This window comes from Streptomyces sp. NPDC051310 (genome assembly GCF_044455245.1).
GTDB lineage: Bacteria > Actinomycetota > Actinomycetes > Streptomycetales > Streptomycetaceae > Streptomyces.
The window spans coordinates 55,388-113,058 of the sequence record NZ_JBITEO010000021.1 but is presented as its reverse complement, the minus strand read 5'-3'; the positions used below and the strand labels follow the sequence as shown (position 1 = coordinate 113,058).

General features: G+C 73.0%; 38 protein-coding genes and 5 pseudogenes (1 of these 43 cut by a window edge). 13 read left to right on the top strand and 30 right to left on the bottom strand.

Going from position 1 to position 57,671, the window contains the following annotated elements:
- Positions 1-419 carry the 5' portion of a transglycosylase SLT domain-containing protein gene (locus ACIA79_RS26545; protein ID WP_399430839.1) on the bottom strand. The gene continues 109 nt to the left of window position 1, outside the view, so 419 of the gene's 528 nt are visible here — the first part of the coding sequence; the start codon lies at positions 417-419; its stop codon lies off the left edge, out of view.
- Positions 420-989: 570 nt separating this feature from the next.
- On the opposite strand from ACIA79_RS26545, the gene ACIA79_RS26540 reads away from it, so the two are divergent.
- A complete protein-coding gene (locus tag ACIA79_RS26540) occupies positions 990-1,742 on the top strand; it encodes a DUF1963 domain-containing protein (RefSeq protein ID WP_399430868.1) in 753 nt (250 codons plus the stop codon).
- A 97-nt stretch (positions 1,743-1,839) separates the two neighbouring features.
- Positions 1,840-2,226 (top strand): DUF4440 domain-containing protein, encoded by a 387-nt coding sequence (locus ACIA79_RS26535; protein ID WP_399430837.1) that lies wholly within the window; start codon positions 1,840-1,842, stop codon positions 2,224-2,226.
- A 118-nt stretch (positions 2,227-2,344) separates the two neighbouring features.
- Here the strand turns inward: ACIA79_RS26535 and ACIA79_RS26530 are convergent.
- The 3 genes and pseudogenes from ACIA79_RS26530 to ACIA79_RS26520 all read right to left on the bottom strand — a co-directional run.
- Positions 2,345-3,134, bottom strand: a pseudogene (locus tag ACIA79_RS26530) (helix-turn-helix domain-containing protein); the annotation flags it as partial.
- Positions 3,135-3,224: 90 nt separating this feature from the next.
- Complete coding sequence (locus ACIA79_RS26525) at positions 3,225-3,854, bottom strand: hypothetical protein (protein WP_399430836.1); 630 nt, start codon at positions 3,852-3,854, stop codon at positions 3,225-3,227.
- A gap of 207 nt (positions 3,855-4,061) precedes the next feature.
- The gene (locus ACIA79_RS26520) at positions 4,062-4,691 is read right to left on the bottom strand and encodes a hypothetical protein (RefSeq protein WP_399430835.1); all 630 of its coding nucleotides are present in this window, start codon (positions 4,689-4,691) and stop codon (positions 4,062-4,064) included.
- Positions 4,692-5,459: 768 nt separating this feature from the next.
- On the opposite strand from ACIA79_RS26520, the pseudogene ACIA79_RS26515 reads away from it, so the two are divergent.
- Positions 5,460-5,667, top strand: a pseudogene (locus tag ACIA79_RS26515) (IS5/IS1182 family transposase); the annotation flags it as partial.
- A gap of 308 nt (positions 5,668-5,975) precedes the next feature.
- Here the strand turns inward: ACIA79_RS26515 and ACIA79_RS26510 are convergent.
- From ACIA79_RS26510 to ACIA79_RS26475, 8 genes are all read right to left on the bottom strand, one after another.
- Positions 5,976-7,244 (bottom strand): serine hydrolase domain-containing protein, encoded by a 1,269-nt coding sequence (locus tag ACIA79_RS26510; protein WP_399430834.1) that lies wholly within the window; start codon positions 7,242-7,244, stop codon positions 5,976-5,978.
- Positions 7,245-7,412: 168 nt separating this feature from the next.
- Positions 7,413-8,453, bottom strand: coding sequence for a class I SAM-dependent methyltransferase (locus ACIA79_RS26505; RefSeq protein WP_399430867.1), 1,041 nt, complete (start codon positions 8,451-8,453; stop codon positions 7,413-7,415).
- A gap of 194 nt (positions 8,454-8,647) precedes the next feature.
- Positions 8,648-10,012 (bottom strand): glycosyltransferase, encoded by a 1,365-nt coding sequence (locus tag ACIA79_RS26500; RefSeq protein ID WP_399430833.1) that lies wholly within the window; start codon positions 10,010-10,012, stop codon positions 8,648-8,650.
- Entirely contained in the window at positions 10,009-10,854 is an 846-nt protein-coding gene (locus ACIA79_RS26495) for an alpha/beta fold hydrolase (protein WP_399430832.1), read from the bottom strand. The genes ACIA79_RS26500 and ACIA79_RS26495 overlap by 4 nt, the downstream gene beginning before the upstream one ends.
- Entirely contained in the window at positions 10,851-11,180 is a 330-nt protein-coding gene (locus ACIA79_RS26490; RefSeq protein WP_399430831.1) for a phosphopantetheine-binding protein, read from the bottom strand. Before ACIA79_RS26490 ends, ACIA79_RS26495 begins: the two co-directional genes overlap by 4 nt.
- Positions 11,177-16,399 carry a beta-ketoacyl synthase N-terminal-like domain-containing protein gene (locus ACIA79_RS26485; protein ID WP_399430830.1) on the bottom strand — a complete coding sequence of 1,741 codons (5,223 nt, stop codon included), beginning with the start codon at positions 16,397-16,399 and terminating at the stop codon, positions 11,177-11,179. The genes ACIA79_RS26490 and ACIA79_RS26485 overlap by 4 nt, the downstream gene beginning before the upstream one ends.
- A gap of 1 nt (position 16,400) precedes the next feature.
- Positions 16,401-23,999 (bottom strand): SDR family oxidoreductase, encoded by a 7,599-nt coding sequence (locus ACIA79_RS26480; RefSeq protein WP_399430829.1) that lies wholly within the window; start codon positions 23,997-23,999, stop codon positions 16,401-16,403.
- A 664-nt stretch (positions 24,000-24,663) separates the two neighbouring features.
- Positions 24,664-25,854, bottom strand: a complete 1,191-nt coding sequence (locus tag ACIA79_RS26475) for a LuxR C-terminal-related transcriptional regulator (protein ID WP_399430828.1) — start codon at positions 25,852-25,854, stop codon at positions 24,664-24,666.
- A 541-nt stretch (positions 25,855-26,395) separates the two neighbouring features.
- Here ACIA79_RS26475 and ACIA79_RS26470 point away from each other — a divergent pair.
- The gene (locus ACIA79_RS26470; protein WP_399430827.1) at positions 26,396-27,325 is read left to right on the top strand and encodes a S8 family serine peptidase; all 930 of its coding nucleotides are present in this window, start codon (positions 26,396-26,398) and stop codon (positions 27,323-27,325) included.
- 255 nt (positions 27,326-27,580) lie between these two features.
- Here the strand turns inward: ACIA79_RS26470 and ACIA79_RS26465 are convergent, their stop codons facing one another.
- The gene (locus ACIA79_RS26465; RefSeq protein ID WP_399430826.1) at positions 27,581-29,047 is read right to left on the bottom strand and encodes a PLP-dependent aminotransferase family protein; all 1,467 of its coding nucleotides are present in this window, start codon (positions 29,045-29,047) and stop codon (positions 27,581-27,583) included.
- 64 nt (positions 29,048-29,111) lie between these two features.
- Between ACIA79_RS26465 and ACIA79_RS26460 the strand changes: the two genes are divergently transcribed.
- On the top strand, positions 29,112-30,371 hold the full coding sequence (locus ACIA79_RS26460; protein ID WP_399430825.1) for a trans-sulfuration enzyme family protein: 1,260 nt from the start codon (positions 29,112-29,114) through the stop codon (positions 30,369-30,371).
- On the opposite strand, the gene ACIA79_RS26455 is transcribed toward ACIA79_RS26460, so the two are convergent.
- The 5 genes from ACIA79_RS26455 to ACIA79_RS26435 all read right to left on the bottom strand — a co-directional run bounded on the left by ACIA79_RS26455 (position 30,368) and on the right by ACIA79_RS26435 (position 36,210).
- Complete coding sequence (locus ACIA79_RS26455; RefSeq protein ID WP_399430824.1) at positions 30,368-30,988, bottom strand: hypothetical protein; 621 nt, start codon at positions 30,986-30,988, stop codon at positions 30,368-30,370. The two genes, ACIA79_RS26460 and ACIA79_RS26455, sit on opposite strands and share 4 nt — an antisense overlap.
- Positions 30,985-32,469: an ATP-binding protein gene (locus ACIA79_RS26450; protein WP_399430823.1), complete on the bottom strand. Its 1,485-nt coding sequence runs from the start codon at positions 32,467-32,469 to the stop codon at positions 30,985-30,987. Before ACIA79_RS26450 ends, ACIA79_RS26455 begins: the two co-directional genes overlap by 4 nt.
- A 24-nt stretch (positions 32,470-32,493) precedes the next feature.
- Complete coding sequence (locus ACIA79_RS26445) at positions 32,494-33,177, bottom strand: response regulator (protein ID WP_399430822.1); 684 nt, start codon at positions 33,175-33,177, stop codon at positions 32,494-32,496.
- A gap of 22 nt (positions 33,178-33,199) precedes the next feature.
- Positions 33,200-34,753, bottom strand: a complete 1,554-nt coding sequence (gene murJ, locus ACIA79_RS26440; protein ID WP_399430866.1) for a murein biosynthesis integral membrane protein MurJ — start codon at positions 34,751-34,753, stop codon at positions 33,200-33,202.
- A 260-nt stretch (positions 34,754-35,013) separates the two neighbouring features.
- The gene (locus tag ACIA79_RS26435) at positions 35,014-36,210 is read right to left on the bottom strand and encodes a lipid II:glycine glycyltransferase FemX (protein ID WP_399430821.1); all 1,197 of its coding nucleotides are present in this window, start codon (positions 36,208-36,210) and stop codon (positions 35,014-35,016) included.
- Between the two features lie 230 nt (positions 36,211-36,440).
- Here ACIA79_RS26435 and ACIA79_RS26430 point away from each other — a divergent pair, with 230 nt between their 5' ends.
- On the top strand, positions 36,441-37,643 hold the full coding sequence (locus tag ACIA79_RS26430) for an Ig-like domain-containing protein (RefSeq protein WP_399430820.1): 1,203 nt from the start codon (positions 36,441-36,443) through the stop codon (positions 37,641-37,643).
- A gap of 391 nt (positions 37,644-38,034) precedes the next feature.
- Here the strand turns inward: ACIA79_RS26430 and ACIA79_RS26425 are convergent, their stop codons facing one another.
- Together ACIA79_RS26425 and ACIA79_RS26420 are read right to left on the bottom strand one after the other, a co-directional pair.
- On the bottom strand, positions 38,035-38,511 hold the full coding sequence (locus tag ACIA79_RS26425; protein WP_399430819.1) for a hypothetical protein: 477 nt from the start codon (positions 38,509-38,511) through the stop codon (positions 38,035-38,037).
- Between the two features lie 168 nt (positions 38,512-38,679).
- On the bottom strand, positions 38,680-39,225 hold the full coding sequence (locus tag ACIA79_RS26420; protein ID WP_399430818.1) for a YcxB family protein: 546 nt from the start codon (positions 39,223-39,225) through the stop codon (positions 38,680-38,682).
- A 174-nt stretch (positions 39,226-39,399) separates the two neighbouring features.
- On the opposite strand from ACIA79_RS26420, the gene ACIA79_RS26415 reads away from it, so the two are divergent.
- On the top strand, positions 39,400-40,197 hold the full coding sequence (locus ACIA79_RS26415) for a hypothetical protein (protein WP_399430817.1): 798 nt from the start codon (positions 39,400-39,402) through the stop codon (positions 40,195-40,197).
- A 58-nt stretch (positions 40,198-40,255) separates the two neighbouring features.
- Here the strand turns inward: ACIA79_RS26415 and ACIA79_RS26410 are convergent.
- The 3 genes and pseudogenes from ACIA79_RS26410 to ACIA79_RS26400 all read right to left on the bottom strand — a co-directional run.
- Positions 40,256-40,918: pseudogene (locus ACIA79_RS26410) on the bottom strand (pectinesterase family protein); the annotation flags it as partial.
- A gap of 507 nt (positions 40,919-41,425) precedes the next feature.
- Positions 41,426-42,385 (bottom strand): hypothetical protein, encoded by a 960-nt coding sequence (locus ACIA79_RS26405; protein ID WP_399430816.1) that lies wholly within the window; start codon positions 42,383-42,385, stop codon positions 41,426-41,428.
- A 409-nt stretch (positions 42,386-42,794) separates the two neighbouring features.
- Positions 42,795-43,796 (bottom strand): GlxA family transcriptional regulator, encoded by a 1,002-nt coding sequence (locus ACIA79_RS26400; protein WP_399430864.1) that lies wholly within the window; start codon positions 43,794-43,796, stop codon positions 42,795-42,797.
- A gap of 174 nt (positions 43,797-43,970) precedes the next feature.
- Between ACIA79_RS26400 and ACIA79_RS26395 the strand changes: the two genes are divergently transcribed.
- Entirely contained in the window at positions 43,971-44,894 is a 924-nt protein-coding gene (locus ACIA79_RS26395; protein ID WP_399430815.1) for an NADP-dependent oxidoreductase, read from the top strand.
- A gap of 206 nt (positions 44,895-45,100) precedes the next feature.
- On the opposite strand, the gene ACIA79_RS26390 is transcribed toward ACIA79_RS26395, so the two are convergent.
- The 3 genes from ACIA79_RS26390 to ACIA79_RS26380 form a co-directional block, all read right to left on the bottom strand.
- Complete coding sequence (locus tag ACIA79_RS26390; protein ID WP_399430814.1) at positions 45,101-46,246, bottom strand: S1 family peptidase; 1,146 nt, start codon at positions 46,244-46,246, stop codon at positions 45,101-45,103.
- A 429-nt stretch (positions 46,247-46,675) separates the two neighbouring features.
- Positions 46,676-47,641, bottom strand: a complete 966-nt coding sequence (locus ACIA79_RS26385; protein ID WP_399430813.1) for a sigma-70 family RNA polymerase sigma factor — start codon at positions 47,639-47,641, stop codon at positions 46,676-46,678.
- Positions 47,642-47,651: 10 nt separating this feature from the next.
- Entirely contained in the window at positions 47,652-48,842 is a 1,191-nt protein-coding gene (locus ACIA79_RS26380) for an NAD(P)/FAD-dependent oxidoreductase (RefSeq protein WP_399430812.1), read from the bottom strand.
- Positions 48,843-49,116: 274 nt separating this feature from the next.
- On the opposite strand from ACIA79_RS26380, the gene ACIA79_RS26375 reads away from it, so the two are divergent.
- Both ACIA79_RS26375 and ACIA79_RS26370 read left to right on the top strand, forming a co-directional pair.
- Positions 49,117-49,956, top strand: coding sequence for an SDR family NAD(P)-dependent oxidoreductase (locus ACIA79_RS26375; RefSeq protein ID WP_399430811.1), 840 nt, complete (start codon positions 49,117-49,119; stop codon positions 49,954-49,956).
- A gap of 404 nt (positions 49,957-50,360) precedes the next feature.
- Positions 50,361-50,774: a VOC family protein gene (locus ACIA79_RS26370; protein WP_399430810.1), complete on the top strand. Its 414-nt coding sequence runs from the start codon at positions 50,361-50,363 to the stop codon at positions 50,772-50,774.
- A gap of 585 nt (positions 50,775-51,359) precedes the next feature.
- Here the strand turns inward: ACIA79_RS26370 and ACIA79_RS26365 are convergent.
- Positions 51,360-52,796, bottom strand: a complete 1,437-nt coding sequence (locus tag ACIA79_RS26365; protein WP_399430809.1) for a hypothetical protein — start codon at positions 52,794-52,796, stop codon at positions 51,360-51,362.
- 387 nt (positions 52,797-53,183) lie between these two features.
- Between ACIA79_RS26365 and ACIA79_RS26360 the strand changes: the two genes are divergently transcribed.
- From ACIA79_RS26360 to ACIA79_RS26350, 3 genes are all read left to right on the top strand, one after another.
- A complete protein-coding gene (locus ACIA79_RS26360) occupies positions 53,184-53,324 on the top strand; it encodes a hypothetical protein (RefSeq protein WP_399430808.1) in 141 nt (46 codons plus the stop codon).
- A 58-nt stretch (positions 53,325-53,382) separates the two neighbouring features.
- Positions 53,383-54,120, top strand: a complete 738-nt coding sequence (locus ACIA79_RS26355) for a VOC family protein (RefSeq protein ID WP_399430807.1) — start codon at positions 53,383-53,385, stop codon at positions 54,118-54,120.
- Between the two features lie 658 nt (positions 54,121-54,778).
- Positions 54,779-55,051 (top strand): SH3 domain-containing protein, encoded by a 273-nt coding sequence (locus ACIA79_RS26350; RefSeq protein WP_399430806.1) that lies wholly within the window; start codon positions 54,779-54,781, stop codon positions 55,049-55,051.
- A gap of 454 nt (positions 55,052-55,505) precedes the next feature.
- On the opposite strand, the pseudogene ACIA79_RS26345 reads toward ACIA79_RS26350, so the two are convergent.
- The 3 genes and pseudogenes from ACIA79_RS26345 to ACIA79_RS26335 all read right to left on the bottom strand — a co-directional run.
- A pseudogene (locus ACIA79_RS26345) lies at positions 55,506-55,703 on the bottom strand (helix-turn-helix domain-containing protein); the annotation flags it as partial.
- Between the two features lie 2 nt (positions 55,704-55,705).
- Positions 55,706-56,287, bottom strand: a pseudogene (locus tag ACIA79_RS26340) (alpha/beta fold hydrolase); the annotation flags it as partial.
- A gap of 449 nt (positions 56,288-56,736) precedes the next feature.
- Entirely contained in the window at positions 56,737-57,282 is a 546-nt protein-coding gene (locus ACIA79_RS26335; protein ID WP_399430805.1) for an MOSC domain-containing protein, read from the bottom strand.
- Between the last annotated feature and the right edge of the window lie 389 nt (positions 57,283-57,671).

The following is a 57,671-nucleotide window of genomic DNA, read 5'->3' as shown; positions in this document are numbered from 1 at the left end:
ACGTGGTAGGCGTCGAAGGTCGGCTGGATGACCTGGAGCAGGCCCTTCGACGGCGTGCCGTTCTGCGCGTTCACGTCCCAGTTGTTCTGCGCGTTCGGATTGCCCGAGGACTCGCGCATGATGTTGCGGTGCAGACCCTCGTAGGTGCCCGGGATGTTGTGGGACTTCATGATGTCCAGGGCTTCCTTGATCCAGCCGTCGAGGTTGTCGGCGTACTGCTTCTTCGCCTTCTTCGCCGCCGGGGCGTCCGCCGCCGACACCTGGGCCGCCGGGAGATTCGCCGGCACCGTTGCGGCCTGGGCGGCCGACGGGGACAGCATCAGCGCCGTTGCTGCCGCACCGGCGGTGGCTATGCCGGTGACGGAGAGCTTGCGGAATCGGGCGATGCGGCTGGTGGTGCGGTGCGTGGGCGCGGTCATACGTGCGTGATCTCCATCTGGGACGACTTGGGGAAGGCCGACCGGTTGCGGCGCGGCTGATGCGGAGAAGCTCTCCGCGTGGCGGCGCCGGGCGGTCGGGTGAAACCGACTGCACTCCGGTCCGGACCGGGGCTCCCCGGAACGACAGCCATGGTTAAGGGCGCTTCGGGGGCAGCGCAAGGATGTGACGTACTACCCGACCGCATAGCAAGGTCCGGTGTGAGCGGGCGGAATGCCACCAGGACGCGGGTCCGCGGGACCCCGGTGTACTACCGCCCTTAGGACGTGACGCAGCCCCTATGCGCGGCATCACAACGGCGGCGCGTCCCAGTGGGCCCGTATTGCTCAGTGTGAAAGCGGTTCGCGCTGCGTCACCGGGAGTGGTGCTGCCCGGATGCGGTGTTCAGGGTGCGGGCGCCGGCCTGCGGGGCCCGCGCTGGTTCCGCCGCAAGCCGCTGGGAGCCCTGCAAGCGCGTACGGGGACGCGCTCCCTCCTTGCGCCGCCGCGTGCTGCCCGGCTGCGCCGTGCCGACGGAGCCGTGTCATAGCGTGGTGACAAACTTGGCGCTCATGGATAGTGCGGGCCGCGATTCCGGCAACCGAAGAGCGATCGATGAGATCATCCGCACCGAGTTGGGCACGGATGCTGCGGAACGGTTCCTGCCCCTGGTCAGGCCATCAGTGGGGTTCTCCGCCCGAACCGACTCCTTCGAGTCGGACAGCTTGATCGGGGGCCTGCCGCGAACCGACGAGTCGTTCGAATGGCCCCACTACCGAGGGCAGCCGATGGTGCTGCTGGCTCAGGTGGACTGCCGCCGAGCGGCGCATCTGCTGGGCAAGGACTGGACGCTTCCCGGGAGCGGCCACCTGCTCTTCTTCCATGACGATGACTTCGCCGCGGAGTTCAGCTTCGACCTCGGCGACGACGGCTGCCGTGTCCTGCACGTAGCGGCCGGATCCGGCGGGCCGCGAGAGGGCGATGGTCCCGCTCTGCCTGCCCTGCCGCTGGAGGCGTGCGCGCTGCCGTCGGTACCCACCCTGGCGGACACGGAGGCCGATCGGGCCGTTGGTGGTGACGTCATGGCTCTGATCAACTTGGCCGAGGCGCTGTCCACCCTTCTGCCCGCCCCGCGCCACCGTCTGCTGGGCTGGTGTGACAGCTGGGACACCCCTCGGCCGACGGGACATCGGCCACTGCTCCAGTTGGAGGCGGAAGCCGGCACCGCGTGGGGCGAGGTCGTCAATGTGTCCTTCTGGATCCGTGACGAGGATCTGCGGGCCGGGGACCTCCGCAACGTCCGCCGATCCTACGAAGTCGCGTGAGGGCGTCTCGACAGGTGTGCCCAGCCCTCAAGTCGAGCTGTGCTCCGTGTGGCAATTCGGTTGCGATGGGCTCGGCCACTTGAGTGAAGATGCCTGCATGAGCCGAGAGACAGACGAGGTACGCGAAGCGATCGCAGGCGAGCTGCGCCTCATGGACCCCGAGGTGCGCGCATCACGCTCGCTTGCCCGGCAACTCCTGGACCCGGACTTCGTAGAGGTCGGCGCTTCGGGGAGGCGGTGGACGTATGACGAGATGCTCGCCGCGATGCCCGAGATGGACGGTGCGACAGAAAGCGGTCCGCGCTACGAGCCCTCTGAGTTCACCGGTGTCCTGCTGGCCCCCGGGCTGGTACACCTCACCTACGAGACCACGCTGGATGGCAACCGGGCACGGCGCAGTTCGCTCTGGCGCAAGCAGGGCACGGACGCAACCTGGCAGATGTACTACCACCAGGCCACGCCCGTTCCGCCCGACAGCATGTAACTGCGAGCAGGTCGTGCCGGAGCCGAACGCACGCCGTTCAGCCCCGCTCGGGGGACGGGCCCGGTGGGCGGGGGAATGCGGACAATGAGTGACAACTACCTGACGGTGATTCCGACTGGAACGGGGTCCGTCTCTTGACCGGCTTGATGTGGCCGTAGAGCTTGTCCTTGGTCAGGTCCAGGGCGGCGAACAGGTGCCGCACTCCGCCGTAGTGGTTGTAGGTCACCCGCCGCCGCCGACGGGGCTCGCGGTTGGGGTCCTTGTGCCTGCCATCGCGTTCGGCCCACTGCCGGCCCGGGTGCGGTATCAGGCTGAGCGGTCCGAGCTCGTCCATGCAGAAGACAACGTCGGGTTCGCCGTCCTCGGGTACGACCTCTCCGTCGGCGATCGCGGAGAGGTGCTCGATGCGGGCCTTCTTGGCCGCGTCGTCCGGATCGCGTGAGGTCTTCCAGGTCTTCAGGCGTTGAAAGGAGACGCCTTCCTTGCGGAGCAGGATGCGCAGGCCCTCGTGGCTGATGTCGTCGACCACCCCCTCGGTGACCAGGAAGTCCGCCAGCTTGGTCAGACTCCAGGTCGAGAACGGCAGGTCGTGCTCGGGGGGCTTGGACATGGCGATCTTGATCTCGCGTCGCTCGGGCAGCGTGAACGTCTTCGGCCGGCCTCCGGAGTACTTCGGATACAGCGAGTCGAATGCCGCTGCTGTTGCAGTCGTGGATCACATCCCTGACCCGGTCGTCGCCGGTGAACGACACCTTGGAGATCCTCGCCACCGGCATACCCCGCGCGGACAGCAGAACCATCTGGGCCCGCCGCCAGGTCACCACCGACCCGGTACCCCTGCGGGTGATCCGCAGCAACCGCCGCCCCTCGTCATCACCGATCTCACGGACCTGCACTCGTATCGCCACCCCGGACGGGGTGACCGACACGTGCCGCCCGGGCACAGCCGCCGGGCGGCGCGTCACATCGCAGCGGGGCAGACGTTGTCCGGTGCAGCGTCAGAGCGAGCTGTCGTCGGGTGTGCTGCACTGGCCGACTTGGCCGGTGGGCGTGTACGGGCGTCCGTCCAGGGTGGTGTCCGAGTGGCAGAGGACGGTGCCGGTGTTGCAGTCGATGACGAAGGTGCGCAGGAATTGCACGGCGCATCCGTTGAGTTGTGCGGTGATGGAGAACTGGTCGGCGGTCCACGACTTGCTGGCGATGTGGAAGGTCTCCAGGTACAGGGCCACGTAGAGGTTGCCGCTGGCGAGGTCTGCCGCTGTGATGGGGGCGGAGACGGACAGTGTCTCGACGTGGCCGACGGGGGCGAACCGCGTCGCTTGGTCTTCGGCGATCTGTGTGGTGCCGCGATACAGCATCAGTGAACCGTCTTGCCATTGGCCCGCACCCGGCCCATGCAGCCTGACGCGTGTGGAGACGATGAGTGTTCCGGCGGCTCCTTCGCAGCCGGATGGCGGGGTGGCGGTGATGCGGCCGACGGCGGTTCGGTAGACCTGGGTGCCGTCGCCGGCGGAGGCGTTCGGGTCGGCCGGGTAGGTGAGGGCACCGCCGGACCACAGGGCGGCATGCGAACCCGCCAGGTCCGGGAAGGCCCGCCCGAGGCCAATCGTGGTGACAGAGTCGTCCACGACCGTGAGCGTGACCGGGGTCGCGGTGGTGGTGTCGCACAGCAGCAGCGTCGAGGAGCTGCGGCACGGCGGCGGGCACGGCGGCGGGCACGGGTCGGCGCACGGCGTTCGGCCGCCGTACGGTGCGCAGGGAACAGGGGGGTTACACATGTACGCCTCCCGGCGTCTCTGGCGGCAAGGTGACCCGGCCGCTCTCCTGGTTCGGCACTAGCTCGACGTGCTGTTGGGTGTGCTGCACTGGCCGACTTGGCCGGTGGGCGTGTACGGGCGTCCGTCCAGGGTGGTGTCCGAGTGGCAGAGGACGGTGCCGGTGTTGCAGTCGATGACGAAGGTGCGCAGGAATTGCACGGTGCATCCGTTGAGTTGTGCGGTGATGGAGAACTGGTCGGCGGTCCACGACTTGCTGGTGACGTGGAAGGTTTCCAGGTACAGAGCCACGTAGAGGTTGCCGCTGGCGAGGTCTGCCGCTGTGATGGGGGCGGAGACGGTCAGTGTCTCGACGTGGCCGACGGGGGCGTTCGGCGTCACGTTGTCGAAGCCTGTCAGTGTGGTGTTGCGATACAGCCGCAGTGAGCCGACTTGGGCCTGGCCCGCTCCTGGTCCGTTCAGGGTGACGCGCGCGGAGGCGGTGAGTGTTCCGGCGGCTCCTTCGCAGCTGGATGGCGGGGTGGCGGTGATGCGGCCGACGGCGGTTCGATAGACCTGGGTGCCGTCGCCGGCGGAGCCGTTCGGGTCGGCCGGGTAGGTGAGGGCACCGCCGGACCACAGGGCGGCATGCGAACCCGGCAGGTCCGGGAACCTCGCCTCCAGACCGAGAGTGGCGACGGTGTCGTCCACGACCGTGAGCGTGACCGGGGTCGCGGTGGTGGTGTCGCACAGCAGCAGCGTCGAGGAGCTGCGGCACGGCGGCGGGCACGAAGAGGCGCACGGCGATCGGCCGCCGTACGGTGCGCAGGGAACAGGGGCGTTACACATGTAAGCCTCCGGGTTTGTGTGGCGGCGGGGATGACCCGGCCGTCTTTCGGTGTGGCTGTGGGCGCACTTCAGTTCCGCTGCGACTGCCCGAGACGTGCTTGTGCCAGGACCCTGCCGCAGCAACCGTGACGGTCCAGCGCCCCGGCTCGCCCGGGATGACCGTTTGCTTTCCTCGCCGGTGGCTCGACCACTGGGGCGCAAACCGCCCCGCCGGGGGATTACCCAATTGGCATAATCAATAGTGAAAATGGCCCCCGGTGGGGTGATAATTGTGATTTGCACATAAGCTGCGGTGCATCGGCGCGCCGTCCCGTCGGCCCTTGTTCATTTCGGTGTGTTCGCAGGCCAGGGGCGTGGGGGCTTGGGGGCTTGGGTTGTGCGGCTCATATTGCGAGGAGTGGGATAAGTAGACCTGTGGCTGAGGGGAAACGAGCATGCCGCCGAAGGTGCCCACGCGAGATCGTGAACAGGGCGAACGTTGCCTGATGCGGCACTAGGCCGTGTCTCTTCGATCCGCTTGTCGGCTGAGGTGTGCCTGCCCGGCTGGTGATCACTCATCCGATGTGGGACCGGATCGAGCCGTTGATACCGGCCGATCCGGTCTATGGCCGACGGCCGGCCGACCACCGTCTCTGCCGACGTGGGATCCGCGCAGTCATCCCGCACCCTCCCACCAGGTCCGCCACCGCCTGCTGGCAGGCCGCAGCGGAGGCCGCCCGCCTTCGACGCCGACACGTACAAGCAGCGCCACGCGGTCGAGCGGTGCCTCAACCGGCTCAGGCAGTGGCGCGGACTGGCCATGCGGACGGACAAGCTCGCCGTCGCCTATCAGGCCGCCTCTACCTTGCCGCTCGACTCATTTGTCGTCTTCATGGACCGGTGGGAAGGGAAATCCCGCCGCACCGCCCGCGTTCGTGACCGCGATCCAGCAGTCGACGAGCTGACGTCTCAGATCGGAGGAGACCTCATGCATCCCGGTGGTCCGCGTGAGAACGGGCGTGATTCTCTGCTTCATGCGCAGGAGCATCCCAGGTGATGACGACATCACAGCGACCGAGCCCCCGGAACCACCGACAGCTCGCACTTCCGAAAAACAGGCTGGAGCCCGGATAAGGCCGGTGCAGCGGTTTCTCCGTCATGCTGACTTCACCGCGATACCGGGCCGGGTTCCAACTCCCGCTTCCACGCTCCCTGATCGACGAGGGGATCGAGCATCCGCACCCCCGGAGCAGACGGGGTGCCGGCCGGGGCCGGGGTGCGGCCGCAGAACTCCGCTTCGATGACGTTGACGTACAGCGCTTCGTCCTGCAGCCAGTCACCGTTGGCGTTGAACGTCAACTGGTGCTTCCCGTCGGTCGTGCCGACCATCGCGGACAGGGAGCCGTTCGTACGGCCGCTCTTGCCCACCACCTTCACTCCGCAGGACAACACCGCGTACTCGACCCCGAGTCCGAACCCGAACCCGCCGTTCGCCGGTACTTCTTCGAGGAGCTGCCGCATCTGCCGGGAGGGCAGCAGCTCGCCGCGCATCAGGGCGCGGTGGAAGCGGTTGAGGTCACCGGTGGTGGAGATGACATCGCCGGCGGCGCCCAGCCAGGTCATGTTCTGTTCGGTGGCATCGTGGATCGCCGCGTCGGGGGCATCCTGGTGGAGCCTGGAGTAGCCGACGGGGTGCGGCTTCGGCATCTGCGGTGCTGCGCCGGGGAACGAGGTGCCGCGCAGGCCGAGCGGCCATATGATGCGGCGCGTGGCCTCCTCGCTGTACGAACGGCCCGTAGCCTCCTCGATGATCATCCCGGCGAGGATGAAGTTGGTGTTCGAGTAGCGCGGCGCCTTCACGGGGTCCGGCTGCGGCGGGTACCTGAGGGCGATCGCGACCAGTTCCTCGGGCGTGTGGGTGTCGTACCGGTGCTCCGGAAAGCCGGGGCCGGAGGCGTCGTGCCGGAAAGCCTCGTCGGCGGCGTAGTCGGCGAGCCCGCTGGTGTGGTTGAGGAGCTGACGCACCGTGATCCCGGTGCCGTCGTGGCCATTGCCCCGTACCAGGCCGGGCAGCCATGTCTCGACGGTGTCGTCCAGGCTCAGCGTCCCTTCCGCCTCGAGCTGGAGCAGGACGGTGGCGATGAACGTCTTGGTGATACTGGCCGCGCGGAAGTGGTCACCGGCCGAACGCTTGCGGCCGGTCGAGGTGTCGGCGAAACCGGCCGTGCCGAACCACCTCTCCTTGCCGCGGTGGGTTTGGGCGGCCACTCCGGGCAGTCCGCCCCGCTCGACCAGATCGCGCAGTGCCGTCCGGGTCGCCTCGTGCCCACGTCCTGCCGGCGCCGCGTACGCGGACGGGGCGAGCGCGGACGCTCCCAGGGCTGCGGCGAGAGCCAGTGCGAGTAAGGCGGTACGGGTTGCCGACGGCTGCTTCATCGGTGAGGCCTCCAGATCACTGCCGGTAGAGGTGTGTCCCTCCGTGCTGGGAGGGACGCCGGACCACGTCCGCCGGTTGATCGCACCGCTCCACCGCCCGGACGAGGACGCGGCGGCCTGTCCCCGCGGCCTCGTCCCGGGCGGATACGCCTGCCGGTTGCTGACGGGTCACGCCTCCCGCCGCGCGACCAGCCGGTAGGCGTTGGTCAGTCCCCACCGTCCGGCGAGGGGCGCCGCCACCGCCCGGTCCAGCAGGGTGGCCGCCAGCAGCAGCGGTACGCCGGCCAGCAGGGTGGCGCCGCGTGCCGCCCGGCGCACCGGCCCCGGCGCCTCCGGCAGCCAGGGCAGGTCCTCGCGGGGCGCCAGCGCGTCCAGGGCCAGCCACACCGCCGCCACCAGGTCCACCGCGTCGTGCGCCCGTGCGTGTTCCTCCGCCAGTACCGTGAAGCCGGTCTCGCCCAGCCGCCGGCGCAGGTTGGCCACCGGCGCCAGGTGCAGGTGCTGCGGCTGGAGCCACGGCAGCCACCAGCGTCCCAGCAGCCGCGCGAAGCGGCTCTCCGGGTCCGGTACGTCGATCACCACCAGCCCTCCCGGCCGCAGCACGGCGTGCGCTGCCTCCAGCTCGTCCTGCGGGTCGGGCGCGTGCTCCAGGTAGTGGAACATGCTCACCACGTCGTACGACCCCGGCCTTTTCGCCGCCAGTTCCGGGAACGTCCCGCGATGCCCGTTGCGCACCCGCCCGGCCCGCTGGGCGAGCTCCGCGCCGTCGGAGCGGTCGAGACCGTCGAAAACCACCTCCGGCAGGACCTCACCGGCGCTCGCGCAGAAGTGCCCGTGTCCCGTCCCCACGTCCAGCCACTCGGACCGGCCGGTCAGGTGCGGGCGCACCGACTCGGCCCGCGCGCGGTACGACGCGGTGCCGCCCGCGAACAGCCCTTCGAGGCGCTCCTCGCCCAGACCGTCGTAGAAGTCCCGGTAATAGAATGCGAGTCCGCGTTCGCTGAGCCGGGGATTCTGGAAGATGTGCCCGCAGTCGTGGCAGCGGTCCAGGCAGAACTCGCCCGGCTTGTGCTGCAGGAGGTCGGTGGTGCGCAGCCGGCCGCCGAGCCGGGCCGAGCCGCACCAGGGGCACCGGTGCTGCCGGGCCTCGAAGAAGACCCCGGTGCCGTCAGCGAGTTCCCGCCGGTAGGCGGCGCGCAGCACGGCCACCCGGGCGGCGCGCTCCCGGCGCCTTGTACGGCCGGTGGCGGGGGAGGCGGCGGTGCCGGGCGTGCCACGCGGTTCGTCCCCCTGCTGTTCGGCGCCCCGGACGTCCCTCGTGCTTCCGGGGGCACTGCGGTCGCCGGGGTCGGCGAAAGGACCGGAGTCGGCGGAGTCGCCGGGGCCGGCGTGCGGTGCGGAGCTCATACGCGGTCCTCCTGCCGTGCCAGCCGTTCGAGATGGTCCGCCGCGGCGGCCGCGCCACCCGCCGCACGGAAGGCGGCGGAGACCTCCGCGGCCGCGGCCCGTACCCGCTGCTCGCCCAGTACGGTGTCCAGCGCCGCCCCGATCGCCGCGGCACCGGCCCGCCCGAAGCGGATCCGGACCCCCGCCCCGGCGTGCGCCACCTGTGCGGCGATCACCGGCTGGTCGTCGCGAATGGGCGCCACCACCAGCGGCACCCCGTGCCACAGCGCCTCGCACACGGTGTTGTGACCCGCGTGGCAGACCACCGCGGCGGCGCGCTCCAGGAGGTCGAGTTGCGGGACGACGGGCAGCGCGATGACGTCCGGGTCGCCGGTCCCTTCGCCGAGCACCCCCTCCGGGTCGGCCACCACGGCCTGCACCCGCCCGGCCCGGGCCCGTACCGCGCCCGCCGCCTCGGTGAGGAACCGTGCGCCGACGCCGGCGTTCGCGGTCCCGAGCGTCACCAGCACCAGGGACCGGCCGGGATCGAGCCGGTGCCAGGGGAACGCGGCGGGGCGGGGCCGGGCGGCCAGCGAGGGGCCGACCCAGCGGATCCGATCGCCACCGCGCAGGGCGGGCCCGGCCAGTTCAGGCGTGCTGAAGGCCAGCACGAGGTGCGGGGAGAACCGGGGGTCGCAGGTGCCGCCCGGACGTCCGATCCGTTCCCGCAGGTCGCTCAGCAGCATGTCGTTCCAGGCGGCGACCCGCGGCATCGAGGCGAGCGCGTCCGCGAACTCCGCGGAGGTCGTCGCCGACGTCACCCACGGCAGCCCCAGGTCCTCGGCCACCAGGGCTCCGGCGAGCGCCTGCTGGTCGGCGACCACCACGTCCGGCCGGAAGGCGGTGACCGCCTGCCTCACCCCCGGCGCCATCGCCTCGGCGAGCGGGACCAGAAAGCGTTCCCACAGGAAGCGCAGCGCCTCGGGGCCGCGCAGGTCCGGCGCCCGGACGGCGCGCGGCCCTGCCTCGCCGAGCCCGGTCTCGCCGGGTCCGACCTCGCCACTCCGGCCCTCGCCGGGCCCGGTCCCGGCGCGCCCGCCGGGTCCGCTGCGTCCGCCGGGCCCGTCCGCGCCGAGCCCGCCCGGATCACCCGGGTCATCCGGGTCACTCCGTTCGCCCGGATCACCCGGTCCGCCTGCTCCGGGCGGCGGGCTCGACGGGCACGGGTGCACCACGGCGTCCGGTCCGGCCAGGCGGCGCACCAGCGCGGGTTCGCCCGCCCAAACCACCCGGTGGCCGCGGGCGGTGAGCGCGGACGCCACTCCCACGAGCGGGTTGACGTGTCCGACCAGCGGCGGCACGACGAACAGGAAGGAGCTCACCGGGAGCGCACCTCCGGCCCGGCCGCGACCGGCTTCCTCGCCGTCGTCCCCGGGCCCTGGCGGGCGACCCAGTCCAGGACGGCGTCCCGGACCCGCCCGGGCGCCTCCACCAGCACCGAGTGCCGCAGGCCCGGCACCAGTTCGGTGGTGCAGTGCGGCAGAAGCGCGCGCAGCCGCGGGGCCTGTTCGGCCAGATCGGATTCGGCGCCGTAGAGCGCGAGGACGGGGCAGCGGATGGAGCGGATCTGCGTGTCGTCGAGCACCGGGCTCGCCGGGATGTCCCGGGCGAGGGTGGTGTCCCGGACCAGCCGTCCGGCGGACTTCGCCAGGCGGGCGGTGTGGCCGCCGTGGTGGGCGGCGATCCAGTCGAGGGCGGCGCTCTCGTTGACGCTCATCTCGTGGCGGACCCGCTCCAGCAGCCGGGCGAGCTTGACCGCCCAAGCGGCGGTGGCGGGTTCCGACTCGACGGCCACGAGGCTCGCCACCCTCTCCGGGCGCCGCCGGGCGTACGCGAACGCGACCGTCCCGCCGTACGAATTGCCCACCAGGTGCACCGGCCCGGACACGCCGGTACCGGTGAGCACCGCGTCCAGGTCGTCGGTGAAGGCGTCGAGCCCGTATCCGGACGGGGGGCGTGCGCTGCGGCCGTGTCCCCGGTGGTCGTACATGACCACGTCCAGTCCGGCGGCGGCGAAGGCCGGGGCCACGGTGAAGTAGTAACTGGCGAGGCTGTCGGTGAGCAGCCCGTGGACGAGTACCACGGTGGCCCGTGCCGGACCGCCCCCCGTGGGCGCGAGGCGCTGCACGTGCAGCCGGACCCGGCCGGTGTCGAGGACGGTCACGGCCGGCCCCCGTCCGCGGCCTTCAGGCACACACAGATGTGCTCGACCAGCCGGCCCACGTCCAGCTCGATGATCTCCTCCAGTTCCATGCCGGCCACGAACTCGGCGAAGTTGACCGCACCGCCGTAGCGTTCCTCCAGCAGCCCGGCGAGCGTGACCAGGTCGATGCTCTCGAGTTCGAGGTCGCTGCCGAAGCGGGTCCGCATCGTGATCTCGCCCTCTTCCAGCTCGTATCCCTCCAGCACGTGCCGGATCATGGCGGTCAGTTCGGCGAGCACCTCCGACTCGTGGGCGCCGTCGTACACTGCGGGCCGGCTGGTCGTCATGACTCGTCCCCCTCCTCACGGTCGGAGCCCTGTCCCGGCGGTTCCGGGTCCGGGCCGGTCGTCCACGCCACGACGTACGCGCGCGGTGGCAGTCCTGGCGGGTTGGCGACCTGTACGCAGTCGACCCTGTACACGCGGGCCGGGGCGTCCGGGGCGTCCGGGGCGTCCGGGGCGTCCGGGGCTTTCGGCGCTTCCGGCGCTTCCGGGGCGGCCGCGGTGCCCGGGGTGTTGGCGCTGTCCGGGGTGTGCGGTGGACCGGGGGAGTGCGGTGTGGCCGGCCGGTGGACGTGGACCGTCAACCGCTCCCCGTCCGCGGCCGTCACCGCGATGTCCCTGGGACGGCCGCCGAAGCCCGTGCCCTCCGCCTTGGCGACGGCTTCCTTGGCCGCCCAGAAGCGGGTGAACCACAGCTCCGGCGGCTCGCCGGAGCGCGCCCCGCACGCCGTCAGCAGTACGCGTTCCGCCGGGCCGAGCGCCGTGGCCACGGTCGCCTCCGCCGGCACGGCGATCTCCTCGATGTCGATCCCCGGTCCCGGCTCCGGCCGGTCCGCCTGCGCACCGTCCCGGCCCGGCCGTGCCGGCGGGTTCCCGGGGCGGGCGAGCGCGACACCCGCCTCGGCGCGGTGCGCCAGCGACACCTCGAGCGGCGGCAGCGTACGCCCGTGCCGCCCGGTCACCCGGGGCCGTCCCGACGGCTCGTTGTCCACGAGGAGTTCGGCGGGGAAGACGGGCCCCTCCCCGGCGTCCCACAGCAGACGGCGCACGGCGTCCTTGGCGGCGATCCGGCCCAGCAGCCACTGCCGGCGGCCGCGCGGCGGTTTGGCGGCGTAGGCGGCACGCTCGGGTCCGCCCAGCATGTTGCGCATGATCAGCTCCCGTGAGGCCAGATCGGGCCAGCGTTCGAACACCAGCGACCAACCGCCCGGCCCGGGCACCGAGAGGGTGTTGCGGTCGGGGAACCGCTCCACCGGCCGGGTGTGCGGGTCGTTGTCGAAGCGGCGGTCCTGCCAGCCGGTCAGCTCCGCCCACACCCGGCCGGCCACGGTGAGCACCGCGTCGGCCTCCAGGACCGTGTCCGTGAGGGAGACGATCCGCACCAGGCAATCCACCGGCGTGCCGGGCAGCGGGGACGGGCCGAAGAAGCGCATGTGCCGCATCCGCACGGGGAAGACCACGGTCCGGTCCGTGCGGGTCGCCATGATCCAGTAACCGAGAACCTGGCCGACGTTGTCCAACAGGGCGCCCGGCGCGGGCGGTGCGGTGAGGGTGGCGCGCACGTGCCGGTCACCGACCGCCGTGAGCCGGCTGATGCCCTGGTAGGCGGGGCCGTGGAACATCCAGCGCTCGCGGTAGATCTGCTCGGCGGTATGGTCCGGAACCCGTTCGGAGGCGTGGTCCGGCGGTGCGGGCGGCGGCGGGGCCGCAGGGTGGCGGGCGGCCAGTTCCACGACGGCGCGCGCCTGCGGACCGAACGACACCGCCATCCGGCCCGGCCCGTGCGGGGTGACGGTGACCGGGACGTCCACGGGTTCGGACGCCGTCAGCCACCGGTCGAAGCACGCGTCGTGCACCGCCACGGCCACCTTCCCGGGTGCGGCACGCTCGGCCACCGCCATGAGGTGCGCCACGATCGTCGTCGCCGGCACCACCGGCCACCGGTCCGCCACGTCCGGCCAGCCCGGCCGTTGCGGGTAGAAGCAGTGGTCCAGCAGGTAGGGCATGTGTTCCACCGAGACACGCACGTGCCGCACGGGACCACCGGCGACGGCACCCGGCTGCCGCGGCCCGCCCTCCGGACGGGCGGCGACCCCCGACTCCGGCCCCGATTCCGGTCTCGACTCCGGCCCCGGCGGTGTTCCCGGCAGTGGTCCCGGCGGTGACGCCGTCGGACGCGCGGGCGGTGTTCCCGGCAGTCGTCCGTGGCCGGCGGGCAGGGGACCTCGTACGGGCCGTACGGCGGGCGGTGGTGCCGGACGGCGTACGGGCTGGGCCGGGCGGGCGGCGGCGAGGAGCGTGGCGGCGGTCCGCGCGGCCTCTGCGGTCTCCTGCAGCAGGGCCGACAGCTCCGCCGCCACGGGTCCGGCAGCCGCCGGCACGCAACCGGGCCCGGCCGCAGCGACGTCGGCGGTATGAACGCCGGCCGAAGCACCTTCGGCCCCCGGAAGAACCGCCTCCGGGAGAACAGCCTCCGGAACGACCGTACGCGGGAGAGCAGCCTCCGGGACGACAGCCTCCGGACTGGTGCCCGGCGCGGCGCCCCGCGCGCTGGCCACAGCGGCGGACGAGAGGTACGGGGCCAGGGAGGGACGGACCGATGGCGGCAGCGTCACCAGCGCGCCGCCGAGATCCAGCCGGACCAACCGCCCGGCGCGCCCGGACGCGGCCGGCGCGTCGACGGCCTGCGGACCGGTGGCGGCGCCGGCCGCCCACAGGGCGGTGGCCACGCGCCGGAGCTGGTCGAGCCCCCCGCGCTGAGGGGTGTTGGCGGCCACCACCAGGTGGTCCCGCCCCGCCAGCGCGTCACCCACCAGGGAGCCGAGCTGCCCGGGCCCGGCCTGGACGAAGACGCGGAACCCCGCCTCGTACAGCGCCCCGGTCAGCAGGCGGAACCGGACCGGTTCGAGCAGGTGGCGGACGAACAGCTCCCGGATCCCCGCCTCGTCGGCCGGGAACGGCGCACCGGTGGTGCCGGACCAGACCGGGGTGTGCGGGGCACGCAGCGGCAGCCGTTCCGCGGCGTCCCGGAACGGCCCGAGGTGGGGTGCCAGCATCGGGGTGTGGAAGCCGGAGCGGAACGGCAGCGTGCGGACCAGCACGCCCTCGGCGCGCAGCGCGGCGGCGAACCGCTCCACCGCCGCGGGCGGTCCGCACACCATGGACTGGCGGGGCGCGTTGTCGTGCGACACGACCACACCCGGGTGGTCCCCGGCGGCCAGCCGTTCGGCCACCCGGTCGGCGTGCGCGCCGACGGCCGCGTACGCCAGGTCGGCGGCCCGGATCGTCGCGGGATCGAGGGCGGCCATGAACGCGTCCACCGCCGCCTCCTCGTACAACCCGCCGGCGGCCATCGCCGTCCACTCGCCGACGCTGTGTCCGGCGACCGCGTCCGGGACGACGCCGATGCGGCGCAGCACGGCGTCCATCAGGCGGCCGACGGCGACGACACCGAGCCCGTGCCGGCCCAGCCCGCCGGGATCGCCGTCCAGCCCGCCGGGGCCGCCCGGCTTGCTCGGCCGCCCGGGGCCGCGCGGATCGCCGGGGCCGCCGCCCGGACCGGCGCCCGGAACCGGGGCGGGTGCGGCCGGCGGCCGGGGCAGGCCGAACCGGTCGGCGACGTCGTCGACCCGCGGCGCGAACTCGGCCTCCAGCCCGGGGAACAGGAAGACCGTCCTGCCGGCCTCGGGCGCACCCTCGCCGAGCAGCGGGTACGGCCGGAACCACACGTCGCCGCGCCCGTGCCAGGGCTCGCCCTTGGCGACGGCCCGCCGGGCGAGGGCGAGCCGCTTGGGGGTGGGGCACACGATGCCCAGCCGTACCGGCCCGGCGTCCGCGCCGTCCACCGGGCAACCGCCTGCCGGGCCCGCGGCCCCTGACGCCGCGTGCTCGTCGAGGAGGCCGATGAGGGCGTCGGCCGTGGAGGCGGCCAGGAGCAGTACGGGCTCCGGCTCGTCGACCACCACCCGCGCCGACGCCGCCCGTGTCGCCCGCGCCGGCACAGGCCGTGTCACGGGCGTGGGCGCGGCGGGAACGGCGGCCGGCGCGTCGCCCGCGCTGTGCGGGGCCTGTTCGAGGACGACGTGCGCGTTGATCCCGCCGAACCCGAACGCGTTGACCGCCGCCCGGCGCGGCCCGCCGCCCGGCCCGGCCTCCCAGTCAGCCGCCTTTGCGAGCGGCCGGAAGCGGGTCCCCGCCAGCGCGGGATGCGGATCCTCGCAGTGAAGAGTCGGCAGCAGCACACCGTGGTGGACGGCCAGCGCCGCCTTGACGAGCCCGGCGACCCCCGCGGCGGGCATGGCGTGCCCGATCATGGACTTCACCGATCCGATCACGGCCCGGTGTGCCGACGGTCCGGTATCCGCGGGCCCGAACACCTCGCGCAGGGTGGCCAGTTCGGCCGCGTCGCCGGCCGGGGTGGCCGTGCCATGTGCCTCCAGCAGCCCCAGCGAGCCGGGAGCCGCGGGATCCAGGCCGGCGGCACGCCAGGCCGCCCGCACCGCTCGTGCCTGCCCGGCCGGGTCGGGGTTCACCAGGCCGGAGGCCCGGCCGTCGCTGCTGATCCCGGTACCGCGGATCACGGCGTAGACCCGGTCGCCGTCGCGTTCCGCGTCGGCGAGGCGTTTGAGCACCACCACACCCGTGCCCTCACCGATGAGGAGCCCGTCGGCGCCGCGGTGGAAGGGGCGGATCCGCTCGGTGGGGGAGAGGGCGCGCAGCTGCGAGAAGACGCTCCACAGCGTGATGTCGTGACAGTGGTGCACGCCCCCGGCCAGCATGAGGTCGCACCGCCCGGATGCCAGCGCGGCGACCGCCTGGTCCACGGCCAGCAGCGACGACGCGCATGCGGCGTCGACCGTGTAGGCGGGACCCCGGAGGTCCAGGCGGTTGGCGACCCGGGAGGCGGCGAGGTTGGGCACCAGCCCGATGGCGTCCTCCGGCCGGTCGGGGCCCAGGCGTTCGGTGAACGCCGCCCGCACCCGCTCCAGTTGGCCCGGATCCAGACCGGGCACCAGCTCGCCGAGGGTGTGCACGAGCTGATGGGCGGTTCGGACGCGCTGGTCCAGGCGGACCAGGCCGGGGGTGAGGTAGCCGCCGCGCCCGAGGACGATCCCGATGCGGTCGCGGTCGGGCAGCCGGTCGGTGCCGCCCGCGTCGGCCAGCGCGTTCGCCGCCACGTGGAGGGCGATCAGCTGGTCCGGCTCGGTGCCGGGCACGGAGCGCGGCATGACCCCCAGCCCGGTGACGTCCACCTCCGCGACGGCGTCCACGAACCCGCCGCGCCGGCAGTAGACGCGGTCGGCCGCCGCCGGCTCCGGCGCGCTGCCGGGGTGGTAGTAGGCCGTGTCCCAGCGCCCCGGCGGGACCTCACCGATGACGTCCGCGCCGGCGCACAGGTTGCGCCAGTACGAGCCGAGGTCGGGCGCGCCCGGCAGCAGCACGGCCATGCCGGTGATCGCGACGGGGACGGCGCCGGCGCCCGCCCCGTACGGAGGGCGGGTCACCTCACCACTCCGAGGCGGTCAGGACGACGGCCCGCTCCGCCGGGTCGCCCCACGCCAGCTCCCGCAGGAGGGCCAGGGCGCCTTCCTCCGGATCGATGAGGCGGACACCGCGCCGGGCGTAGAGCCGCGCCAACTCCGGGCCGACCATGCCCCCGTGGGTCTCGGAGGGCGCCCACGGCCCCCAGTGCACGGTCAGCGCCCGCCGCCCGGTGCGGGCGGCCCAGGCGGCGCCGTACGCCTCCAGCGCGTCGTTGGCCGCCGCGTAGTCGGACTGGCCGCGGTTGCCGAGAACCGCCGCGATGCTGCCGAACAGTACGACGAAGGAGGGGCGTTCGGCCTCGGGCAGCTGATCCACCGCCGCGAGCAGCGCGGCCGCGCTCTCCGTCTTGGTGCCGTGGACGCGGCGGAAGGACGCCTCCGACTTGTCCTCGATCAGCCGGTCCTCGACGATGCCGGCCGCGTGGATCACCCCGTCGACGCGGCCGTGCTCCGAGTGGATCTCCTTGACGGCCTGGAGTACGGCGGCCGCGTCCCGGCAGTCGACGCTGCGGTACCCGGCCCGGCCGCCGGCGGCCCGTACCGCGTCGAGCGTCGCGGCGACCTCGCGCTGGGCCAGGATGAGGTCGGCGGCGCCGTCGACCGCGGCGGGGGAGGAGTGGCGGCCGGTACGGGCCAGCACGCCCCGCAGGGCGGCGCGGTCGTGCGCGGCGGCGGTCGCCGGGTCCTCGGGTCCGGTGGGCGCGGGGGTACGGCCGATGAGCTCGATCCGGCAGCGGGCGGCGGTAGCCAGCACGGCCACGCACCGCGCGGTGATCCCGCGGGCCCCGCCGGCGACGACCACGACGCTGCCGCGGTCCAGCCCCATGGCCTCCGCTTCGGCGGCGCCCTCGCCGGCCGGCCCCGCGCCGGTCCCGGCGAGCGGGCCGAGCGGCGCCTCGGCGAGCACCGGCGCGAACCGTCCGGCGGGCGTACGCAGGACGACGGGTTCGGTGCCGCCCGCGGCCAGCTCCGCCAGCAGCGCGTCCGCGGCGGCAGCCGGCCCGGGCGCACCACCCGGATCGAGCGCGACGCAGCGCACCCCGGCGTCGGGGTATTCGCGGGCCGCGGACCGCACCAGCCCGTCCGTCCCGGCCGCCCGTGCCCCGTACCCCGCCTCCCGGACGACCAGCAGGCGCCGCGGGGCACCGCGCAGGGCGGCCCGTACGACGGCGAAGCCGGCGGGCAGGAACGGTGGCCCGCCGTCGTCGCCCAGCGCGCTCAGCACGACGACGCCGTCCGGCGGGCCGTCCGCCACAGCCGTACCGTTCGTGCCTGCCATCGCCGTGCTGTTCGTGCCCGCCACCGCCGTGACATCCGTGTCCGCCACCGGCGTGAGGTCCGTGTCCGCCACCGGCGTGCGGTCCGTGTCCGCCACCGGTGTGGGGTCCGCGTCCGCCGTCACCGCCTGCGCACCGTGCTCCAGCAGCAGCGCCCGCAGCCGCGCGGAGGTCCCGCGCCAGGCGCCGGCACCGTCGCCGATCAGCACCCACCGTGTGCCGGTGAGGTCCGCCGCCGTCCCGGCGGTGCCCGCCAGCGCCGCCCGCACCATCCGGTACCGGCGGGGGGCGGCCACGACGGGCTCCGCGGGACCGCCGGTGTCACGTGCCGGGGCCGCCGGGGCGACGCGTTCGGCACCGGCCCCGCCACTCCTGGCGCCACCGGCCTCGGCACCATGGGCGCCGGACGTGTCCCAGCCGGGTGCCGACGGTCCGGCTCCCGGTTCCGGGGCCCTACTGCCGACGGGTTCCGGGCCGTCCGGAGCGGGGAAGGCCTCGGTCCCGACGGAAGGTACGACGTGGCCCTGAGGCGCGGCGGACGGGACCCCGGGCAGGTCAGGCTGATCCCCGGTCGCGCCGGGGCCCGTCGCCCGGTCCACCAGCCACCGGGCGATCTCGGACGCGGTCCGCGCCCGCGTCAGTTCCTCCAGCTCCGCATCGTCCAGTGCCGCCGGTACGGGACCGCCCGAGCCGCCGAGGCGACGCGCGAGTTCGCCCGCGATCTCGGCCCGCTTGATCGAGTCCACGCTCAGATCGGCTTCCAGGTCGAGGCCCGGCTCGACCATGTCCAGGGGATAGCCGGTGCGTTCGCTGATCAGCTCCAGGACCGCCCGTACCGCCGTCTCCTCGGTGAACTCGGTGAACTCGGTGGTCGCGGACGGCGGCACCGGCGGCGGGACATCCGGCCCATCGCCCCCCGGAACGGTCACGGCGTGAGCGTGCGGCAGGGCTTGGCCGGGCTGTGCATGAGCGGGCGCGGCGTCCTGCTGGACACCGTTCCGGCCGGCGGCCGCCGGATGCGCGCCCGCCGGAGGCGCACCGTACGCGGCCGGCGCCGCGAGGCCCGGTGCGCCGGCGCCGGCCGCCTGCCCGGTCCCGTACTCCGGCACCCGGCCCGGCACGGGTCCGCCGGTAACCGATCCGCCGGAAGCCGATCCGTCCGGTACGCCGCCGAAGTAGGCGAGCAGCACGTCGCGCTGTGCGGCGATCAGCTCCCGGCTGCTGCGCAGGAACTCGGCGATGAGCGCGTCCTGCGCGCCGGACGGCGCCTCACCGGGGTTCGTCGTCACGGGTGCCTCCACGACTCGTCGGGCCGGCGCGAGGGCGCCGGGAAGCGGCTCGCCGGACGCGGTACGGACGAGGTGCCCGTCCACCGTCCAGCCGGGCGTGCGCGGGGCGGCCGCGAGGTCGATGTCCACGGCGTCCCGTCCGTGGAACATCCAGTCGCATGCCACCGGCAGCCCGGCGACCGCCAGCCGGGCCACTGCGTCGAGGAAACCTGCCAGGCCGCTGTCGGCACGCGGTTCGCAGGCGACGACCCGGTGCGGCCGGTCGCCCAGGACGTCCGCGACGAGCCGGGTCAGCACCCGTCCGGGACCCACCTCGACGAAGGTCCGGGCCCCGGCGCCGTACATCGCCTCGATCTGCGCCGCGAACCGCACCGGCGCTCCTATCTGCGCGGCGAGTTCTTCGCGCACCGCCTCGGGGCCGGGCGCGTAGGGGCGGGCGGTGCGGTTGGCCCACACCTCGAACTCCGCTTCCCGTAAGGGCTGTTCCGCCAGGACCCGACCGAAGGCCGTCCCGGCCGCGGCCACGACCGGACTGTGGAAGGCGCACGCCACCGGCAGCCGCTTCACACCCAGCCCGGCGTCCCGCAGCCGGCGCACCGCCGTCTCGACCGCGTGCGTCGGTCCCGACAGGACGCTCTGCCGCGGCGCGTTGTGGTTGGCGACCACCACCCCGTCCAGCAGCGGCGGCCCGCCCAGCACCCGGCCGATGTCCTCCGGCGGGGCGGCCACCGCCGCCATCGCGCCGGGATCGTCACCGGCCGCGTCCAGGATGGCCGCGGCCCGGGCGGAACTCAGCCGCGGCAGCGCCTCGGTGTCGATGACACCCGCGGCGCACAGGGCGACCATCTCGCCGTAGCTGTGGCCCGCGGCCATGTCGGGCCGGATCCCGCAGCGGGTGAGCAGTTCGTACGCCGCCAGTTCCACCATGCCCAGGGCGGGCTGCGCGGCCCGCGTGTCGGTGAGCGCCCGCCGCGCCACCTCCCGGGCGGCGTCGTCGAAGGCGGCGGGCGGGTACAGCGCCGCGACCGTCCGGCCGTCCGCGTCGGCACCGAGCAGCCGGCCGAGTGCGGGGAACGTGGTGAAGAGGTGGGCGGACATCCCGGGCCGCTGACTGCCCTGTCCGGGGAAGAGGAACGCCGTACGCCCGGCTCCCTCGTCGCCTTCGGCCGCCCGGTGCACCCTGCCCCCGGCACCCGCCGAGGCACCCGCACCCGGGCCGAGCCCCGCACGCGCCGAGGTTCCCGCACCCGGGCCGTGCCCCGCACGCGCGGAGACTCCCGCGCCCGCAACCCCGCCCTCTCCAGCACTCGCCCCAGCGCCCGCCACCGCGCCCGGGTCCGACTCGTCGTCCGCCTCCGCCGCGGCCCGCAGCAGCCGGCACAGGTCCTCGGTGTCCGAGGCGACGAAGGCGATCCGGACGGGCCCGCGGGCCCGCGCGGCGCGGTGGGACGCCGTGGCGGCCAGGTCGCGCAGCCGCCACGGGGTGTCACCGCGGGCGGCCGCGGTGGCCAGGTCCAGCAGTCCGGCGGCGGCGCGCCGGGCGGCCGCCGGGTCGCTCCCGCGGAACAGGAACAGTTCGGCCGGCCACGCGTCCCGGGCGTGCGCCGGCGGCGGCCCGTCCCCGGCATGGGCGGCCAGAACGGCGTGGAAGTTGGTGCCGCCGAAGCCGAACGCGCTCAGCCCCGCGTACCGCCGCTCCGGTGCGGCCGGCCACGGCAGCGACTCCCGGTGGAAGACGAAGGGGCCGGTGCCGGGCCGCCAGGCGGCGTTCGGGCGCTCCAGGTGCAGGGTCGGCGGCCGGATTCCGGTGTGGAGAGCCAGCGCGGTCTTGATGAGCCCGGCCAGCCCCGCCGCGCACTTCGTGTGCCCGATCTGGGACTTCACCGAGCCCAGCACACAACTCCCGCCGCGGGCACCGGCCTCGGTGAAGACCGCGGTGAGCACGCCCAGTTCGGTGCGGTCGCCGACGACCGTTCCGGTGCCGTGCGCCTCCACCAGACCGACGTCGGCGGGGGAGACCCCGGCGCCGCGGTAGGCACGCTCCAGGGCCGCGCGCTGGCCCTCCGGCCGGGGCGCGGTCAGCCCCAGGGAGCGGCCGTCGCTGGAAGCGCCGACCCCCTTGATCACCGCGTACACCCGGTCCCCGTCCCGCTCGGCGTCGGTAAGCCGTTTGAGGACGACGCAGGCGACGCCCTCCCCGAGGGCGATGCCGTCGGCGTCCCGGTCGAAGGCGCGGGAGCGGCCGGTCGGGGACAGCGCGTGCACGGAGGTGAAGAGCGCGTAGTCGTTGATGCCGTTGTGCAGGTCCGCGCCGCCGCACAGCATCACGTCGCTGGTGCCGAGAAGGAGCTCCTTGCACGCCACGTCCAGGGCCGCCAGCGAGGAGGCGCAGGCGGCGTCCACCGTGTAGTTGGGACCGCGCAGGTCCAGCCGGTTGGCCACCCGGCCGGCGACGACGTTGGCGAGCATGCCGGGGAAGGTGTCCTCGGTGAGCCGGGGCAGCTGCTCGTCCAGCCCGGCGGGCACCTGCCCGTAGTAGGAGGGCAGTACGGCCCGCAGGGTGGTGGCGTTGGACAGGTCGCTGCCGGCCTCGGTGCCGAACACCACCCCCGTCCGCGTACGGTCGAAGCCACGGCCGTCCTCGCCGTAACCGGCGTCCTCCAGGGCGCGCCGGGACGCTTCCAGCGCGAGCAGCTGCACCGGCTCGATGCTGCCCAGGGACGCGGGCGGAATGCCGTACCGCAGCGGATCGAAGGGGATGCGGGGCAGGAACCCGCCCCACTTCGACGCGCTGGCCGGGCCCTTGCCGTCCGGGCCGGGGGAGCAGTGCACGGCCGGGTCCCAGCGCTCCGGGGGCACTTCGGTGACGGCGTCGCGGCCGTCCAGCACCTGCGCCCAGAAGGAGGCCAGGTCCGGAGCGTTCGGGAACATGCAGGCCATGCCGACGACGGCCACGTCCAGCGGCGCGGGCGCCCGGGTGCCGGGCTCGGCGCCGGCCTGCTCCCGCCCGGCCCGCAGGGCGGCGCGCCGCCGGTCGAGGAAGGCGGCCGCCCCGTCGGTGACGGACGCGTGCAGCGCGGCGACGGTGGTGGTGGCATCGCGCAGCACCGCCACCTGACCGGCCATGAACATCCCCTCGGCGTACTGCCGTTGCTCGTCCACCGGAACCAGGGCACCGTCCCCGGCACGCTCCACGCCCTTGCTCGCCAGCCGCAGCCGGCCCACGTTGAGGCGCTCCAGCCGCTCCCAGACCTCACGGTCGGGAACGCCCCGCGCGCGCAGGCCCGCCGCCAGGTCCCGGAAGCCCTCGCTGAACGGGCTCGGTACGCACCGCGTGGCGTGCCCGGGGGCCGTGCGCAGCAGGGCCGTGCCTTCGGCGGCCAGGACCTGCCGCTGGAACAGGGGCCGTACGGCGCCGTGGGCGACGGCCTCCCGGGTGAACAGGTAGGCGGTGCCCATCAGCACGCCGATCGCACATCCGCGGGCGCTGAGCGGCGCGGCGAGGGCCGCCACCATGGCGGCGGAGCGGGCGTCGTGCACGCCGCCCGCGAAGAACACCTCGATCTCCGGCGCGGCGCCGGGATCCTCCCGCAGGTGGTCGAGCAGGACGCCGGTCTGCGCCTCCCACAGGGGGAAGCTGTTGCGCGGGCCCACGTGGCCCCCGCACTCGGCGCCCTCGAAGACGAAACGGCGCGCGCCCTGCCCGAGGTACTGGCGCAGCAGTCCGGGGGAGGGCACGTGCAGGAAGGTGCGGATGCCGTCCGCCTCCAGGGCGCGGGCCTGCGCGGGCCGGCCCCCGGCGATGACGGCGTGGCTGGGCCGGTGCGCGCGCACCGCGTCGAGTTGTGCCGTACGGGTCTCCTCGGGCGCGAAGCCGAGGATGCCCACGCCCCAGGGGCTGCCCGCGAGCGCGGTGGCCGCCTCGGAGAGCAGGGCGTCGGCCTGTTCACGGCCGGCGAGCGCGAGGGCCAGGAAGGGCAGGGCCCCGCCGTCGGCGACGGCACGTGCGAAGTCCGCCCCGTCGCTGACCCGGGTCATCGGACCCTGGGCGACGGGCAACCGGGTGCCGAGCGCCCGGCTCATGGGCGACCCGGCGACCGTACTCCGGGCGGCGGTGTCGTCCTCGGTCGCCGCCCGGACCGCTTCGGTGACGGCGCGGACGGCGCCGGCCGCGTCCCGGTGGCGGTCGGCGAAGAGGGCGGCGAGGAAGGCGTCCTGACCGGCCGGCAGCAACCGGGTGTCCGGGTCGCGCCCGCCGAGCAGGCCGGCGACCCGGTCGGCGGGCAGGTCGGTGACCGGCGGGGCGCCGGGTGCGCGGCGGTGCAGGAAGCGGTGGCCGCCGAGCACCGTGGTCTCGGAGCCGTCCACGGATCTCAGGACGGCGGCGACGGACGCGGGGACCGATGACTCCGCGAGGAGGGCCAGCTGGGTGTCGAGCACCACTCCCGCCGCTCCGCCGACGACGGCGGCGGCGGCCGTGCCCGGCGCCATCCCCCCGCACGCCCACACCGGGGGCCCGTCGGGGCCGGTGGCGTCGAGGAGTTGCTGGAGCAGCACGAACGTACTCAGGTCCCCGATCCGGCCGCCGCATTCGCTGCCCCGGGCGACGAGGCCGTGCGCGCCGTCCTCCAGGGCGGCCCGCGCTTCCGCCAGGCTGGTGACCTCGGCCAGCACCCGCACGCCGGGTGGCAGGTCACCGGGCCGCAGCCGGGCCCCGACATCGAGGAGTACGGTACGGGGCCCGCCGGGCCCGCCGAGCAGGCCGGCCGCGTCCCCGGGACGTAATCGGCACCGCTGACCGATCCGTACCCCGTACCGCCCGGGGAGCCACCCCCGCAGGTCGCGGAGGGCTTCACGGGCGGCCCGGTCAGCGGCCCCGAGGTCCAGGACGCCGAGCCCGCCGCCGCGGGTGACGGCGGCCGCGAGCCGGGCGTCGGGCTCGCCGAAGGGGGTCAGTCCGATGACGGTATTCAGGCCGTGCGCTGCCGACGTCATAATTCTCCGAATGTGCGATGGCGTTGCCCGGAGGGGGGTATTCCGGCCATAACAAAGGCCGCGGGAAAGCACAAGGTCGCGCGGGCCCGGAACGGGAATTCGGGCCTTTCGGTGAACGTAGCGAAAGTATCGGGAAGTTACTGAGGGGTCAACGCTGCGTCCCTGATCCGAAGGCGGCGGTGCGGAAGCGGCCACGCGAGGTGCGGATCCCCGGCAGGAAAAGCGGATGCTCACCGGGAGAATGGCGCGTGACGCCTCACCCGTAATGAACGGCGTGAATGCGTTGCCCCGGAGCGGGTGCACTGGAGCCGGAAAGTACTGGTCAGTAGCGTCATGAATGCCCATGACGGCTGCCGGTGCCGGCGCTCTGTTGTCCGATTCGAGTCGCGCACCCTTCAGGCCGCAGACGGGCAACTGCGGCCGCACGGACCCGCGGCCCCCGGCGAAGCCCGCACCGCATCCGGTGCGCTCCGACCCCAGCCTCGAGGGTGCGGCTGGGCGGGGCCGACCGTCTCCGGACCACGGCGCTTGCCACCGCGCCGGCCCACCACGGCCGGGACCCGTGGGACCCGTGGGACCAGAGGGACCGGTGGCCGACTCGACGTCCGTGCGGCCGAGACCCGCGCCGACGCCCGGTGGGCTACCGCGCGGCCGCCGCGGCACCTCAGTCGAGCAGGCCCAGCCGCGCTGCCTGCACCCCCGCCGCGAAGCGGCTCTCCGCGCCCAGTTTGGCGACCAGTGCCGTCAGGAGCCGGCGCAGCGTGCGCTCGGAGCACCCCAGTCGGCGGGCGATCGCCTCGTCCTTCGCCCCCGCGGCGAGCAAGGCCAGCACCTCGCGTTCCCTCGGCGAGAAGTCCTCCGTCCCACCGTCGCAGCCGACCCGCTTGCCGTCCGCGGCCGTCGGGCGGCCGATGCCCCAGTGGTGGTCGAAGACCCGGGCGAAGCACTCGGCGAGCCGGGCGCTGTGCAGCACGACGTCCCCGGACGTGTCGGTCGGGTCGTCCGTGGGCCCCAGGGCCATGACCGTCACGGCCCGGTCGATGACGTTCAGATGGAGCGGCACGGTGGTGGTCACCCGTATCTGCGCGCCGTGCTCCCTCAGAGCGGCGAGGTAGCGCGCGGCGCCCGTGCGCCGCGCGGCCCGGGCGGACACCAGCAGGCGCAGCTCGACCCCGCGTTCCAGCATCCGCAGATCGAAGTCCAGGCCGCGCTCCAGGACCTCCCGTTCGGGGAACGTGCTGCGCAGACCCAGGACTTCCTTGCGGCACAGCGTGTCCAGGTCCTCGATGCGCTGCCGCAGCCGGGCGCGGTCGCCGAAGAACTCCGCCTCGACGGTCTCCCGTGACGTGACCTGGGACCCGGGGAGCAGCCGCAGGACGTCCTCGAACGCCGCCATGCCCCGGTGGAGCTCCGCCACGGACCGGTCGACCCGTGCCCGCTGCTCGGTGAGCAGGTCGTGCAGCGCGCGCTGCGGCGAGTGCACCCGACCACGGCGTTCGTCGAGCAGCCGACGCTCGGCGAGCCAGCTGCGTACGTCCGCCGGCAGCGTGACCGGCGAGGTGGGCGCGTGGTCGGGCGCGGTGGACGCGGCCTCCTGGGCGGCGTGCGCGGGGTCCGGGGTGGCCGCCGCCCTCGCCTTCGCCGCGGCCGCGTCCGCAGAATCCTGGGCGGTGGACGCGGGGGACGCGTCGGGCCGGTCCGTACGGCCGAGGAGCGCTTCGTACGCGCTGCGCGCCGCCGTCTCGATGCCGCTCGGCTCGCCCGACGGCCTCTCCCCGGTGCGTGACGACCCCCCGCCCACCCGTGCGCCCGGCGGCGCTTCAGGCAGGGATCCGTCGGCGGATCTTGCTGGCATGGACAGGACCTTAGGACGGTCACCGCGCTCCTGACCATGGCTCAGGTCACTCCCGCCCGGCTGTGTCCGCCGGCGGTCACGCCTGATTCGGCCGTGGTCAACCCTCCGTTCCCGCCAGTATGTTTTCGCCGCGCACCGCAATCGCTCCGACGCCCCGGGCGGCGATCCCGCCCATGGCCGGCCGGTACGGTGCGCGCCGGCAGACCTGCCCCGAGGGGCGGACCGCGTGGTCCCGGCAGGTCCTTGTTCCCGCCCCGACCGGTGACGGGTCCCCACCGCCACCACCACCGCCGCACGACGTCCCCGTCGCGCCGCCCGCTGTTCCACCTTCCGCACGCTGCCGAGCCATCCCCAGGAGACGGTTCCCGCCGTCCTCGTACGGCTCGCCGGCTGCGCCCCCACCCACCGGCCGTGTCCTTGGCGGCCGGTACCACGAAAGGTGTCAGCCCCACATGCGCAAGACGCACATCGCCGCCCTCGCCCCGACCCGGCCGGTCTCGCCAGGAGCAAGTCGGTCACGACGCGCCACCTCTACCAGCGGGTGCTCAAGGGATTCGCCGCCGATCTGACCCCCGGCCAGCTCGCCGCACTGCGAGCCGACGCGCGGGTGGTGTCCATAGAGGAGGACCAGAAGGTCAGCTCCACGGCCACCCAGACCAACGCACCCTGGGGCCTGGACCGCGTGGACCAGCGCAGCGGCCGGAACGGCACGTACACCTACAACCGCAACGGTTCGGGCGTGACGGCGTACATCATCGACACCGGAATCGACACGGCGCACGCCGACTTCGGCGGCCGGGCCCGCAACGTCTTCGACGCCTTCGGAGGCACCGGCCAGGACTGCAACGGCCACGGCACGCACGTCGCCGGCACCGTCGGCGGCACGACCTACGGAGTGGCCAAGGGCGTCCAGCTGCGCGGTGTGCGCGTGCTCGACTGCCAGGGTTCCGGCTCGTTCTCCGGCATCATCGCCGGCTTCGACTGGGTCCGGCAGAACGCCGTCAAGCCCGCCGTCGCCAATGCCTCGCTGGGCGGCGGCTACTCCGTCGCGCTGAACAACGCGGCCACGGCGCTCGCCAACTCCGGTGTGCACCTCGCCGTCGCGGCGGGCAACGAGAACCAGGACGCCTGCAACGTCTCCCCGGCGAGCGCGTCGGGCACCATCACGGTGGCCGCGTCCGACTCCTCGGACCGCAAGGCGAGCTTCAGCAACTACGGCAGCTGCACCGACCTCTACGCCCCCGGGGTGAGCATCCCCTCGGCCCGGGCGGGAGGCGGCTCCACCTCGATGAGCGGCACCTCCATGGCCTCACCGCACGTCTCCGGTGTGGCGGCTCTCTACAAGTCGGCCTACGGCGACGCGTCCAGCGCCACCGTCAACAACTGGCTGACCAGCAACAGCACCGCCGGCGTGATCAGCGGCAACATCACCGGCACCCCGAACCGCCTGCTGTTCAAGTCCACCCTCTGAACGACCCCCGTGCGCGCGGCGTCCTCCTCGGACAACCCCACCTTTCCGGCGGGGGCGACGCGTGAACCCCGGCCCGGACGGCTCCCACCGCCCGGGCCGGGCCGTTCACCCCGGTCGTCCGCCGGCCGAGGACGCACAGGCGCCTCGGGCGTCGGCGTCGACGGCAACCCTGGAGAGGGGAGGCACGACGACGGAGCCCGGGCACCGCCCACTGCCGCCGCGCTCCCTGCCGCCCCGCCGCCCGGGGCCCCGCGCTCAGACCGCGATCGCGTTCAGCGTCGCCGGGGAGACCGCCGGGGAGACCGTCGGCGCGGCCTGGGCCGCGTACTCGGCCCACGCCCGCGCCAGTCTGCCCACCGCCTCCGACAGCAGCTCCGGGGGGAGCAGGAAGTGCAGCCGCAGGCAGCGCGTGCTCCCGCCCAGCGCATCCATCGTGGCGCCCGGCAGCACCGCCACACCGTGCCGGAGCGCCACCTGCGCGAAGGCGACGCCGTCCCCGTACGGGAGGCGCACCCAGAGCGTCTGGCCGCCCTCGGCCGGCGGGCAGCTCCACGACGGCAGCAGCCGCGCCAGCTCGCCCCGCAGGTGGTCGTGGCCGGCGCGGAGCATCCGCGCCCGGGCCGCCACGATCGGCGCGAAACCGCCCAGCAGCCGGGTGGCCACGAGCTGGGCCGGCACGTCCGACCCGAGGTCGTGGAGGGCCTTGAGCCGGGCCAGCCGCGCGATCAGCGGGGCCGTGCCGCGCACCCACCCGATCCGCAGCCCGCCCCACACCGCCTTGCTCAGTGACCCGACCCCGATGACGTCGCCGTAGGAGGACAGCGACCGCCACGGCACCGCCGGCTCGAACGCGAGGTCCGCCAGCGCCTCGTCGTCCACCAGCGGCACCCCGAGCCCGTTCGCCGCCTCGACGAGCCGCCGGCCGGCCAGCGGGGGGAGCACCGTCCCGGTCGGGTTGTGGAACCGGGGGACCACATAGGCCAGAGCGGGCCGGCGGCTCTCCATCACCTCGACCGCCTCCGCCACGTCCACCCCGTCCGGCCCCACCGACACCGGGTGCGGGACGGCCGCCGCCTCCCGGAACAGGTCCAGCGCTCCCGGATACGTCGGCGCCTCGACCAGCACGCCGTCCCCGGGCGCGACCAGCAGCCGGGTCACGAGCGAAAGGCCCTGCTGCGCACCCGTGGTGACCAGGATCTGCTCGGGACCGGTGGGGACGCCGCGTGCCGCGTACCGCCCGGCGATCGCTTCCCGCAGAGCCGGAAGACCCGCCGGGTGGTAGCCCAGGTCGCCGGCCGGGAGGCTCAGCGTCCGGTACGTCTCCGCGAGCTCGGGCGGCGGGTCCAGCGGAGCCGCGCAACTCATCAGGATCACATCGTCGGGCGTCTCCAGCAGATGCAGGAACAGCGGGTTGGACGTCTCCCTCACGCGGGGGCCGGGTGGCAGCGCGGCGGACGCCACGCGCGTCCCGCTGCCCTGCCGCCGTACCAGCCGCCCTTCCTGACGCAGCGTGTCGTACGCCGCCACGACCGTGGTCCGGCCGACCGCGAGCGCGGTGGCGAGCCGCCGGTCGGGCGGCAGCAGGACACCCGGAGCCAGCAGCCCCTCGTCGATCAACTGCCGGAAACGTGCGGCGAGAAGCAGGTACAGCGGGCCGCGCCCGGCCGACCAGCGGCCGAGACGGGCGACGAGTTCGTCCAGGGGCGGAGAGATTGGTTCCATCGCCGGACCAATCTGCCGGAATTGGTCCTGTGACCGCAAGCGGGCCGCCCGTTCACTGGGATCCATGAGCGACGACACCGCAGCACTCCGGCCCGAGACCCTCGCCGTCCACCCTCCCCAGGTGCAGATCACCGGCAGCACGCCCCTGGGCGTCCCCCTCCACCAGGGGCACGTCTTCGCCTTCGGCAGCGCCGACGCGATGGCCGAGGCCTTCCACTCGCCCGACACGTTCGTCTACAGCCGCCTCGGCAACCCCACCGTCCGCGCCCTGGAGGACGCCGTCGCCCGCCTCGAAGGCGGAGCCGCCGCCCTCTCCTACGCCTCCGGCATGGGCGCCATCAACGGCCTCCTGCTCGGACTGCTCTCCGCCGGGGACCACGTCATCGCACAGCGCTGCCTCTACGGCGGTACGTACGCGATGCTCACCGACCTTGCCGCGCGCTGGGGCGTCGAGGTCACCTACGTCTCCGGAACCGACCCCGAGGAGGTGCGCCGGGCGGTGCGGCCCGGGACACGGCTGCTCTACCTGGAGACCATCGCCAACCCCACCACCAGGGTCTCCGACCTGCCCGCCCTGATCGCCGCCGCCACCGAAGCCGGCGTCCCCAGTGCCGTCGACAACACCTTCGCCTCGCCCCTGCTGTGCAGGCCGATCGAGTACGGCGCGGACGTGGTGATCCACTCGGCGACCAAGTACCTGGCCGGGCACGCGGACGTCCTCGGCGGGATCGCGGTCTTCAAGGACCGCGAACTGTACGGCCGCATCCGCCACTACGCCGTCGAACAGGGCGCCGTCACCGACCCGTTCGCCGCCTGGCTGACCCTGCGGGGACTGCAGACCATGCCGTTGCGCATCGAGCGGCAGAGCGCGAGCGCCCTCGACCTGGCCGGCCGGCTCGCCGCCCACCCGGCGGTCGCGGCCGTCCGCCACCCGGCACACGCCGGGCACCCCGACCACGCCGTCGCGCGGCGGCTGCTGCCGCGGGGCGGCGGCGGTGTCGTCTCCTTCGACCTCGCGGGCGGACGCGAGGCGGGCCGCGCCTTCATCGAAGCGGTCCGCCTGGCGGCCCTGACCGCTTCACTGGGCGATGTGAAGACCCTGGTGATGCACCCGGCCTCCACCTCCCACCGCCAGCTCGACGCCGCCGCCCTCGACGCGGCCGGCATCGGCCCCGGGACGGTACGGATGTCCGTCGGCATCGAACACGTCGAGGACCTGTGGGCCGACCTGGAACAGGCGCTGGAGCAGGCGTGGGCGCAGACGCCGGAACGGGCGCCGGCCGGGGCGGCGACGACCGCTTCACCGGACACCCGGCTGCCCTAGGGCTTGCCGGGCGGCGCGGTCCGGCCGCGGGTTTCGACGGCCGCGGGAGTGGCGTCGGTGTTGAGGTCGAGGCCGCAGGTGCCGGTCGCCGTCACGCCGTCCCGGCCCGTCACCAGCACCGTGGCCCGGCCGTCGCGGTCCTTGGTGTAGGCGGCGGTGCAGATCAACTGGCGCACCGCCGTCGCGTCCAGCCCGCCGAGGGGGAGGGGCAGGTCCACCTCGACCTTTCCGTCCCCGGCGAGCCGGACCCGGACGCCGCCGGCCACGACCCGGGGCAGCGCGGTGCCGAGCCCGGCGGCTCTGTCGGCCTTCCCCGGGCCGCTGAGCAGCGCGGAGATCACCTTCTCCGCCGACGCGGGCGGAGCCGCCCCGTCGGCCTGCCGGTACTCGTTGCCGAAAGCGTCCGCGGGCCGGAACGACCGGATCACGGGGGCCAGCTCCCCGTGCGGCAACCGGAAGAACAGCAGCGCGTCGTAGCCGGGACTGACGAAGGCCTGGACACTGGCCGGACCGCCCGCCTCGATGACATCGGTCTCCTGGACGCCGCATCCGGCGAGCAGCAGGGCTGCCACCGGCCCGGCGGTGAGCGCCCACCGGCGTGCGTGCCCCTGCCTCACGCGCCGTCCCCTTCCCTGTGCAGTGGTATCTCGACGGTGAAGACGGCGCCTCCCCCCGGCAGGTTCCCCGCGCGGACCGTCCCTCCGTGCAGCCTGACGTTCTCCAGAGTGATCGCCAGCCCCAGGCCGCTGCCGGCCGAGCGGGTGCGCGCCGCGTCGGCCTTGTAGAAGCGGTCGAAGATGTGCGGCAGCACTTCCGGCCGGATGCCGGGGCCGCTGTCGGCGACCTCGGTGACCAGCACCGGCACCCCGTCGGAGTCCGTCCCGCTCCGCAGCCGCACGGTGACGGGCGTACCGCCGTGCCGCAACGCGTTGCCGACGAGGTTGGCGACGACGATGTCGAAGCGGCGCGGGTCGAGCCGCACACGGATCCCGTCGGGCAGCTCGGCGCGGACCCGGCCGTCCGTCCAGTGCCGGTTCTCCAGCGTCTTGCGGATGGCCTCCGCCGCGTCGAGTTCGTCGGTGTTCAGCTCGGCCGCGCGTGCGTCGAAGCGGGAGATCTCCATCAGGTCCTCGACGAGCGTGGCGAGTTTCCCGGTCTCCGAGCTGATCAGCCTCACCGCCCGGGCGGTGTCGGGGTCCAGCCGGCCCGCGTCCTCGTCGAGGACCTCGGTGACCGCGAGCATGCCGGCGAGCGGGGTGCGCAGCTCGTGCGAGACGTCGGACGCGAAACGGCGGGCGCGCGCCTCGGCCTGGCGCAGTTCCCGCACGGAGTGCTCGAGCTGGCCCGCGGACTCGTTGAAGGTGTGGGCGAGGTCGGCCAGCTCGTCGCTGCCCCGCACCTGGATCCGCGTGTCGAGCCTGCCGCTGCCCATGCTGCGGGCGGCCTCCCGCAGCTCCCGCACCGGACGCAACACGCTGCGCGCGGCGAGCAGGCCGGGCAACAGGGCGACGGCCAGTCCGGGCAGGGCCCCGTCGCGTGCGGCGGTCAGCAGCGCCTCGGCGTTGACCTGCTCGTCGGTCATCCGCATGACGGCGTACAGGATCAGCCCGGTGGGCAACACCCCCTCCGGACCGGTCCGGAAGACCGTGGGCATGGCGATCGTCAGATACGGGACACCGTCCTTGACGACCCGCTCGAAGCTGCCGTGCGGATCGGCCAGCGCCGCCCGCCGCAGCTCCGGGGTGATGACGCCGGAGACGGGGCTGGTGCCGGAGGAGACGCGGACCGACCCGTACTCGGCGAAGACGACCCACGGGCGCGGCTTGCCCTTGCGGGCGATGTCGCGCAGGACCTCCTCCATGCCCTCGCCCTGCACGGGCAGGGCGAAGCCGGTCTGCTGGATCTGGTCGCGGAACGACGAGACGGCCGTGTCCTGCGCGGTCTTCAGCAGGGCGCTGCGGGCCTCCCGGTAGGTCAGCGCCGCGGTGGTGCCGGCGCTGACGGCCGCGACGAGCAGGAACGCCAGCACCAGGCGCGTGCGCAGACCGAACGCCCGGCCGCGCCGCACCGGCCGCCGCCCGGCCGGGTCGCGGCGCACCCGGCCGCCGGGGCGCCCCCCCGGTCACAGCGGCCCGAAGCGGTAGCCGAAGCCCCGCAGCGTCTGGACGTACCGGGGCGTGCCGGAATCGTCCTCGATCTTGTTGCGCAGGCGGCGGACGCACGCGTCGACCAGGCGCGCGTCGGCGTGGTAGCTGTGCTCCCACACGTGCTCCAGCAGTTGCTGGCGGCTGAAGACCTGCTCCGGGGCGGCGGAGAGGTGCAGCAGGAGCTTCAGCTCCGAGGGAGCGAGCGCCAGGCGCCGGCCGGCCTTGGTGACGGTCAGCCCGGCCCGGTCGATCGTGAGGTCGCCGTGGACCTCCGTGGCCGGGCGCTCCGGTCCGGTGTCCTCGATACGGCGCAGCACGGCGCGGATGCGCGCCTCGATCACCTCGGGGCGGGCCGGCTTGACGATGTAGTCGTCGGCGCCGGCCTCCAGGCCCACGATCATGTCGAAGTCGTCGCCGCGGGCGGTGAGCATGATGATGGGCAGCTGGCTGTCCTCGCGGACACGACGGCAGACCTGCACGCCGTTCATCCCGGGCAGCATCAGGTCCAGCAGCAGCAGATCGGGGCGGAACTCGCTCAGCGCGGCGAGTCCCGCCTCGCCGGTGGCGGCCGACCGCACCTCGTGGCCGCGGCGGCGCAGACCGAGTTCGACGCCCTCCCGCACGGCGGGGTCGTCCTCGATGAGCAGTACGCGGGGCATCAGCAGTCTCCTCGGTGGTGATTCAGCGCCGGGCCGCTCGACGACGCACGCCGGAGAGCAGCGCGTCGAGTTCGGTCAGCCGCAGCGGTCGGGCGAGCAGCGCGAAGGTGAGCACGATCACGGCCACTCCGGCAGCCGCCGCGGCCGCCGTACCTGCCCGTGCGGCCACGGACGCCGCGAGGTGGCCCAGCGCGGCGGCGGGAACGGCGGCGAGCAGCAGCCGTCCGTGCGCCACGACGGCGGACGACCGCCACGGCCGGGCCACCGCCAGCCGGCGGCTCAGCACCAAGCCCGTGACGGCCCAGCCCCCGAACAGCGCCAGGGAGTACGCCGCCGCCATCCCCGTCACCGCCCACCGGGCCGGCAGCAGCTGGGCGGCGGACACGGACAGGCCCGCGTTGAGGGCGACGATCACCAGGTTGAGCAGGAAGGGCGTGCGCGTGTCGCCGAGCGCGTAGAAGGTGCGGGAGAGCACGTACTGGCCCGACATGGCGACGAGTCCGGGCGCGAACGCCATCAGGATCCCGGCCATGGCGGCAGTGTCGCCCTCGCTCGTCCTGCCGTAGCCGAAGACGAGGGCCATCACGGGGTGCGCGAGGGCGAACAGTACGCATGCGGCGGGGACGACCGCGGCGGCCGAGGTGCGCAAGGCGTGCGACACGTCCCGCCGCAGGGCCGCGGTGTCCGCGTCGGCGGCCGCCGCGCTCATCCGTGGCAGCAGCGCGGTCACCAGGGAGACCGTGATGATGCCGTGCGGCACCACCCACAGGGCGTAAGCGTTGTTGTACGCGCTGTAGCCGGGGCCTCCCTGCAGGCCCGCGGTGGTGGCCAGCCGGGTCGTGACCCAGTAGGCGGCCTGGTTGGCCAGGACCAGCAGCACCAGCCAGCCGGCCGACCGCAACGGACGTGTCAGTCCGCTGCCCCGCCAGTCGAAACGCGGCCGCCAGCGGAAGCGCGCCGCGCGCAGCGCCGGGACGAGGGCGAATGCCTGGACGGCGATCCCGGCGGTGGTTCCCCAGCCGAGCAGCGCGGTCTCGCCCGCGGTGAGCGTGTCCCCGCCGCCCATAGCCAGGGCCAGATACAGACCGAACACGCTGATGACGACGACGTTGTTGAGGACCGGCGCCCACATCATGGCGCCGAACCGGCCGCGCGCGTTGAGTACCTGTCCGAGCAGCGTGAACAGTCCGAGGAAGAAGATCTGGGGCAGGCAGTAGCGCGCGAACGCCGTCGTCATCGCCGCCTGCGGGCCGCTGTAGTCGGTGTAGGCGTCGACGATCGCGGGTGCCGCCCACACCGCGGCCGCGGTGATCGCCAGCAGGGCGACGACGCAGACCGTGATCAGCCGGTCGGTGTACGCTGCTCCGCCGTCGTCGTGCTCCTTGGCCGCCTTGACCAGCTCGGGCACGAAGACGGCGTTCAGCGCGCCGCCGAGGAGCAGCATGTAGACGATGGTGGGCAGTGAGTTGCCGACCGCGTAGCCGTCGGCGGTGGACCCGATCGTGCCGAGCGCCGCGGCGACCACGGCGGACCGGGCGAAACCGGTAGCCCTGGACACCAGGGAGCCGGCGGCCATGACGGCACTGCTGCGCGCCGCGGAAACCGCCTTGCCGGCGTCGCCGGCCACGGCTCCGGCCCGAGGTTCCGTACCGGAGCGCCCGTCCTCCGCGCCCGTCTGCGTACCGGAGGGGCCGTCCGGTGCCGTGATCGTCTCCGTACCGGAGGGGCCGTCCGGCGCCGTACCCGGATGATTGCCCGGCGCCGCAACGGGACCGTTGCGCGGCGCCGTACCGGGACTGTCGTCCGGCGCCGTGCCCGTCTGCGTCATCGGCGGCCTCACCGGCGGTTCAGATACGCCTGGAAGGCGCGGTAAAGCGTCTGGTTGGCGGTGCCGCCCAAGGCTCTCTCCCATTCCCCCAACGTCTCGACGACCTGTCCGCCGGTGCCGAGCTTCCACCGCAACAGTCCGTACGCACGTTCGCCAGGGTCAAGGGTGGAGGGTACCCCGCGCATGTCGTAGACGTCAGCGCCCAGCGCGTGGGCGTCCAGCAGCATCCGCCACTGCAGGGCGTTGGACGGCCGCACCTCCCGGCGGTGGTCGGCCGAGGCGCCGGTCTGGTACCAGACCCTGCCGCCCACGGTGATCATGGTGTGGGCGGCGAGTATCTCCCCGCGGTGGCGGGCCAGGTAGAGCTTCATCCGGCCCGGTTCCTCGGCGTTGAGCGCCGCGTACTGGCGTTCGTAGTAGGAGAGCGAGCGGCCGAGCCGGAAACCGTCGCGCTCCTCGGTGACGCACAGCAGGCGGTAGAACTCGGGCAGGTCGGCCGCACTGCCCACGACCACCTCCACGCCCTCCTTCCGGGCGCGCCGGACGTTGCGCCGCCACTCCTGGTTCAGCCCCGACCACAGGTCCTCGGTGGTGCGCCCGGCGAGCGGCACGCGGAAGACGTGGCGCGGCTGGGCGTCCCCGTCGTCCCCCGACCCGTCACCGCCGCAGCGCCGCCAGCCGCGGGCGCGCAGCCGTTCGGCCACCGCGGTCCCGAGCGGGTCGACCTCGCTGGCGAGGACGTCGCCCAGGCGCCGGCCCGGGCCGCTGAGCGACTTCAGCAGCGTTGCGTCCCAGCGCCGGTAGGCCGGGGAGGGGCCGATGCGCACGGCGAAGGCGCCCGCGCCCCGCAAGTGCTCCAGCAGCGGGCCGAGCCAGCCGTCGATGTCGGGGTCCGCCCAGTCGGCGACGGGCCCTTCGGGAAGGTAGGCGAAGTACTTCCGAGTGCCCGGGAACTGCCGCAGCAGCACCAGCGCCACTCCCGTCAGCCGGCCGGCCTGCGGATCAGGCCCCCAGCCGAGCAACCGGGCACGCCAGCCGTCCTTGACGTCGGCCCACGAGGGGCACTGCAGGAAGCCGGCGCCGAGCGCCGCACCGTCACGGGAGGTGAGAAAGGCGCGGTACGCCTCGGCGGTGACGCAACCCAGCTTGAGGGCCCGGTCGCCCTCCTCGTGAGGGCGTCGGGGCGGTACGAGCAGCGCTGACACGGTCTGGGCCTCTCCTTCTCCCCGGACTGTCGCGGGGTTGCACGAGATGCTCACAGCCGCCCATGACCGTCCCGCGCGGCGAATGTGACCGGACCATGACCGTTCCACACCAGTCGCCGTCACATTGCTCCGCCGCCGCTGACCTGGGCTTCTCCGGCTCTACAGTCACGACATGGGCTGCCCGGCCCCTTCCTCGCCGGCTTTCGCTCCCTTCCGTCACGGAGGTCCTGTTGCACCCCACACGTGTCCGCGTCCACGGCCCGGTACGCACCGCCGTCGCCGTGGCCCTGCTCGTACCGCTCGCGGTCGCCTGTTCCGCGAACCCCGCTCCGGCCACGGCGGACGCCGGCACGGCCGGGAAGGACGGCGACCGCCCCGTCACCGTGACGGTCACCCCCACGGGCCGGCAGGCCCCGGCCGGCAAGCCGGTGAAGGTCACGGCGGCGGCCGGACGTCTCACCTCGGTGACCGTCACCGACGCCGAGGGCCGCCGACTCGCCGGCAAGGTCGCGGCCGACGGCCGCACATGGCTCTCCGAGCGCAGGGCCGTGCCCGGTACGGCGTACACGGTCACGGCGGCGACCCGGAGCCAGGGCGGCACCGAGGGCACGAGCCGGGCCTCCTTCGCCACCGCCCCGGCGGACAAGATCAACAAGGTCGACTGGCGACCGGGAGCCGGGGCCACCGTCGGCATAGCCCAGCCGATCTCGCTCGTCTTCGACCACCCCGTCGAGAACCGGGCGGAGGTCGAGAAGCAACTGAAGGTCACCACCTCGAACGGCACCGGGGGTTCCTGGGGCTGGATGCGCGACTGGTCGGGCAAGGACCGCGTGGACTGGCGGCCCCGGGACTACTGGAAACCCGGCACCAAGGTCACCCTGAACGCCGAACTGAACGGCACCGATTCCGGCGACGGCGGCTGGTTCGTGCGCGACTACACCACCACGTTCACCATCGGCGCCCGGCAGATCGTCAAGGTGGACCTCGACAACCATCACCTCACGCTCCTGCGCGACGGCAGGACCGTCCGGCGCGTCCCCGTCTCCGGTGGCACGCCCGGCGGCGACAAGCGTTCCTGGCGCGGGACCGCCGTCCTCATGGCCAAGGAGGGCACCATCAACATGAACTCCGAGACGGTCGGCCTCGGTGACGCCTACGACAAGATGGTCGACTACTCGATGCGGCTCACCTGGTCGGGCATGTACGCGCACGCCGCCCCCTGGAACGCCCGCTACCTGGGCAACGCCAACCGGAGTTCGGGCTGCATAGGGATGAGCAGCGCCGACGCCGCCTGGTTCTACGGCCAGGTGCGGGCGGGCGACCCGTTCGAGATCACCGGCAAGGACACCAAGGGCGTCGTCGCGCCGAGCAACGGCTTCGGCCAGTGGAACCTGCCGTGGGCCGACTGGCAGCGGCTCAGCGCGCTCCGCTGAGACCGGGCCCCGTCGGCTCGCCCTGCGCGGCCGGCCTCCTACCACCGCCTACGGCGGACGCGGGGTCACGCCGGCGCACTGCGCGCCCAGGGGGTCCGGCTGCGGCAGGGGCGACGGTGGCTCGGGGACCGGTCCGACTGCGACGACGGTACGGGCGGCGTGACGGCGTACGGGCGGCGCCTTCCTGCGCGGCACCACCGCGGTGCCGTCGGATCCCCCCAAGGTCGCAAGGCAACGTCCCGTCACCGGGTATCTCCCGCTCACGCCCGGTGCACCGTGCCGAAGAACACCCGTCGTTGTAGTCCTGCGTGGCCTGCCGGCGCCGGCTTCGCGGGGACGGCCACCGTCGCTTCGGTTCGGCTCTGGCTGCGCACCGAAGCCTCGCTCGCCTTTACTCCAGCATGCGTTCCGCGTCATCCGGAACCCAGGGGAAGGGGACGTCGGGCCACCGTGTGGAGGTCCAAGCGTCGAGATCGACAGCGAGAACGGCAGCCATGAAGGCCTGCGGCGGCCGGTAGCCGTGGGCGGTGATGTAGTGCGTGATCAGAAACGGGGCGGCATAAGCCAAGCCCGGCCCACCCGGAATCCGTACCTCCCCGTTCCCTTCCGGAGCCTCATCCTCAGGACAGAGGTCGCACTCGTGCGCCCCGAGGCAGACGTTCATCCACTGGCACTCCTGGACAGCCTTCAGCTTCTCCACGAACGCCGCGGGGACCGTCCCTGTCGAGTACGGCTTACCGGCTTCCAGCCACCCGACGTTCAGGCGGGCGTACGCCGGGCGGTACCAGAGCGCGTAGAAGCCCGACTCCTTGTCCGTGAACGCGTCCTCGTCCTGGTAGTCGTACTCGCTGAGATCCTCGTAGTACACCCGCACCCCATCGCCGCCGCTTCGTCGAGCCCACGCGATTCCATGACCCGTCGGACACCATCTAGCGCCCATGCCGCGCCCCCCGGTCTGCCCGCCATCGGCGCCGGGGCTTGTCGACAGGGTCGTCGGCCGCGGCGTTCCGCGGTACGGATTGCGCGTCCGTGCACGTCACATACGGGTGATGCTGCGGTTCAGGATGGCCCGCAGCCGGTCCACGTCCGCCGGATTGGCGGTGCCCCGCTTGGGGAGGATGGCCATGCCCACGCCGTGCCGGTCGCCCGTGAGCAGGACGAACAGCTCATCGGTCTCGGTGTACCGGGGCAGCGCGGGCCAGCGGTACGTCATGTCCAGATCCCGTGAGAACTGCCGCACCCCGTCGTCGTCCACGACGACCCTGAACTCGCCCTGCGAGGCGTACATGCGGTGCAGTTGCTGCCCCTGCAGACCGGGCACCAGCGCGTACAGGCCGAGGAAGAAGGCCAGGGCCGCGACGCAGAACACCGTCGCCCCGAGACCCGGCCCCTTGCGGCCGGTGAGGTTCAGGACCAGGGCCCCCAGGATGAGGAGCCCGCACGCCAGCGTGATGCCGTTCTGCAACCGCCCCGCCGGGGTGGCCTTCGCCCGGGCGCGGATCGCCCCCACCGCGTCGGCGAGGACGGGCAGATACGTCAGCTCCACGGCGTCCCGCGTCGTGGTGGACCGTTCTTCGGTCACGGATCCTCCCGGTCGTTGGTGAGACAGCCCGTGATCGTAGCGGCCGGGCCGAACAACCGGACGATCGACCTCCGACGAACCCTGCGAATCTCACGAACCGCCCTTACCGCCGCACGTCGTTCGTGCCAGGAAGGAAGAAGGGGAGTGTCGTACCCGCGTGCGACACTGCCGCTCGTGTCTCTCGCAGATCTCACTCTCAGTCAGTGGCGGTCCTTCGATGCCCCGACCGCGCGTCGCGTCGCCCAGCAGGCCGCCGAACTGGTCGGCGGCCGTGTGACGGACGTCGGCACCGTCGAGCACCTGGGTGCCCCGCTGCACCGCGTCCGGATCGAGTGCGACGGCCGGGAGTTCGCGCTGATACCGGGAGGGCCGGTGTCCGTCGGCTTCGACCTCGATGCCTGGCGGCCGACACCCGAGCAGGCCGCGGACTATGCGGAGAGCGTGGAGCAGGGGTACGGCTACGGCCCCGACCTGCGGACGCACCTCGCGCAGGTGCTCAGTCCGCGCCGGAGCGTCGTCCTGGCGACCGTGCTCATGGCCGTGGAGGACGAGAACCTCTCCGAACCCCCTTCGGACATGCCCGGCGCGCTCGCGGCCCGCGGCTTGCGGATGCCGAGTGCCGACGAATGGGAGCACGCCTGCGGCGCCGGCGCCGGCACCCTCTTCCACTGGGGCGACACATGCCCGCTCGACCGCATCCCGTACGGGGACCGCAGCGGCCCGCAGAACCGGCCGAACGCCTTCGGTCTGCGCATCGCCTACGACACCTACCGCTCGGAGCTGACGAGCGACACCACCGCCATCCACGGCGGAGACGGCGGCGAGTCGGTGTGCGGCGGCTACGGGGCCCTGCTGGCGTGGCTGCCACTGGCCACGGCCAACCGCAACCCCTCGATGGCCGAGTTCGTCCACGGCCCCGAAGGGGAGGACCTCTACGAGGACTTCTCGACCCGGCCTGTGCTCCCGCTCTGAGCGGGCGGCGGACCCCCACCTGCGGCGGGGTACACCGCCGGCTCCCCTTCCCGGCCGATCACGGGGTCCAGTTGCCCAGCCAGTCCGAGACCTCCTGGGACGCGGCCTGGGGGTCGGTCAGGTGGGGACGGTCGGCGCTCTTCGGACCGGCGCCCGGACCGGTGTTCATGTATTCGGCGAAGCGGTCCTTCTTCCAGGAGAAGCCGCCCATGTCGGTCCACGGCGTGCGCTTGATCGCGGCGCTGAGCCTGGAATTGCGGACGGTGGCCTGAGGATCGGCCGCCTTGTCGCCGCCGGGGTGCCAGTTGCGGCCGAGGTGGAAGGAGGATGCCGCCACGTCACCGTTGATCGTGCAGCGGTTGCTGAGGATGCCCTTGCGGCCCGCCTGCGTGCTCGGCGCGGTGACGTAGCCGGCCGACGTGCCGTTCCAGCGCTTCTTGAGGGTGATGACCGACCGGTCGATCACGGCGGTGGCACGGCCGAAGATGAAGTCGACGTTGCCGACGATGGAGGAGTTGGTGACGTGGACGCGGCCGGGCTTGTCCTTCGCCGCGGTCTCCAGCTCCAGGGTGTCCTGGTCGCCGGTGATGAGCAGGCCGTCCAGCACGATCCTGTCCGCGGTCGTGAGCAGGGCGACCGCCTGGTGGTCCTTCAGGGACCGGTGGGCGGCCTCGTCGAAGTCGTTGGAGACGGTGAGGTTGCGGAGTTGGGAGTCGTCCGACCGGCGTTCACCGCGGCCTGGACCGTCCTGTACTGGCCGGTGCCGTCCTTGGCGACGGTGAGGGTCCTGGTGGCACCAGCGGTGGTCGCGGCCGCGGCCCTCTCCTCTTCGCCTGGCCCCGGACCGAACACGGACCCGTACGCCAGAACCCCGGAAGCGGCCGGCGTCAGCGGCACACCGATCGCCAACACCTTGCGGGAGCGGCGGTGACGGGGCGTGCGGCGGATCGCGCTCATGGGCAATGTCCGTTCCGTGCGGAGGGGATGATCAGCACGTGGTCGCCGCTGGGGGTGCATCGGGTTGCCGTGCTCGTCGGAAAAGGGCGGGGAAGTTGTCCGAGCGGCGTCAGACGCGCTGCGCCGCGACGGCGGCACAGCGCCGGCGCGGAAGGTGGTCACGAGGCGGCCCGCGGTCGGCGGTCGCCACGGCAGCAGCGCGCGCACGTATGCCGTTTCGGCAACGCGTGCACGTACGTCACGAACCAGCAACACCTGCACGTACGCCACGTCAGCAGCGCGTGCACGCACGCCGCGTCCGTACCTGGTACGCCCAGGTCGCACGCGCCAGCCCCAGCCCGTACAGCGCGAACCCGCCGTACGCCACGACCACCACCCACGGGGCGTGGTCCACCGGACCGGTGTCCGTCGCACCCGCCCATGCCAGGGCACCCCAGAGCATCAGGAAGATCCCGAACGGCGCCAGCGCGCCCGCGCCCGTCCAGCCGAGCGCCAGCAGCGGAAGCCGGGGAAGCCGCCCGCCCCACGGGCGGATCAGGGCCAGGGCCAGGGTCATGCCGGCGAGGGCGAGCACCGCGGTGACGTCGACGCCGTGCTCGTACAGCCGGATCCCGAGGTCGCTGGTGTACCGGGGGTCCAGGCCCGGCCGGCCCTCGCCCGTGTACCCGACGGTGAGCCCCAGGGCCCACGCCGTCTTCAGCACGGTGTACGGCACCAGCGCGGCCACGGCCGCATACCCCGCGGCGCGGCCCGGGCGGTCCACGACACGGCGCCGCGGGGAGCTGCCGCAGTACGGGCACGCGCCGCGCGCCCAGCGCCGGTAGGCCAGAGCCGCGCACCCCCACAGCACGGCGCCGAGCACCGCCACGCCCTCGTTCGCCAGCGCGGCGAGGTCGACGGGATCCTGGTTGCGGCTCAGGAAACGCAGCAGGTGGGCCGGGCTGAAGAGGAACCCGAAGCCCGACCACATGCACAACAGCACGACCGCCCAAGCGGCGTACGGCGGCCACCGCAGCCCCGGGGCCCGCAGCATCAGCCCGGCGAGAAGCGCGGCGGCCGCGTACGCCACCGCGAGCGACCACTCAACGGCCGTGCCGCGCCCCTGGGGGACCAGCGCGTACCCGAGCGCGGGCTCCAGCAGAGCGGCGAGGGTTGCGCCCGACGCGTACAGAATGCTCCACACGAGTGCGGCGCGGCCGGCGTTCGAGGGCCAGGAGTGCAGTGGTCTCATGGGCGACAGCCTTGCCGCCGGGAGCGCCGCAGGCATCGCGCCCGGGAGGGGTCCCGCTCCGCCGCACGGCGGAGCCCCCGGTCAACTCCTGGTCGGCCCGTGGGCGCAGGTGGCGTTCGCGTCTGCTGGCCGCCGTGCCGCGCGGCCGCGATGCCGTCGCGCTGTTGTTCACCGCGGCACTCGCACCGCACCGAACGTCCGGCCGCCCCTGACCGCCGCCGCCCTGTCGTGGGGAAGCGGGTCGTGCGCAGGTTCGTCCGACCGCTGCTGTCGATCCGTCGGCTGCCGCCCGCTCGCCGTCCCGGCACACGGCCCGGATCGTGCGCCGCCGGCCGGCCGCCGTGGGCGCCGTACTTCATCGGGCGGATGACCGGCGTCCCCTCCCACACCTCTCAGGTTCTCACCGCTTTTACAGCGCTGATGAGGCGGCGAGGTCGTGCGGGCTGAAGGTGCGGCGGTACGCGGCGGGCGAGATGCCGAAGGTGGTTCTCATGTGGGAGCGCAGGGAGTTGGCGGAGCCGAAACCCGCTCGGTGGGCGACCAGGTCGATCGGCAGGTCGGTGGTCTCCAGCAGTTGCTTGGCCAGCTCCAGGCGTTGAGCGGTGAGCCACTGCACCGGCGTCATGCCGACCTCGTCGCGGAATCGGCGGGTGAAGGAGCGCAGGCTCATCCGGGCGTGCTCGGCGAGCTGGGCGAGCGACAGCGGCTCGCCGAGGTGCTCCAGTGCCCAGGCGCGGGTGGCGGTGGTGCTGGCGACGGTGGGGTCGGGGATCGGCCGGTCGATGTACTGGGCCTGCCCGCCGTCCCGCCAGGGCGGTACGACGCACATACGGGCGGCCCGGTTGGCGGCGGCCGCTCCGTGGTCGCGGCGGATCAGGTGCAGGCACAGATCGACGCCCGCGGCCACGCCCGCGGAGGTCAGCACGTCGCCGTCGTCGACGAAGAGGACCTCCTCGTCGACCTTGACCCGGGGGTAGGCGCGGCGGAACTCGGGCGTCAGGTTCCAGTGCGTGGTGGCGGGCCGGCCGTCGAGCAGCCCGGCCGCGGCGAGCACGTACGAGCCGGAGCAGATGGACACCAGTCGTGCGCCGGGCCGGATGCCGGCGATGGCCGCGGTGACCTCGGGCGGCAGCGGGCCACCGCGGCCCAGCTCGGGCATGGCGTGGGTGGGCGGGATGATGACGGTGTCCGCCTCGGCCAGGGCCTCGGGTCCGGCAGCGGGCTGCACGGTGAAACCCGCGTCGCTGAGGACGGGGGCGCCGTCGGCGGTGCAGACGGTGACCTCGTACAGCGGGCGGCCCTGGACGTCCTGCGCGCTGCCGAAGACACGCGAGGGGATGCCGAGCTCGAAAGGCGGCACCCCGGGCAGGGCCAGTACCGCGATCCGGTGTGTGCGTGCGGTCCTCTCCATCCGGCCCCGCGCTTCTCCGGTCGTCGCCCGCCGCTTCTCGCTCATGGCCAGATCCTGTCACATAGTGGCCGGACGGCCAACGCCATCGGAAGAATGGATCCCTGATCGTGGACTGCGGCGCGCCGGGGACCACCCGGCGCCGAGCCGATCGAGACGAAGGACGAGGCGGACAGCATGCGTGCGGTGGTCGTGGAGCAGTGGGGCGGACCCGAGAAGCTCATCGAACGTGACATCGAGCGCCAGGAGCCGGGGCTCAACGAGGTCCTGGTGCGGGTGCACGCGGCCGGGGTGAACCCGGTGGACTGGAAGACACGGGCCAGTGGCGCCCTCATCGAGTGGGGCGCCGTACCGGCGGTCGGCTGGGACGTGTCCGGCACGATCGAGGCGGTCGGACCCGGCGTGGGCGTGTTCCGCCCCGGCGACGAGGTATTCGGGATGCCGCTGTTCCCGCGCCAGGCGGGTGGGTACGCCGAGTACGTCGTGGCGCCGGCCCGGCACCTCGCGCGGAAGCCGGCCGGCCTGACGCACGTGGAGGCGGCGGCGCTGCCGCTCGCCGCGCTCACCGCCTGGCAGGCCCTCGTCGACGCCGCGGACGTCCGCCCCGGTGAGCGGGTGCTGGTGCACGCGGCGGCCGGAGGCGTCGGACATTTCGCCGTGCAGATCGCCAAGGCACGCGGCGCGTACGTGATCGGTACGGCCAGTGCCGCCAAGCAGGACCTGGTGCGGGAGTTGGGCGCGGACGAGGTGATCGACTACCGCTCGGTGCGCTTCGAGGATGCCGTGTCCGACGTCGACGTGGTGCTGGACGGCCTCGGCGGCCAGACGGCCGAGCGCTCCCTGAAGGTGTTGCGGGACGGGGGCCGGCTGATCACCTTGCCCGGCCCCGATGACGTCCCCGCCGCCCGGGAGGGGGTGCGAGCGATGTGGGTCCTGGTCGAGCCGGACCATCTCGGTCTGCGCGAGATCGCCGCACTCGTGGAGCAGGGCGCTGTGAAGCCGGTCGTCGAGACGGTCCTGCCGCTGGCGGAGGCCGCCAGGGCACACGAGATCGGCGAACTGGGCCGCACCACCGGCAAGATCGTCCTGACGGTCGCCTGATCCTGCGACGGCACCCGCGCGGCGCCTGCCCCCGCCACGCCGGGCAGCCGGAGAGCTCCGGTGTCCCCGGCTCGGTGCGGTGACGGCGTGGCGGGCCCCGGGGGGCAGGACGGCGGGGTGTCCGCTTCCGCGGACACCCCGCCTCGGGTTCGCTCCCCTCGACGGCCGCACCGGACGGACCGGCGGCCGGTGCGACCGGGGGCCGGTCAGGCGGTGTGGAGACGGAGTCCGTAGCGCCCGAGGATCTCGTTGACGGGCTGGAACCACGTCTCGCCACCGGAGGAGCAGTTGCCCCATCCGCCGGAGGTGACTCCCTGTGCCTGGTCGCCGCTGATGAAGGACCCGCCCGAGTCACCGCCCTCGGCGCACACGCTGGTCCTGGTCATCTGGTGCACGGCGCCCTGGCTGTAGTTCACGGTCTCGTTCTTCGCCAGGACCGTGCCGCAGTGCCACCGCGTCGTGGAGCCCGACCTGCAGACGGAGGCACCGATGGGCGCCTCGGCCGAGCCTCGCACCAGACGGTCCGGCACCGTGCCCCAGCCGAGCACCACCGGGACCGTCCACCAGCCATTGTGGATGCTCACGTACGCGTAGTCGTCGCCGGGGAAGGAGGAGCCCTGGAACGTCCCCATCGCGGAACCGTCCCAGCCGCGCACGGCCGCACCGGCACGACCGCAGTGACCGGCGGTGACGAAGCCTCCGTGCACGGAGAACCCGATGGAGCAGCGGACGTTGCCGGTGTAGTAGGGGTCGCCGCCGACGGTGCCCGCCGCGTACGTGACCGGGGCGCGTTCCGTTTCGGCGACCGTCACGGGGCCGACCAGGCGGGCCCGGTCGACGAACGCCCGTACGGCGGGGCTGTTCCGGTCGGCGCGCACCACGGTCACGACGACACGGTTGGCCCGGGGGTCGACGTGCCAGCCGGCCACTCCGGCGGGCGCGCGCAAGGCGTCGAGCCGGCTCTTGACGCGGTCGAGGACGGTTGAACCGTGCCGGACGATCCGGGTGTCCGCTCCCAGCTCCTCCACCTCGGCGGCGTTCGCGCGGTCGGTGAGCGCGACGACGAGGCGGCCCTTCGCGGGGTCGAACCAGGAGCCCGCGTACGCCGATCCGGCGGCACGCTGCGCCTGCCGCTCGACCTGCGCCGCGGCCCGCTCGGCCAGTAGCCGCTGTTCGGCCTGCTCCCTGGTCAGGCCCAGGTCCAGGCGCATGCCGTCGACGAGACCGGCCGCGGCGGTCCTGGGAGCGTCCGGTGCCGCGGCGGCGGCCGTGGCCCGCGGGCCGGTTGCGCCCAAGGCGGCCGTGAGCAATAACGCCGCGGCGGCGGTACGCAGGACGGGAAGGCGTCTCATGATTCCTCCGATGGACGACAGGATCCGGCGACCGCCGGCCCGGGAAAGGCGTGAGAGCGCTCTCAACGCCCGCCAGGCTAGCCGCGCGGACTTGTCAGGTCCATACCATCCAGAGGGCGGAATCGCGTCAGCCTTCCGGCTCGCACGCACGGGCCGTGCCCCCGGAAGAGCCGCCGGACACCCCCCCACCCGTGCAGCAAGGTGGCGTCGTGCCGTCGCACACCCCAGTGCCTGCGCCCGCCTCAGTGCCTGTGCCCGCGCCCACTCCAGCGCCTGCACCCACCAGTTGCCTACGCCCCCGGCGCCTGCGCCCTCCGCCCGCTGCGGCGGACGCACCGGGCTGCCCGGCGCCGGACGCAGGGGATCGGCGCGTGCTGCTGTGCAGCGGGGCCGGAGCGATGACGTCGGCGATGTCGTCATCGCTCCGGCTCAGGCCATCGGATCCGGATGGCTCCGGTCACCTGCGTGGACGGCCGGCGCTTCCGGATCCCGCCGCTGCCAGGCCGCGTTGAGGCGCGCGAGCCGGCCCGCGGCGGCGATCCCGCGCAGGCAGGCGACCTTGCCGTCGCCGACCTCGAACATCACGGCGCCTACGACCCGGTCCTCGAGCACGGCGAGGACGGCCGGGGAGCCGTTGACCCGCGCGATGGTGAACGTGGGCCAGCCGCCGGCCAGCCGACGCTTCGCCGGCGTGGGGGTGAACCCGGCCCGCACGTAGGAGGCGACGCGCTCACGCGTGCTGTACCGCAGCAGCCGCCTGGCCAGCCCGGCACCGTCCGAGATCGCGGTCACGTCGTCGGTCAGCAGGGCCACCAGCCGCTCGGTCCGCCCCGACGTGGCGGCTTCGAGGAACTCCTCGACGATCCGGCGTGCGGACGCGGGATCCACCTCGCCGCTGCGGCGGCGCTCGGCGGCGATCCGGATCCGTGCGCGGTGGACGTGCTGCTGGCTCGCGGACTCGGTGATGTCGAGGATCCCGGCGATCTCGGCGTGGGAGTACGAGAAGGCCTCGCGCAGGACGTAGGCGGCCCGCTCGACCGGGGAGAGGCGCTCCATGAGGGTCAGCACGGCCAAAGACACCGATTCGCGCTGCTCGAAGGTGTCGGCCGGGCCGAGCATCGGGTCGCCTTCGAGGAGCGGCTCGGGCAGCCACGCACCGGCTGCCCGCTCGTGCCGCGCGTGCGCCGAGCGGAGCTGGTCGAGGCAGAGATTCGTGAGGACCTTGGTCAGCCACGCTTCGGGCACCTCGACCCGGTCATGGTCTGCGGCCTGCCAGCGCAGGAACGTGTCCTGCACGGCGTCCTCGGCGTCGGCGGCCGAGCCGAGCAGACGGTACGCGAGCGAGACCAGCCGGCCCCGGCCGGCCTCGAACCGATCGACGGCTGCGCTGTCCATGCGGAGCAGCCTAGGCGGCGACGCCCACACCGGCCCGGTCGGGCGCGGTGGTCAGGCGGTGCTTGCGCGTCGGCATGCCGAACGTCGGGTGGGCGATGCCCCACGCGGCCCCCTGGAGCACGGCCGCTTTGAGCCGCGCGGCGGTCCGGCCGCCCAGGTACCAGGATTTCGACCGGACGTCGCTGTCGACCATCTGGAAGATCGCGTCCCGTCGCCCGAGGCTGATGTGGTTGCCGTAGTACTTGAGCCTGGTGGTCGGAACCTCACCGCCGGTCAGGCGCGCGATGATCGCCGCGGTGGCCTGCATGTTCGTCAAGCCGGCCGAGGCGCAGGACATCGGCAGGGGCCGGCCGTTCTCGCCGATCGCGTAGGCGCAGTCACCGGCGGCGTAGACGTCCGGGTGCGAGACCGAGCGCATGGTGCGGTCGACGACGATCTGACCGGTCCCGGCCACCTCCAGACCGCAGGCGGCCGCGAGGGGGTGCACGGCGAAGCCGGCCGACCACACGGTCACGTCGGCAGGGATCGAACCACCGTCGGCGGCGATCGCCCGCGCCGGCTCGACGGTACGGATGTCGGTGTGCTCGTGGACAGTGATGCCGAGCCGGTGGAAGGCGTCGCACAGGTGACGGCGGGCCTTCGCCGACAGCCACGCGCCCGGCTCGCCGCGGGCGGCGAGCGCGACCGAGAGGTCGGGCCGGGACTCGGCGAACTCGGTGGCGGTCTCGATGCCGGTCAGCCCCTCACCGACGACCAGCACGGTGCCGCCCTCGCCGAGGCCGGCCAGGCGCTCACGCAGGCGCAGCGCGGAGGACCGGTCGGCGACATCGAAGGCGTACTCGGCCACGCCGGGGACGCCATGGTGGGCGACGGAGCTGCCGAGCGCGTAGAGAAGCGTGTCGTACGCAAGCGCGCCGTCACCGTCCTCACCGGTCACGGCCACGGTCCTGCGCTCGGGGTCGAGGCCGGTGACGCGCGCCAGCCGCAGCCGCACGCCGGTCCCGGCGAACACGTCGGCGAGCTTCCGGAACGGGACGTTCTGGCCGCTCGCGAGCTGGTGGAGCCGCATCCGCTCGACGAAGTCGGATGCGGCGTTGACGACGGTGATCTCGGCGTCGGCGGGGGAGAGCCGACGCGCCAGGTTCCCGGCGGCGAAAGCCCCGGCGTACCCGGCGCCCAGTACGACGATGCGGTGCTTCATGGCGTTGCTCCTGTCTCGGTCGCGTGCCCCTTGAACGAGATGGCGTCCCCATTGCTGACAGAAGCCGGGTGTGACGCCGGTCACCGAACCGGGTCCTGGAGGCGACGTCCGTGTAAGGCCCTTGGGGCAGCGATGCAGCGGGCCCACGCCTGATGAAGACGGGGGCAAACTCGCACCCCTGCGCAGGGGGCGCGCGGCCCCGGAGCCTGGTGGTGGTGACACCAGGACCGGTTCACACTCGGTGCCGTCCGCTTCCGGCTGCCAGGCTGCCGGCATGACACAGCGCACCACTTTGATCACCGGAGCCACCCAGGGCATGGGCCGTGGCCTGGCGTTCGACCTCGCGGCACGGGGCGGGACGCTCCTGCTGCACGGTCGCGACCGGCTCCGCCTCGACCGCGTCGCCGCCGAGGTGCGGGCCGCCGCTCCGGGCACCACGGTCCGTACCTACCTCGCCGATCTGTCCGACCTCGACCAGGTGCACGCGATGGCGGCCCGGATCCGTGCGGCCGAGCCCCGGCTCGACGGGCTGATCAACAACGCCGTCGCCGGCGGCGGTGCCGAACCGCACAAGCGGGAGCTCAGCGCCCAGGGCCACGAGCTGCGCTTCGCCGTGAACCACCTCGCCCCGTACGCCCTCACCCGCGGTCTGCTTCCCCTGCTCACCGCCTCGGCGCCCGCCCGGGTCGTCAATGTCGCCTCGATCGGGCAGGAGACCGTCGATTTCGGCGACATCATGCTGGAGCGGGACTACGAAGGCCTGCGCGCCTACTGCCGCAGCAAACTCGCCCTCATCATGGCCACCTTCGAGCTGGCCGCCGAACTCGACGGCACCGGCGTCACGGTCAACACCCTCCACCCCGCCCACCTCATGGACACCGATGGGGTGCGCGAGTACGGCCTCGTCCCGGTGACGAACGTCGAGGAGGGAGTGCGGCCGACGGTCAGGCTGCTGCTCGACCCCGACCTCGCGTCCACCACGGGGCGCTATTTCGACCAGTTCACCGACACCCGGGCCCATGAGCAGGCGTACGACACCGAAGCCCGCGAGCGGCTGATGAGGCTGACCGACGCCCTCGTGGGCCGTGTGCCGTCAGCGGGGCGCCCGGACTGAACCGTACGGCCGGGCGACCATGCGGAAGGAGGGCTGCCGCACGGGCCCTCCCGTGCCGTGCCCCCGGATTGCGGGGTCGGCCGGCCCGGGGCTCCGGCCAAGGAGGGAGAAGCCACTTCAATGGGTGCCGTCCGCACGCGAGGCAGCACTCATGGCAAGGAGCGCCGGTGGTGGTGGGCTTCGCCTCTGTTGCCTTGCTGACGCGCTGTTTCGCGGTTGAGGGTATGACGGGCGGGAAGCCGAGGTGCATCCGATCGGGCGCCGGCGGTCGGGCATGCCGAGGCAGGACGAAAGACTTCGCGACCGCCACGGCGCCTGACGCGGTCCACCCGAGTGCACGGCTCGGCCGGCTTCCACCCGGCACGGCCCAGCAAGTGGACGTCGAGGAAGGCGATGGAGGTCTCATGACCGAGTACCCACAGCTCTTGCAGACGGTGCTGGACACCACCAGGCCGAGGGAACTGGCGGAGTTCTACCGGCGGCTGCTCGGATTCTCCTACCGTCCCGGCGACGAGCCACCCCAGGACAATGGCTGCGACGAGCCGCATTGGCTCGTCCTGCGTGATGCCAACGGCGTGGCCAGGCTCGCCTTTCAGCAGGTCGCCGAGCTGCCGCGCACGACATGGCCACGCCATGACATCCCCATGCAGGCCCACTTGGACTGCACGGTGCGGGACGTGGACGCATTGCACCGGCAGCGCGCGCGAGCGGAGTCACTGGGTGCCCGCCTCCTGCTCGACCGGCACGACGACGCCGAAGAACCGCTGTTCGTGTTGGCGGACCCCTCAGGCCACCCGTTCTGCATCTTCGTCGCCTGACCGCCCGCGTGCCGTCGCGCATGTGCTGTGCCCTCATGGGGCCGCTCTCTGCTGCGTCGTCGTGCTGCCGCTGCCGACCGGGCCGTGTCGCGGTTCGCCGCCGTACGGGGCCGTGCAGCCGGCCCTGCTGTCCTGTCGAGAGTCGTCCTCCGCGTCGTTGCCGTGCGGTGGCCGTCCGCCCGTCCGGCGGCGAGACGAGGAGCCGCTGAGTTGCCGCTCGGCGTCCGCTGCGCCGCGTACCGCGTCCGGCCCCGCCGGGCCGCTGCCGCCGTGTCGCACCCCACGGCGTCCCGGCTGCGGCCGCGCCGAGCGAGCGCGGGGCTGCCTGCGCTGCGGAACGCTGTCGTGGTGTTCCCGTCGCGGCCGACCGTCCTCGTCCGGTGGACCGTGGCCTCGCCCGCTGCCCTGTGCCGGACTCGCCCGGCGGAGTATGTCTCCTAATCGTCAGCCTGAGCCGCGGAATGGTACAGACGTGCGGAGAGGAGGATGTCCTGGGCGGTAATGGTGCGCAGCAGTTCGTCTTCGGCGGTCGACCTCGCCTTCAGGGGTCGGCGAGCGGGCGCATGAAGGGCGCCAATCAGCTTTCTATGGCTGCAACAAGGCGGCAAATGGCACTGCAGTGTTAGCTGTGAGGCTGGAAACTCCGTACCTCTCCCCCTCCCGTTCGCTTTCCTGCTCTGCTTCAGCCGGATCATCCGGCTGGTCATCCGTAGATGATGAAAGGTATGTGTACGTGTACGAGTCATCTCGGTCCATCGCATAAACTGCATTGACGTACACCGGCCGACGCGTCACATTGATCAGGTTGTTGTTGTGGCGCAACCTGCCGCGATGTGTGACGAACTCCCCGCATTCCGCGGGCGGGCACGCCGATTCGTCATCCCACGAGTAGTGCGGGATGAAAAATTCATTGTCGATCCTTCCGCGATCCCTCCTCAGCACATCCATGTTGAACACGACCTCCATCGAGTCGTATGTGGCGCTGCTGGGAAGTTGAATCACCTTTTCGTAGCTGAATTCCTCTCCAGGTTCGAAGTGGGTACCTGCCGAAGTGATCTTTCCGGTGGTTACGGTCTCCCATTCGGGGGGGTCGGCGTGAAGATCGGCCGTCTCCTCGTTCGTCAGTGCTTTCCTCCGTCCCCGGAGTCCTTCCTCGGATTTTTCTGAAGTCATCACCCGGTTCCCATAGACGGAGAAATCATCGTTGATGACGTAGGCCGCCACCTTTCCGATGTTTTTTGCATGCAATTTCAGTGGAACGTAGACCGTCTGACGGTCGGGGGTTTGAATCGGGCTTCCAAGGCGAGCTGTGAGCTTGAAGAGAATGGGGGCAGAGGCGGGCTGATATACGACCGAGTATGCTAGATTCACCGTGGCGATAAGTGCTGTTGCCGCCACTCCCGCAGCGAATTTTTTCGGATGGGGGGTCCCTCTCCAGGCCTTTCCTCGAAGTAGAGGCCAAAGAGCCCATGCGGACCACACCCAGAGGGGGAGGTATGCGAAAAGATAGCGAGTGTACTCTGTTTCCTGAAGCCATAGGAACAGAAGCATCGAGGTGGTACCCAGAGTAATGAGCACTCCGAGCAGAACGACCGCCCCCGCGTACTTCCACTGACGCTTCCCGAAGTAATCGATGGCCGCCAGGGCGGCCATCCCCACATACACACCGGACAAAATGAAGACGCCGCCTGCTACTCGCTGGGCGAAGGTAAGGGCGTTGAATGCATCCGGAATGCCGATCAGGATGAGCATCACCATGGAACCGAGGAGCCCCACGATCATCAAGGCGCTGGTGATCCGTCGGACCCACGTGCGATCGGGCCACGTCTCGCTGCCTCCGCCGCGCCAGTGGATGGATGACCTGTCATGCACATCCATATTCCTCTGGTACCCGAGGCGCCTGAGGACTCTTCGTAGTTCCCGGAGCGACCAGACGCTTCCCACGGGCTCGCCGCCGATACTGATCCCACGCAGCCCCCGCAAGTCGGGCGGCTCCACCACTACCTTCGGTCTGTTCGCCATGGAATCAGGCTCCAGCCCTTGCGTGGTCGGTGCCATCCGGACCCAGCCGACCGGATGACAGCAACCGTTGGCTCCGTGACAGTCGGAGGCCGCCCTGCAGCTGGGGCTGACGACAGGTGACCCGCCGTACTCCGACACCATGACCGCCTGCCGTCCCGGCCACCCCCACAGCTCGCGTAGCTTTGTACGCCAGGACGTGTCCCACCCGTCATCGCCGTGCCGAGACCAGCATGGCGGCGAGGCGAAGTGGGATCTGCCAGGACGAGCGGGGAGGCATGTCCGGCGAAGTCTTCGAGCGACCACCACGGTCGGGGGCGCCGGGACGGCCGCTGGGGGTTCGTAGATGGTCCGTACACTGCGGGTGGCGCCCGTTGTCGCTCCACTGCGATGGTGCTGCTGGGGTCCGGCTTCTACGGCAGCATCGGCGAGGTCACATGGCCGGACGTCGGCAACGGCTACTTCGTCGGCCACGGCGAGCCGGGATGCGTGGAGGCGTTGCCGGGATCCTCGTGCAGCCGCTGCTGGTAACCGCGCTGCCGGGACGTCACGCCTGTGCGCCTCGGCAGTGGTTTCCTAGGATGTGCGCATGGCAACGAGACTCGTGCAGATCAATATGAAGGCTCAGGACGATTCCGCGCTCGGTCGGTTCTGGGCGGAGGCACTCGGCTGGGGCATCGACAGCGAGGCACCCGGTGTGACCAACCTCGAACCCGTAGGATTCGCCTACCCAGACCCCACGGCCGTCTGCATCGACATCGTCGCCCGCCCGGAACCCAAGACGGTGAAGAACCGGGTGCATGTCGATCTGGCCACCACCTCGGCCGCCCACCAGGCCGAGTTGGTCGGGCGCCTGAAGGACCTCGGCGCGACGCTCGCCGACGTGGGTCAGGGCGACGTTCCCTGGACGGTCATGGCCGACCCGGAGGGCAACGAGTTCTGCGTCCTGGAGCCCCGCCCGATCTACCGGGACACCGGGCCGATCGCCGCGGTGGTGGTCGACTGCACCGACCCACGAGCGATGGCCCGGTTCTGGGGCGAGGCGATGGACTGGACGGTGCACGAGGTCACGGACAGGCAAGCGACCATGCGCTCCGCCCAGGGCGTCGGTCCCTACCTGGAGTTCGTCGCCACCCCTGACACCAAGAGCGGGTGGAACCGCGTCCACCTCGACGTCCGCCCCTACCCCGGGGACGACCTGGCAGCGGAGGAGGCCCGGCTCCGCGCTCTGGGCGCCACCGACCCTGGTATCGACCAGTCCGCTATCTCGTGGACGGTTCTGGCCGACCCGGAGGGCAACGAGTTCTGCCTCCTCACTCCTAGCTGACCTCATGAGCAACGACTCCGGCCGTCTGCCGGTCAGCGGCGAAGACCGCCTGGCCTCAGGGGAGGCGGCCGGAGACGAGGCGGTGTCTCCTCGGCGAGTGAGCGAGCGTCACGTGACGCCGCGAAGGCATGAGCGGGCGCCGTAGTGGTGCCGCCGCCCGTGCCTCAGCCGTCTCCGCCGGTGATGTTCCCGCACTGCCGCCGTCCTGGCGCCCTGCCCGGGTCCCCGCCGTCGGACCGCGGCCGCCCGCTGCGCCGAGTCCGCAGGCTGCACCGCGCTGCCGTGCCGCTGCTCTTCCGCCGGGCCGTTACGCCGCCGGCTGACCTCGTCGGCTCCCATTGCCGTTTCGGCCGCCACTCGGGTGACGGCCGGTCGTCGTTCCCTCGTAAGCGCTGCCGCCGCTCGGTAGCCGTACGGTGGCCGCCCCGGTGTCGGACCGGAGACGCCGCCGTGTCGCCGCCGGGCCGTCGGCTGCGCTGCGCACGAGAGGACGGGCCCGAATGCTGAGGGACGGAGCTGTCGGAATGACGCCCGGGCGCCGGCCGTGGCGTGCCTCCGCACGCCTCCGGCTCACCGGCGGGAGTCGGCTCTACTCTGCAGGCAACCCGTCCGGATACCGGACGGCGTCCTGCCACTCCGCATTCCCCTGGAGGCCATCATGCCCAGTCCACCGCAGCCGTTCGGCACCGTCGTCAGCAACATCGGCGTCAACCTGCGGAGGTATCCGAGCACGGACTCCGCGGTCATCGGCAACCTGAGCCACGGTGCCGAGGTCGGCCTGCGCAGCAAAGTGCACGCTCAGAACATCGACGGCAACAGCATCTGGTACCTGCTGCGCGACAAAGCCGCGTGGGTCGCCGCCCGGCACGTCGAAAACACAGGACAGGTGCCGCTGTCCAAGGACGCCGAACCGGCCGGCCCGCAGGGCTGACAAGGGAGCTCCTTCAGGGCTCCACCAAGCCGTCCCGGGGACATCCCCATGGCTGTCCCCGGGACCGGGCCGGTGCCTCGGTGAGCGAGGCGGTGACCGAACGCTCTTCACTCCCGACACGAACCGAACGCGCGGAGCCCGTATCGCAGCTCTCTGCTCGTCAGGCCCCTCGCGTCGCCTGACGGATCCCCCTGCACCGGGATCTCGAGGATGAGGAAGAGGCTCGGGTCCCTGCGGCTGCGGGGATCTGTACGGTACGCGCAGCCCGCCCTCAGGGCCTGCCGTGCCGCTCACCGCCGCACGCGCGGGTGTCGTCGCGTCGCCGCGCAGGTCCGGTAGCAGCGGGATGGACACGCTGAGGGACGTCGGTCGAGGGAGCCGGGGTGTCGCTCGGCCAATCGTTCAACGGGTGTCGGGGGGTGCACCTGTCACCGGCCCCGGTTCGCCAATGAGCCGGCCATGCGACCTCGTCGATCGCGAGCCACGGTGCGATGGCCACGGCCGTGGGCGTAAGCCCGGTGAAGGACTTGACCTCGCGGTGGAGATGGGACTGGTCGGCGTAGCCGCTCCGGGCGGCAACGCCGGCAGCGTTGTGACCCGCCGCGAGGAGGTGGGCGGCATGGTCGAACCGCACCAGTCGGGCGGCCTGTTTGAGGCGCCGTTGCAGCGCAGCACCGTTCTGGTCGTGCGGTACGTGGTGCGCCGCAGGTCGGCGACCAGGTCGTCCGGGACGTCCACCGGACGGGCGTCCGCCACGCCGAGGCTCTTGCGGATCATCGAGTCCGAACGTACGGCCCACAGGAGGGGGCCCAGAGGCGGGGCCAACAGCAACCGGAGGAGGACCGGCTGCGGAAGGAATGCTTCGGGGCTCGGGCCGGAGCTGATCAGCGCGAGCGACCTCACCAGGTCGGGGCGCTGTTCGGCCAGCGCGGTGGCGACGTAGCCGCCGCTGGAGTGCCCGACGACGGCAGCGGGATGGAGGCCGAGGTCGTCGAGCACCGCAGCCACCCCGCCCGCCTGCACGGGCACGTCGTACGCCGGCGCGGGCCGGGACCGGCCGCAGCCCGGGAGATCGATTCGGACGACGTGATGGTGGCCGGCGAGTGCCGGGACCAGCGGGCCCCAAGTGGCGCCCGAGGCACCCGATCCGTGGATCAGCAGCAGCGGCGGCGCTTGCCACGGGCCGTCGTGGACCACGTGCATTCCGTGCACGTACTCAATGCGTTGTTCACCCATGCGGTGATGATGCAGGGGCTGCCGACTGATGGTCTTGTACATATGTCGCCGCGGAGTGACGACCGCCGAAACCAGGCGGCCGTCGCCGTTCGGCGCTCCGCCGGCGGCGGTTGGACAGGCTCGTACTCATACGGCGGCCGGTCGTTCTGACTGCGTCGGCGGTCCGCTGCGCCACGCCCTGGCCCCTGCTTGCGGCGGGCGTCGACGTACCCGCGGGGTCGGGTGCCGGGGCCTCGCGCATGCAGCGTTCCGCTCCCCCTGCCCCGGGGGAGTGGTTCCCTGCGCGCCCCTGAGTCGGGTGCGGCCGCAACCTTGCTCGGGCTTGGAGCCGGCCGCGTCGGCGCGTGCCCTGCCCCGGGCCCGACGACGCCCGGCGCGCCCGGCAGGGCTCGCCCGGTCAGTGCGACTGCACGAGCCCGCGTCGGACCGCTCCCCGTGGAGCCCCGGCGTCAGACCCGTTCGAGCGGCCGGTGGGGGCCGGGTGGCAGCTCGACCTCGACCGGATCCTGGGGACGGACCAGGCCGCCCTGACGGACCACCGCCATGATGCCGGACTTGAAGGTGAAGTCCCCCGACACCGGGTCCAGGGCGAACATCTCTCCCAGCAGCCCGGGGCGGAAGTCGTTGATCTTCGCGCACGGATTGCGCAGGCCCGTCACTTCGACCACGGCCTCCGCTCCGAGGCGGAGCAACGTCCCGGTGGGGAGCCCCAGAAGGTCGACGCCGCGGGTGGTGATGTTCTCACCGAGCCGGCCCGCCGACACGTCGTACCCCTTGAGCGCGAGCTCGTCGAACAACTCCTCGTGCATGAGGTGCACCTGGCGCAGGTTCGGCAGGTCCGGCTCGTAGGTCATGCGGAACTGGTGGCGGATGGTCTTGCCCGCGTGGACGTCCCCTTCGATGCCCAGCCCGGCGATCAACCTGACGGACATACGGTTGGGTTTGCTGAACGAGTACGTTTCATTGCTGCTCACCGCCGTCACCCGGCCGGTCATCCTGGCCCCCGTACTCCGTATGTGTGTCGGGCCGATCATAGGGGCGCGACGTCGGACCTCCACAGGGGCCGGAAACGTGCTGCCGTGTGCTGGTCCGTCTCGGCCGTGGCCTTGCTCGGCTGCCGCTTCCGCTTCCGCTTCGGCAGGTCGCCGACCGGCCCGTGCTTCTCGCCGAACGCGACCGTGTATGCGTACGCGATGTTGTGCGCGAGGGGAATCGAACGGGGCTACGAGCCGCCGCTGAGCGTGCCGCGGATGGCCGTGTCCCTCGCTGCCGCCGTGGCCCTGCTGTGCCGCCACCGTTCCGGCCGAGCCTCCGCCTTGTCCGGCGCCCGACCTTCCGCAACCGCTGCGCCGGTCACCGCTGCCGTGCCGTCGTGATGCCGGCA

Coding starts and splice junctions, on each gene's coding strand:
- ACIA79_RS26460 (WP_399430825.1), top strand. CDS start 29,112: ATGAGCGACGACACCGCAGCACTCCGGCCCGAGACCCTCGCCGTCCAC.
- ACIA79_RS26375 (WP_399430811.1), top strand. CDS start 49,117: ATGACACAGCGCACCACTTTGATCACCGGAGCCACCCAGGGCATGGGC.
- ACIA79_RS26465 (WP_399430826.1), bottom strand. CDS start 29,047: ATGGAACCAATCTCTCCGCCCCTGGACGAACTCGTCGCCCGTCTCGGC.
- ACIA79_RS26380 (WP_399430812.1), bottom strand. CDS start 48,842: ATGAAGCACCGCATCGTCGTACTGGGCGCCGGGTACGCCGGGGCTTTC.
- ACIA79_RS26360 (WP_399430808.1), top strand. CDS start 53,184: ATGGTGCTGCTGGGGTCCGGCTTCTACGGCAGCATCGGCGAGGTCACA.
- ACIA79_RS26385 (WP_399430813.1), bottom strand. CDS start 47,641: ATGGACAGCGCAGCCGTCGATCGGTTCGAGGCCGGCCGGGGCCGGCTG.
- ACIA79_RS26400 (WP_399430864.1), bottom strand. CDS start 43,796: ATGGAGAGGACCGCACGCACACACCGGATCGCGGTACTGGCCCTGCCC.
- ACIA79_RS26350 (WP_399430806.1), top strand. CDS start 54,779: ATGCCCAGTCCACCGCAGCCGTTCGGCACCGTCGTCAGCAACATCGGC.
- ACIA79_RS26365 (WP_399430809.1), bottom strand. CDS start 52,796: ATGGCGAACAGACCGAAGGTAGTGGTGGAGCCGCCCGACTTGCGGGGG.
- ACIA79_RS26445 (WP_399430822.1), bottom strand. CDS start 33,177: ATGCCCCGCGTACTGCTCATCGAGGACGACCCCGCCGTGCGGGAGGGC.
- ACIA79_RS26390 (WP_399430814.1), bottom strand. CDS start 46,246: ATGAGACGCCTTCCCGTCCTGCGTACCGCCGCCGCGGCGTTATTGCTC.
- ACIA79_RS26535 (WP_399430837.1), top strand. CDS start 1,840: ATGAGCCGAGAGACAGACGAGGTACGCGAAGCGATCGCAGGCGAGCTG.
- ACIA79_RS26355 (WP_399430807.1), top strand. CDS start 53,383: ATGGCAACGAGACTCGTGCAGATCAATATGAAGGCTCAGGACGATTCC.
- ACIA79_RS26395 (WP_399430815.1), top strand. CDS start 43,971: ATGCGTGCGGTGGTCGTGGAGCAGTGGGGCGGACCCGAGAAGCTCATC.
- ACIA79_RS26370 (WP_399430810.1), top strand. CDS start 50,361: ATGACCGAGTACCCACAGCTCTTGCAGACGGTGCTGGACACCACCAGG.
- ACIA79_RS26405 (WP_399430816.1), bottom strand. CDS start 42,385: ATGAGACCACTGCACTCCTGGCCCTCGAACGCCGGCCGCGCCGCACTC.
- ACIA79_RS26480 (WP_399430829.1), bottom strand. CDS start 23,999: ATGACGTCGGCAGCGCACGGCCTGAATACCGTCATCGGACTGACCCCC.
- ACIA79_RS26540 (WP_399430868.1), top strand. CDS start 990: ATGGATAGTGCGGGCCGCGATTCCGGCAACCGAAGAGCGATCGATGAG.
- ACIA79_RS26475 (WP_399430828.1), bottom strand. CDS start 25,854: ATGCCAGCAAGATCCGCCGACGGATCCCTGCCTGAAGCGCCGCCGGGC.
- ACIA79_RS26510 (WP_399430834.1), bottom strand. CDS start 7,244: ATGAAGCAGCCGTCGGCAACCCGTACCGCCTTACTCGCACTGGCTCTC.
- ACIA79_RS26335 (WP_399430805.1), bottom strand. CDS start 57,282: ATGACCGGCCGGGTGACGGCGGTGAGCAGCAATGAAACGTACTCGTTC.
- murJ (WP_399430866.1), bottom strand. CDS start 34,753: ATGGCCGCCGGCTCCCTGGTGTCCAGGGCTACCGGTTTCGCCCGGTCC.
- ACIA79_RS26490 (WP_399430831.1), bottom strand. CDS start 11,180: ATGACGACCAGCCGGCCCGCAGTGTACGACGGCGCCCACGAGTCGGAG.